Origin of the sequence: Ruegeria pomeroyi DSS-3, assembly GCF_000011965.2 — a bacterium.
Classification (GTDB): Bacteria; Pseudomonadota; Alphaproteobacteria; order Rhodobacterales; family Rhodobacteraceae; genus Ruegeria_B; species Ruegeria_B pomeroyi.
On record NC_003911.12, the window covers coordinates 319,193 to 374,012 of the forward strand.

At 64.0% G+C, this 54,820-nt stretch carries 59 protein-coding genes (2 of these 59 cut by a window edge); 34 read left to right on the forward strand and 25 right to left on the reverse strand.

Annotated features, from left to right (window positions below):
• From fdhD to glp, 6 genes are all read left to right on the forward strand, one after another.
• Positions 1-829: the 3' portion of a formate dehydrogenase accessory sulfurtransferase FdhD gene (gene fdhD, locus SPO_RS01560; protein WP_044027802.1), read on the forward strand. 59 nt of this gene lie to the left of the window's left edge; the window shows 829 of its 888 coding nt (coding positions 60-888); the start codon falls outside the window, past its left edge; the stop codon is at positions 827-829.
• A gap of 139 nt (positions 830-968) precedes the next feature.
• A complete protein-coding gene (locus SPO_RS01565) occupies positions 969-1,430 on the forward strand; it encodes a hypothetical protein (protein WP_044027803.1) in 462 nt (153 codons plus the stop codon).
• Positions 1,427-2,062: a molybdenum cofactor guanylyltransferase MobA gene (gene mobA / locus SPO_RS01570; RefSeq protein ID WP_011046068.1), complete on the forward strand. Its 636-nt coding sequence runs from the start codon at positions 1,427-1,429 to the stop codon at positions 2,060-2,062. Before SPO_RS01565 ends, mobA begins: the two co-directional genes overlap by 4 nt.
• Positions 2,059-2,550, forward strand: a complete 492-nt coding sequence (gene mobB / locus SPO_RS01575; protein ID WP_011046069.1) for a molybdopterin-guanine dinucleotide biosynthesis protein B — start codon at positions 2,059-2,061, stop codon at positions 2,548-2,550. Before mobA ends, mobB begins: the two co-directional genes overlap by 4 nt.
• A complete protein-coding gene (locus SPO_RS01580; RefSeq protein ID WP_011046070.1) occupies positions 2,547-3,347 on the forward strand; it encodes a hypothetical protein in 801 nt (266 codons plus the stop codon). Before mobB ends, SPO_RS01580 begins: the two co-directional genes overlap by 4 nt.
• The gene (gene glp, locus SPO_RS01585) at positions 3,344-4,603 is read left to right on the forward strand and encodes a molybdopterin-binding protein (protein WP_011046071.1); all 1,260 of its coding nucleotides are present in this window, start codon (positions 3,344-3,346) and stop codon (positions 4,601-4,603) included. The genes SPO_RS01580 and glp overlap by 4 nt, the downstream gene beginning before the upstream one ends.
• A gap of 23 nt (positions 4,604-4,626) precedes the next feature.
• Here glp and SPO_RS01590 read toward each other — a convergent pair whose 3' ends face one another.
• The 3 genes from SPO_RS01590 to SPO_RS01600 all read right to left on the reverse strand — a co-directional run bounded on the left by SPO_RS01590 (position 4,627) and on the right by SPO_RS01600 (position 6,634).
• Positions 4,627-5,634 (reverse strand): hypothetical protein, encoded by a 1,008-nt coding sequence (locus SPO_RS01590; RefSeq protein ID WP_011046072.1) that lies wholly within the window; start codon positions 5,632-5,634, stop codon positions 4,627-4,629.
• A gap of 13 nt (positions 5,635-5,647) precedes the next feature.
• Positions 5,648-6,118, reverse strand: a complete 471-nt coding sequence (gene greA, locus SPO_RS01595; protein ID WP_011046073.1) for a transcription elongation factor GreA — start codon at positions 6,116-6,118, stop codon at positions 5,648-5,650.
• A gap of 135 nt (positions 6,119-6,253) precedes the next feature.
• Complete coding sequence (locus SPO_RS01600; RefSeq protein ID WP_011046074.1) at positions 6,254-6,634, reverse strand: VOC family protein; 381 nt, start codon at positions 6,632-6,634, stop codon at positions 6,254-6,256.
• Positions 6,635-6,718: 84 nt separating this feature from the next.
• On the opposite strand from SPO_RS01600, the gene soxR reads away from it, so the two are divergent.
• Positions 6,719-7,174, forward strand: a complete 456-nt coding sequence (gene soxR, locus SPO_RS01605) for a redox-sensitive transcriptional activator SoxR (RefSeq protein WP_011046075.1) — start codon at positions 6,719-6,721, stop codon at positions 7,172-7,174.
• Positions 7,175-7,181: 7 nt separating this feature from the next.
• Here soxR and SPO_RS01610 read toward each other — a convergent pair whose 3' ends face one another.
• Positions 7,182-7,490 (reverse strand): EthD family reductase, encoded by a 309-nt coding sequence (locus tag SPO_RS01610; RefSeq protein WP_011046076.1) that lies wholly within the window; start codon positions 7,488-7,490, stop codon positions 7,182-7,184.
• Between the two features lie 231 nt (positions 7,491-7,721).
• Between SPO_RS01610 and SPO_RS01615 the strand changes: the two genes are divergently transcribed.
• The 3 genes from SPO_RS01615 to SPO_RS01625 all read left to right on the forward strand — a co-directional run bounded on the left by SPO_RS01615 (position 7,722) and on the right by SPO_RS01625 (position 12,078).
• On the forward strand, positions 7,722-9,368 hold the full coding sequence (locus SPO_RS01615; protein WP_011046077.1) for an electron transfer flavoprotein-ubiquinone oxidoreductase: 1,647 nt from the start codon (positions 7,722-7,724) through the stop codon (positions 9,366-9,368).
• 168 nt (positions 9,369-9,536) lie between these two features.
• Positions 9,537-11,249 carry a tetratricopeptide repeat protein gene (locus tag SPO_RS01620; protein WP_051420299.1) on the forward strand — a complete coding sequence of 571 codons (1,713 nt, stop codon included), beginning with the start codon at positions 9,537-9,539 and terminating at the stop codon, positions 11,247-11,249.
• Complete coding sequence (locus SPO_RS01625) at positions 11,239-12,078, forward strand: 4-(cytidine 5'-diphospho)-2-C-methyl-D-erythritol kinase (RefSeq protein WP_011046079.1); 840 nt, start codon at positions 11,239-11,241, stop codon at positions 12,076-12,078. Before SPO_RS01620 ends, SPO_RS01625 begins: the two co-directional genes overlap by 11 nt.
• 80 nt (positions 12,079-12,158) lie before the next feature.
• Here SPO_RS01625 and SPO_RS01630 read toward each other — a convergent pair whose 3' ends face one another.
• Positions 12,159-13,157: a polyprenyl synthetase family protein gene (locus SPO_RS01630; RefSeq protein WP_011046080.1), complete on the reverse strand. Its 999-nt coding sequence runs from the start codon at positions 13,155-13,157 to the stop codon at positions 12,159-12,161.
• 56 nt (positions 13,158-13,213) lie between these two features.
• Here SPO_RS01630 and SPO_RS01635 point away from each other — a divergent pair, with 56 nt between their 5' ends.
• The 3 genes from SPO_RS01635 (at position 13,214) to SPO_RS22380 (ending at position 14,477) form a co-directional block, all read left to right on the forward strand.
• Positions 13,214-13,429, forward strand: a complete 216-nt coding sequence (locus SPO_RS01635) for a DUF2007 domain-containing protein (protein ID WP_011046081.1) — start codon at positions 13,214-13,216, stop codon at positions 13,427-13,429.
• Entirely contained in the window at positions 13,426-14,199 is a 774-nt protein-coding gene (locus tag SPO_RS01640; protein ID WP_011046082.1) for a tRNA1(Val) (adenine(37)-N6)-methyltransferase, read from the forward strand. The genes SPO_RS01635 and SPO_RS01640 overlap by 4 nt, the downstream gene beginning before the upstream one ends.
• A 113-nt stretch (positions 14,200-14,312) precedes the next feature.
• Positions 14,313-14,477: a YdcH family protein gene (locus tag SPO_RS22380; RefSeq protein WP_011046083.1), complete on the forward strand. Its 165-nt coding sequence runs from the start codon at positions 14,313-14,315 to the stop codon at positions 14,475-14,477.
• Here SPO_RS22380 and SPO_RS01645 read toward each other — a convergent pair.
• From SPO_RS01645 to SPO_RS01675, 7 genes are all read right to left on the reverse strand, one after another.
• On the reverse strand, positions 14,474-15,340 hold the full coding sequence (locus SPO_RS01645) for an aromatic amino acid exporter YddG (RefSeq protein WP_011046084.1): 867 nt from the start codon (positions 15,338-15,340) through the stop codon (positions 14,474-14,476). The genes SPO_RS22380 and SPO_RS01645 overlap by 4 nt on opposite strands.
• Positions 15,337-16,284: a transcriptional regulator GcvA gene (locus SPO_RS01650; protein ID WP_011046085.1), complete on the reverse strand. Its 948-nt coding sequence runs from the start codon at positions 16,282-16,284 to the stop codon at positions 15,337-15,339. Before SPO_RS01650 ends, SPO_RS01645 begins: the two co-directional genes overlap by 4 nt.
• A gap of 350 nt (positions 16,285-16,634) precedes the next feature.
• Positions 16,635-17,357, reverse strand: coding sequence for an acetoacetyl-CoA reductase (gene phbB / locus SPO_RS01655; RefSeq protein WP_011046086.1), 723 nt, complete (start codon positions 17,355-17,357; stop codon positions 16,635-16,637).
• A 186-nt stretch (positions 17,358-17,543) separates the two neighbouring features.
• Complete coding sequence (locus SPO_RS01660) at positions 17,544-18,719, reverse strand: acetyl-CoA C-acetyltransferase (RefSeq protein ID WP_011046087.1); 1,176 nt, start codon at positions 18,717-18,719, stop codon at positions 17,544-17,546.
• Between the two features lie 170 nt (positions 18,720-18,889).
• On the reverse strand, positions 18,890-19,729 hold the full coding sequence (locus SPO_RS01665) for an EAL domain-containing protein (RefSeq protein WP_011046088.1): 840 nt from the start codon (positions 19,727-19,729) through the stop codon (positions 18,890-18,892).
• Between the two features lie 214 nt (positions 19,730-19,943).
• A complete protein-coding gene (locus tag SPO_RS01670) occupies positions 19,944-20,876 on the reverse strand; it encodes a sterol desaturase family protein (protein WP_011046089.1) in 933 nt (310 codons plus the stop codon).
• Positions 20,873-21,259: a hypothetical protein gene (locus SPO_RS01675; protein WP_044027805.1), complete on the reverse strand. Its 387-nt coding sequence runs from the start codon at positions 21,257-21,259 to the stop codon at positions 20,873-20,875. Before SPO_RS01675 ends, SPO_RS01670 begins: the two co-directional genes overlap by 4 nt.
• Positions 21,260-21,725: 466 nt before the next feature.
• Here SPO_RS01675 and SPO_RS01680 point away from each other — a divergent pair, with 466 nt between their 5' ends.
• The gene (locus tag SPO_RS01680) at positions 21,726-22,775 is read left to right on the forward strand and encodes a cytochrome-c peroxidase (protein ID WP_011046091.1); all 1,050 of its coding nucleotides are present in this window, start codon (positions 21,726-21,728) and stop codon (positions 22,773-22,775) included.
• Positions 22,776-22,821: 46 nt separating this feature from the next.
• Here the strand turns inward: SPO_RS01680 and SPO_RS01685 are convergent, their stop codons facing one another.
• Entirely contained in the window at positions 22,822-23,385 is a 564-nt protein-coding gene (locus tag SPO_RS01685; protein WP_011046092.1) for a TlpA disulfide reductase family protein, read from the reverse strand.
• Between the two features lie 24 nt (positions 23,386-23,409).
• Here SPO_RS01685 and argH point away from each other — a divergent pair, with 24 nt between their 5' ends.
• From argH to SPO_RS01705, 4 genes are all read left to right on the forward strand, one after another.
• Positions 23,410-24,801 carry an argininosuccinate lyase gene (argH, locus tag SPO_RS01690; RefSeq protein ID WP_011046093.1) on the forward strand — a complete coding sequence of 464 codons (1,392 nt, stop codon included), beginning with the start codon at positions 23,410-23,412 and terminating at the stop codon, positions 24,799-24,801.
• The gene (locus SPO_RS01695; protein ID WP_011046094.1) at positions 24,798-24,980 is read left to right on the forward strand and encodes a hypothetical protein; all 183 of its coding nucleotides are present in this window, start codon (positions 24,798-24,800) and stop codon (positions 24,978-24,980) included. Before argH ends, SPO_RS01695 begins: the two co-directional genes overlap by 4 nt.
• 206 nt (positions 24,981-25,186) lie before the next feature.
• The gene (gene lysA, locus SPO_RS01700; protein WP_011046095.1) at positions 25,187-26,452 is read left to right on the forward strand and encodes a diaminopimelate decarboxylase; all 1,266 of its coding nucleotides are present in this window, start codon (positions 25,187-25,189) and stop codon (positions 26,450-26,452) included.
• Between the two features lie 39 nt (positions 26,453-26,491).
• Entirely contained in the window at positions 26,492-29,050 is a 2,559-nt protein-coding gene (locus tag SPO_RS01705; RefSeq protein ID WP_011046096.1) for a TIGR02302 family protein, read from the forward strand.
• 19 nt (positions 29,051-29,069) lie between these two features.
• Here SPO_RS01705 and SPO_RS01710 read toward each other — a convergent pair whose 3' ends face one another.
• Complete coding sequence (locus tag SPO_RS01710; RefSeq protein WP_011046097.1) at positions 29,070-29,909, reverse strand: zinc-ribbon domain-containing protein; 840 nt, start codon at positions 29,907-29,909, stop codon at positions 29,070-29,072.
• A gap of 192 nt (positions 29,910-30,101) precedes the next feature.
• Between SPO_RS01710 and SPO_RS01715 the strand changes: the two genes are divergently transcribed.
• From SPO_RS01715 to SPO_RS01725, 3 genes are read left to right on the forward strand one after another with little or no spacing between them, the layout of a single operon-like run.
• Positions 30,102-30,779, forward strand: a complete 678-nt coding sequence (locus tag SPO_RS01715; protein ID WP_044027806.1) for a cell division ATP-binding protein FtsE — start codon at positions 30,102-30,104, stop codon at positions 30,777-30,779.
• Positions 30,776-31,675 (forward strand): cell division protein FtsX, encoded by a 900-nt coding sequence (locus SPO_RS01720; protein WP_011046099.1) that lies wholly within the window; start codon positions 30,776-30,778, stop codon positions 31,673-31,675. Before SPO_RS01715 ends, SPO_RS01720 begins: the two co-directional genes overlap by 4 nt.
• On the forward strand, positions 31,672-32,403 hold the full coding sequence (locus tag SPO_RS01725; RefSeq protein ID WP_011046100.1) for a lysophospholipid acyltransferase family protein: 732 nt from the start codon (positions 31,672-31,674) through the stop codon (positions 32,401-32,403). The genes SPO_RS01720 and SPO_RS01725 overlap by 4 nt, the downstream gene beginning before the upstream one ends.
• A 125-nt stretch (positions 32,404-32,528) precedes the next feature.
• Here SPO_RS01725 and lpdA read toward each other — a convergent pair whose 3' ends face one another.
• From lpdA to sucC, 9 genes are all read right to left on the reverse strand, one after another.
• Complete coding sequence (lpdA, locus tag SPO_RS01730; protein WP_011046101.1) at positions 32,529-33,917, reverse strand: dihydrolipoyl dehydrogenase; 1,389 nt, start codon at positions 33,915-33,917, stop codon at positions 32,529-32,531.
• Positions 33,918-33,988: 71 nt separating this feature from the next.
• Positions 33,989-34,258 carry a hypothetical protein gene (locus SPO_RS01735; protein WP_011046103.1) on the reverse strand — a complete coding sequence of 90 codons (270 nt, stop codon included), beginning with the start codon at positions 34,256-34,258 and terminating at the stop codon, positions 33,989-33,991.
• Between the two features lie 184 nt (positions 34,259-34,442).
• Positions 34,443-35,951 (reverse strand): 2-oxoglutarate dehydrogenase complex dihydrolipoyllysine-residue succinyltransferase, encoded by a 1,509-nt coding sequence (odhB, locus tag SPO_RS01740; RefSeq protein ID WP_030003161.1) that lies wholly within the window; start codon positions 35,949-35,951, stop codon positions 34,443-34,445.
• A 3-nt stretch (positions 35,952-35,954) separates the two neighbouring features.
• Entirely contained in the window at positions 35,955-38,912 is a 2,958-nt protein-coding gene (locus SPO_RS01745) for a 2-oxoglutarate dehydrogenase E1 component (RefSeq protein WP_011046105.1), read from the reverse strand.
• A gap of 17 nt (positions 38,913-38,929) precedes the next feature.
• The gene (locus SPO_RS01750; protein WP_030003162.1) at positions 38,930-39,592 is read right to left on the reverse strand and encodes an alpha/beta hydrolase family protein; all 663 of its coding nucleotides are present in this window, start codon (positions 39,590-39,592) and stop codon (positions 38,930-38,932) included.
• Positions 39,593-39,687: 95 nt separating this feature from the next.
• Positions 39,688-40,239, reverse strand: coding sequence for a DUF805 domain-containing protein (locus SPO_RS01755; RefSeq protein ID WP_011046106.1), 552 nt, complete (start codon positions 40,237-40,239; stop codon positions 39,688-39,690).
• Between the two features lie 49 nt (positions 40,240-40,288).
• Positions 40,289-41,173, reverse strand: coding sequence for a succinate--CoA ligase subunit alpha (gene sucD, locus SPO_RS01760; RefSeq protein WP_011046107.1), 885 nt, complete (start codon positions 41,171-41,173; stop codon positions 40,289-40,291).
• A 36-nt stretch (positions 41,174-41,209) separates the two neighbouring features.
• Positions 41,210-41,614: a hypothetical protein gene (locus SPO_RS22730; protein ID WP_217625509.1), complete on the reverse strand. Its 405-nt coding sequence runs from the start codon at positions 41,612-41,614 to the stop codon at positions 41,210-41,212.
• A 106-nt stretch (positions 41,615-41,720) separates the two neighbouring features.
• Complete coding sequence (gene sucC / locus SPO_RS01765; protein WP_011046108.1) at positions 41,721-42,914, reverse strand: ADP-forming succinate--CoA ligase subunit beta; 1,194 nt, start codon at positions 42,912-42,914, stop codon at positions 41,721-41,723.
• A 315-nt stretch (positions 42,915-43,229) separates the two neighbouring features.
• Here sucC and SPO_RS22090 point away from each other — a divergent pair, with 315 nt between their 5' ends.
• Complete coding sequence (locus tag SPO_RS22090) at positions 43,230-44,315, forward strand: glycosyltransferase family 2 protein (protein ID WP_051420300.1); 1,086 nt, start codon at positions 43,230-43,232, stop codon at positions 44,313-44,315.
• A gap of 50 nt (positions 44,316-44,365) precedes the next feature.
• Here the strand turns inward: SPO_RS22090 and mdh are convergent, their stop codons facing one another.
• Complete coding sequence (gene mdh, locus SPO_RS01775; RefSeq protein ID WP_011046110.1) at positions 44,366-45,328, reverse strand: malate dehydrogenase; 963 nt, start codon at positions 45,326-45,328, stop codon at positions 44,366-44,368.
• Between the two features lie 162 nt (positions 45,329-45,490).
• On the opposite strand from mdh, the gene SPO_RS01780 reads away from it, so the two are divergent.
• Positions 45,491-46,246, forward strand: coding sequence for a sulfite exporter TauE/SafE family protein (locus SPO_RS01780; RefSeq protein WP_011046111.1), 756 nt, complete (start codon positions 45,491-45,493; stop codon positions 46,244-46,246).
• 82 nt (positions 46,247-46,328) lie between these two features.
• Here the strand turns inward: SPO_RS01780 and SPO_RS01785 are convergent, their stop codons facing one another.
• Complete coding sequence (locus SPO_RS01785; RefSeq protein WP_011046112.1) at positions 46,329-46,643, reverse strand: hypothetical protein; 315 nt, start codon at positions 46,641-46,643, stop codon at positions 46,329-46,331.
• 311 nt (positions 46,644-46,954) lie between these two features.
• Between SPO_RS01785 and SPO_RS01790 the strand changes: the two genes are divergently transcribed.
• The 11 genes from SPO_RS01790 to SPO_RS01835 all read left to right on the forward strand — a co-directional run.
• Positions 46,955-47,812 carry an HpcH/HpaI aldolase/citrate lyase family protein gene (locus SPO_RS01790; protein ID WP_011046113.1) on the forward strand — a complete coding sequence of 286 codons (858 nt, stop codon included), beginning with the start codon at positions 46,955-46,957 and terminating at the stop codon, positions 47,810-47,812.
• A 6-nt stretch (positions 47,813-47,818) separates the two neighbouring features.
• Positions 47,819-48,373, forward strand: coding sequence for an NnrU family protein (locus SPO_RS01795; protein WP_011046114.1), 555 nt, complete (start codon positions 47,819-47,821; stop codon positions 48,371-48,373).
• A 10-nt stretch (positions 48,374-48,383) separates the two neighbouring features.
• Positions 48,384-48,590: a DUF1737 domain-containing protein gene (locus SPO_RS01800; RefSeq protein WP_011046115.1), complete on the forward strand. Its 207-nt coding sequence runs from the start codon at positions 48,384-48,386 to the stop codon at positions 48,588-48,590.
• Positions 48,590-49,618: a MaoC family dehydratase gene (locus SPO_RS01805; RefSeq protein ID WP_011046116.1), complete on the forward strand. Its 1,029-nt coding sequence runs from the start codon at positions 48,590-48,592 to the stop codon at positions 49,616-49,618. The genes SPO_RS01800 and SPO_RS01805 overlap by 1 nt, the downstream gene beginning before the upstream one ends.
• Positions 49,619-49,647: 29 nt before the next feature.
• Positions 49,648-50,355 carry a DUF4344 domain-containing metallopeptidase gene (locus SPO_RS01810; RefSeq protein ID WP_044027808.1) on the forward strand — a complete coding sequence of 236 codons (708 nt, stop codon included), beginning with the start codon at positions 49,648-49,650 and terminating at the stop codon, positions 50,353-50,355.
• 34 nt (positions 50,356-50,389) lie between these two features.
• On the forward strand, positions 50,390-51,052 hold the full coding sequence (locus SPO_RS01815; RefSeq protein WP_011046118.1) for a DUF1194 domain-containing protein: 663 nt from the start codon (positions 50,390-50,392) through the stop codon (positions 51,050-51,052).
• Between the two features lie 218 nt (positions 51,053-51,270).
• A complete protein-coding gene (gene sdhC / locus SPO_RS01820; RefSeq protein ID WP_011046119.1) occupies positions 51,271-51,657 on the forward strand; it encodes a succinate dehydrogenase, cytochrome b556 subunit in 387 nt (128 codons plus the stop codon).
• Between the two features lie 12 nt (positions 51,658-51,669).
• On the forward strand, positions 51,670-52,041 hold the full coding sequence (gene sdhD / locus SPO_RS01825; protein ID WP_011046120.1) for a succinate dehydrogenase, hydrophobic membrane anchor protein: 372 nt from the start codon (positions 51,670-51,672) through the stop codon (positions 52,039-52,041).
• A gap of 16 nt (positions 52,042-52,057) precedes the next feature.
• A complete protein-coding gene (sdhA, locus tag SPO_RS01830) occupies positions 52,058-53,863 on the forward strand; it encodes a succinate dehydrogenase flavoprotein subunit (RefSeq protein WP_011046121.1) in 1,806 nt (601 codons plus the stop codon).
• The gene (locus tag SPO_RS22735; RefSeq protein ID WP_030003164.1) at positions 53,863-54,144 is read left to right on the forward strand and encodes a hypothetical protein; all 282 of its coding nucleotides are present in this window, start codon (positions 53,863-53,865) and stop codon (positions 54,142-54,144) included. Before sdhA ends, SPO_RS22735 begins: the two co-directional genes overlap by 1 nt.
• 3 nt (positions 54,145-54,147) lie before the next feature.
• Positions 54,148-54,820, forward strand: the 5' portion of a protein-coding gene (locus SPO_RS01835) for a succinate dehydrogenase iron-sulfur subunit (RefSeq protein ID WP_011046122.1). It continues 107 nt past the right edge of the window; 673 of the gene's 780 nt are visible here — the first part of the coding sequence; it begins with the start codon at positions 54,148-54,150; its stop codon lies off the right edge, out of view.

Sequence of the window (54,820 nt, forward strand, 5' to 3'; positions counted from 1 at the left end):
CGCCCGCCTGACCCGCGCGGTCGAGGGGCTGGACCAGACCGGCGCGCCCACGCGCCTCTCGGTGGTCGAGGAACGCCCGCTGACGATCTTCCTCAACAGTCAGGAGATCGTGACCGCCATGACCATCGGGGATTACCCCGAGTATCTGGCGCTGGGGTTCCTGCGCAATCAGGGCATGCTGAGGCCGGATGAAGAGATCACCGGCGTAGATTTCGACGAGGATCTGGAAACGGTCGTGGTGCGCACCGCGGTGGAAACCAGCCACGAGGAAAAGCTGAAGAAAAAGACCCGCACCAGCGGCTGCGCGGTGGGCACCGTATTCGGCGACATGATGGAGGGGCTGGAGGAGGTTCGCTTGCCTCAGGTGGAGGTACGCACATCCTGGCTCTACGATCTGGCGGCGCGGATCAACCGCACGCCCTCGCTGTATCTGGAGGCCGGGGCCATCCATGGCACGGTGCTGTGCCACCGGAACCGGCCGCTGGTCTATATGGAGGATGTGGGCCGCCACAACGCGGTGGACAAGATCGCGGGCTGGATGCTGTCCACGGGCGAGGGGGCGGACGACAAGATCCTTTACACCACCGGGCGGTTGACCTCCGAGATGGTGATCAAGACCGCGATGATGGGCATCCCGGTGCTGGCCTCGCGCTCGGGCTTTACCGCCTGGGGGGTCGAGATCGCGCGTCAGGTGGGGTTGACCCTGATCGGCAGGATGCGCGGCCAACGGTTTGTCTGCCTGTCGGGAGCCGAGCGGCTGGTCTGGGATGCCGACCCCGACAGCGTACCGGTCGAGGACAGGAAACACCGCCGGAAGAGTGCGCAATGAGTGTGATAGGGCAGGGGCCGTCAGCGGGCGGAGGCGAAGCGTCCCCCATTTTTTTGGCGACGCTCCGTCGGTTTGAGAAAGGTAGAAGGGCATCGCCCGGCCCTTCGCCAGCCTGTGATTTGGCGGGGCTGCCATTGCGATGAACGGCGATTTGGGAGTCTGGATCGTTTCTGGGTTTGCCCTTTGGATTGCAATTGGCTTTTCAGGGCTCTTTCTCATTTGGTGGGGATTGCACAATCTGGGTGTGTATTTCACGGAAATGGAGACGACGTCTTGGGAGCTGCGTGCCGCACTAGGCTGGAAGCTGGAAAACCCGGCAAGCCCGGTACTGAGTGTTGCAGGCGATTACTCCCATAGACGGCTCTATTGGAGGTTAGCCCTTTGGGGGCCTCCCCCTCAGCTTGAACACACAGCGCGTGCAATCGAGGCGCTTCGGAAGTATCGGCGAGTCGTTTTGATTTCTGTCGTACTTCAAGGACTTTTTGTGGCCGGATTGGGCGTCGTATTCAGCGCTGCTTTCTATTTGGTTTGTCTCGCGACTATTGCCTTCTCGCTTGTTGTGATGCGCCCGAAACGCTGGACGGAGGAGCCTCCAAAATGACCAAACCCCTCGGCGTAATCCTTGCTGGCGGTCTGGCCACCCGCATGGGCGGTGGTGACAAAGGACTGTTGCCGCTGGGCGGGCAACCTCTGTTGGGCCATGTCATCGACCGGCTGGCGCCGCAGGTTTCCGGGCTGGCGCTGAATGCCAATGGCGATCCGGCGCGGTTTAACGGGTTTGGCCTGCCGGTTCTGCCCGACACGGTCGAGGGGTTTGCCGGGCCGCTGGCGGGCGTGCTGGCCGGGCTTGACTGGGCCGCAGGGCAGAGGGCCGACAGCATCGTCACCGCCGCCGCTGACACGCCGTTTTTCCCGCGCGATCTGGTGGCGCGGCTGGTCGCTGCATCCGAGGGGCAGGCGCATCCGCTGGTGCTGGCCACCACCCCGCGCGATGGCGCGGTGCTGAAATCGGGGGGCAGGGTCAACCGGCACCCGACCTTCGGCCTCTGGCCCGTGGCCCTGCGTGACGATCTGCGCGCGGCTCTGAACGACGGCCTGCGCAAGGTGGTGCTGTGGACCGACCGGCATGGCGGGCGCGAGGCGCTGTTTCAGGCCGAGCCGTTCGATCCCTTCTTCAACGTCAACACGCCCGAGGATCTGGCCCGGGCCGAAACCCTGTTGGAGCGCGCATGAGGATCTATGGCGTCACCGGCTGGAAGAACGCAGGCAAGACCGGGCTGATGGAGCGTCTGGTGGCCGAGATCACCGGGCGGGGGCTGACGGTTTCGACGGTCAAGCATGCGCATCATTCGTTCGACGTCGACCATCCGGGCCGCGACAGCTGGCGGCACCGGCAGGCGGGGGCCTCCGAGGTGATCCTTGCCTCACGCTATCGCGTGGCGCAGATGACCGAATTGCGCGGCGCGGCGGAACCGCCGTTGAGCGAGCTGCTGGGGCGTCTGTCGCCTGTCGATCTGGTGCTGATCGAGGGTTACAAGCGTGAGGGCCATCCCAAGGTGGAGGCATTCCGCGCCGAAGCGGGGACCGCTTTGATCGCGCCGGGTGATCCGACCATACGGGCGGTGGCAAGTGATACGCCCCTGACGCTTGACCGGCCGGTGTTCGACCTGAACGACACAACCGCGATTGCCGATTTCATCCTCTCCGAGGTCGGGCTGTGAGGCCCTTTGACACCATTGCCATGGTCGATTGGTCGGGCGGCAACGATACCGGCCCGCGCCCGCGCAAGGATGCGATCTGGGCCTGTGTCGCGGGGGCGGAGCCGGTCTATCTCCGCAACCGGGGGCTGGCCGAGAACTGGCTGTGCGATCTGATCGAAACCGCTCTGGCCGCTGGCCGCCGCTTGATGCTGGGGTTTGACTTTCCCTTTGGCTATCCGACGGGATTTGCCCGGGCGGTGAGTGGATCGGATGACCCGCTGCACATTTGGGACTGGTTCGAGGCCCGGATCGAGGACACGCCGAAGGCCAATAACCGGTTCGATCTCGCGGGTGCGGTCAATCGCGGTTTGGGCGGCAAGGGGCCGTTCTGGGCCAACGGGCTGAAGCGCGACATTGGCGGGTTGCCCCGAACCAAGCGCGACTACCACAATCCGTTTGCTGACCGGCGCTTGGTCGAGCGTCGCGCGCCGGGCGCCTTTACCTGCTGGCAGATGGCTGGGGCCGGGGCGGTTGGCGGTCAGGTGATGATGGGGCTGCCGGTTCTGGCGCGGTTGCGCCGCCGTTTTGCCGGGCAAATAGGTGTCTGGCCCTTCGAGCGGTTGGACAAGCCGGTTGCATTGGTGGAAATCTGGCCCTCGCTGACCTTGGGCAAGGCGCCCGAGGGACGGATCAAGGATGCCTGGCAGGTCGAGCGGGTAGCAAGCGATCTGTCGGGCATGTCGCTGGCAAGGCTCGGGTCTCTGCTGAACGTGACGGCGCCCGAAGAGGGCTGGATTTTGGGAGTGGATCAAGGATGACCGGGATCGAGCCGCCGCCGCTGCGCAACGACTGTTTTGCCCTGCCCGCCGGGGTCGAGTGGACCCCTGTCGATACCGCGCTCGACATGCTGCGCGACAGGCTGGGGCCGGTCACCGGTGTCGAGATGCGCCTGCTGTCGCAGGCGCTGGGCGGGGTGCTGGCGGCGGATGCGGTGGCATTGCGGTCCAGCCCGCCGCAGGCCAACAGCGCGGTCGACGGCTATGGCTTTGCCGGGGCGGTACCCGAGGGCGCGCATGTGATGCCGCTGGAGGAGGGGCGCGCGGCTGCGGGCGTGCCCTTTGACGGGGTGCTACCTGCGGGCCGGGCCTTGCGGGTGCTGACCGGCGCGGCCCTGCCTGAGGGGGTCGAGACCGTGATCCTTGAAGAAGACGTGACTTTGGGCACCGGTGAAATCGCCTTTCGCGGGCCGCTCAAGCGTGGCGCCAATACCCGCAAGGCAGGCGAGGATGTGGCCGAGGGGGCGGTCGTGCTGCCCGCGGGGCGGCGGCTGACACCGGCCGATCTGGCTCTGCTTGCCTCGGTCGGGCTGGGCGTGGTGCCGCTGCGCCGGCAGTTGCGCGTCGCCGTGTTGTCGACGGGGGATGAGCTGGTCGAGCCGGGAGAGACCGCCGGGCCGGGACAGATATTTGACGCCAACCGCCCCATGCTGTTGTCGCTGATCCATCGGCTGGGTCATGCACCGGTCGATCTGGGGCGGGTGCCCGATGACCGCACCACCCTGCGCGCAACGTTTGACCGGGCGGCTGCCGAGGCGGATGTGATCCTGACCAGCGGCGGTGCCTCGGCGGGGGACGAGGACCATGTCTCGGCGTTGCTGCGCGCGGCGGGGGCGATGCAGCAATGGCGCATCGCGCTGAAACCGGGGCGGCCATTGGCGCTGGGTCTTTGGCAGGGCAAACCGGTCTTTGGCCTGCCGGGCAATCCGGTCGCCGCATTGGTATGCAGCCTGGTTTTTGCCCGTCCGGCGATGGCGGTTCTGGCGGGCGAAAGCTGGAGTGTGCCGCAAGGGTATGACCTGCCCGCCGGGTTCGAGAAACGCAAGAAACCCGGGCGGCGCGAATATCTGCGCGCCCGTGTCCGCGACGGCCGGGTCGAGGTCTTCGCCTCCGAAGGGTCGGGCCGGGTCAGCGGGCTCAGCTGGGCCGAGGGGCTGGTCGAAATCGGCGATGACGCCTGTCATATTCGCCCGGGCGATCCGGTGCGGTTCATTCCTTACGGCAGTTTCGGTCTCTGATCTTGAGGCGTTCGGGCGCGGGCTTAGTCGAAGGTGCCCGCCACCCGGCCCAGCAGCATGAAGGCGCGAGCGGTGCGCGTCTCGCCCAGGGCCGAGATCTCGGCATCGCTGGCCTGAGCCTCGAACGTGGTGAACATCCGGTCGAACAGGCGCAGGAAATGATGCGCCGCATCGCGAAAGATCGGGTCCTGCTTCATCCGGCCTGCGGTCAGCGCCAGTGACGAGCGGTCGCGCACGCCGCCCAATGACGCCACCGTTCGCCCACGCGCCCCATGGGCAAACTGCCGCCACACCTCGGGCCGGGCCATGTCTGGGCGCAGGTCGTCCATATAGATGCCTTCATGGCTGAGCAGGGTCAGCACATCCTGCGCGGCCTGGATCAGTTGCGCTGCCGAGCGGTCCTTGAGTGCGCGGCGCAGCGCGGCGAAGCCTTCGACATCCTCGGCGGTTTCCGGGAAATGCAGGGCGCGGATCAGGTCCTCGGTCGAGAGCGGCGGCGACAGCGCCTCGGCCGGGGTGCCAAGCGCCAACAGCCCCTGATCCTCGGCGCTTTCCGGTGCGGCAGCGGGCATGGGCAGGGCACGCGCCCGCCGCGAGGTCGAGAAGGTGGCCAGAGTGGTTTCGGTCTTCTTGGCGGCGGCGGCGATTTCGTCCAGCTTCTTGGCGACCGAGGGTTCGTGCCCTGCGGCCTGTTTCTGTTGCTGGCTGATATAGGCCTGGCGGATCGCGTCGATCGCCGCTTGCAGGCGCTGGCTTTCCTCGCGCATGACCCGGCTCGCCTTGGCAGCCGTGGCCGCCACCCAGATCATTGCCACCGGCATGAAGATCGCGAGCATGGTCACCAGAAATCCGATCCCCCCGCCAGCGCCGGCATCGGCAAAGGCGAACAGATAGACCGACACCGCCAGCCACAGCAGGGTCAGAGCGATGGCAATGATTTCGATCCCGGTCACCGAAGCGCGCCGGGGCCGGTCATAAAGCCCAAGCGGTGTGTTGCGGGCGGGGTCTGGGTCAGGCGACGGGCCGGACATGGGGGATGCTCCGTCAGGAGTACTCGATACTCAGGATTTCATAGGATTTCTGGCCGCCGGGGGTCTTCACCTCGACGCTGTCGCCTTCGTCCTTGCCGATCAGCGCGCGGGCAATCGGCGATTTGATGTTCAACAGGCCCTTTTCGATATTGGCCTCGTGTTCACCGACGATCTGCCAGGTCTTTTCCTCGTCGGTGTCCTCGTCCACCAGCGTCACCCGGGCCCCGAACTTGATCGCGCCGGACAGTTTTGTGGGGTCGATGACATCGGCCAGCGACAGCACGCCTTCCAGTTCCTTGATGCGGCCCTCGATAAAGGACTGCTTCTCGCGCGCCGAATGGTATTCGGCATTTTCCGAAAGGTCGCCATGTTCGCGCGCCTCGGCGATGGCCTTGATGATGGCTGGGCGCTCTACGCTCTTGAGCTGTTTCAGCTCGGCTTCGAGCGCGGCAAAGCCCGAAGGCGTCATGGGGATCTTTTCCATATCGTCTTGTCCACGCACAAATTGCGTCGCCCCGCCGCGCGATGCGTCGGGGCGACTGTTGGGTTGATGTTTACCTGACCCAAACCGCGCGTGGAATGCAAGAGGGGACAAGCCGCCGGTGCGCAGAACCCCGCCTTAGGGGTAGCTGACGACCTCGAATTCGATGCCGTTGTCATCGTCGAAATAGAACCGGCGCCCGGGTTCGTAATCGGCATGGTTATGCGGGGTAAAGCCGGCCGCGCGCACCCGTTCCTCGGTCGCGTCGATATCGTCGACCACGACGCCTACATGGTTCAGCCCGCCGATCACGTCATAGCTGGTCTCGGCCGAGGGGACCGGCTTGGGCGGGGCGTAAAGCGCCAGATAGGTGCCGGCATCACCCACGTGCACGGTATAGCCGCCCGCGATCGCGGCGCCCTCCCAGCGGGTTTCCCAGCCGAACACCGTGTTCAGCCATGCGGCGGTCGCCTTGGGATCGGCGACGGTAAGGTTTGCGTGTTCCAGGGTGGCTTTCATGAAAATCATCCTTTTGCTCTGTTGCCACGGGTGAAGATAATTTCTAAACCTAACTTTAGGTCAAGGTCTGTGCAGGAAAAAAATATGCCCGCTTCCGAAGGTCTCTCGATCGGCGCCCTGGCGCGGCGCACCGGGTTGGCGGTGTCGGCGATCCGCTATTACGAAACCCAAGGGTTGATCGCGCCCTGGCGCAACGCGGGGGGGCAGCGGCGCTATCAGCGCGCAGATCTGCGGCGGCTGAGCTTTGTCATGATCGCGCAACAGCTGGGGCTGACCCTGCCCGAAATCCGCGAGGTTCTCGCCGGGCTGCCGGGTAACCGCACCCCCACGCGCGGTGACTGGACCCGCATCAGCACTGCCCTGCGCGAACGGCTGAACCAGCGAATCGCAACGCTGGAGCGGCTGCGGGACAATCTGGACGGCTGTATCGGCTGCGGTTGTCTGAGCCTGCCCAATTGCGCGCTATACAATCCGGCCGATCGGGTTGGCAGCAAGGGGCCGGGCCCCCGGTTGGTGCTGGACGAAACCGGCGACCTGTGACGCCGGTTTAGCCGACCACTTCGCCAATCAGCATCTGGGGGGCGCTGTTGTAGAAATTGGGGATGTCGGAGACCACCGGTCCCGACGCCTTCATTGCCGCGTTCATCGCGTTCTGGTCGGCGAACACGATGGTGGCAATCGCGTGAAACGGCGGCGGTGTGTCGGGACCGCCTGCCAAGCCTTTGGTCACAACCGTGTTCTGGATGTGGGGGCCCATGTGCTCGGCGACCAGACCCATGTGGGTGGTGAGATAGTAGTCGTAATCGAAGGTGGTGTCGTCGCGGGTGGGATAGGCGACTTGCAGGGATACGGGCATTCAATCTCTCCAGATAACAGGATGAGGGCAGAGTAGGGCGATTCCAGGGGTTGCGGCAAATTATCCTGAAAGGCCCGCAAGAACCCTCATCGGGCCTGGGAATTGCTGCATGTGCGAATATAACCCCGCGTTTCAATTGACGCTTGACCTGCATAGCCTGTAATCAAACGCGAAACTTTATTGCGTCCGGCCCGCGACCGGAGAGCGAAACCAAAGCCAAGGAGCGTCACGATGGCCGAGATTGAACGCGAAGCGATGGAATATGACGTGGTGATCGTCGGGGCGGGTCCGGCGGGCCTGTCGGCGGCCATTCGTCTCAAGCAGCTCGATGCCGACCTGAATGTCGTCGTGCTGGAAAAGGGCTCGGAGGTGGGCGCGCATATCCTGTCGGGCGCGGTGCTGGATCCCTGTGGTCTGGATGCGCTGATCCCCGACTGGAAGGAGAAGGGCGCGCCGCTGAACGTGCCGGTCAAGGACGACAACTTCTATATGCTGGGCGAGGCCGGGCAGATCCGCATCCCCAACTTTCCGATGCCGCCGCTGATGAACAACCACGGCAACTACATCGTTTCGATGGCCAATGTCTGCCGCTGGATGGCCGAACAGGCCGAGGAACTGGGTGTCGAGATTTTCCCCGGCATGTCCTGCTCGGAACTGGTCTATGGCGACAATGGCGAGGTCAAGGGCGTGGTTGCCGGTGTCTTCGGCCTCGAGGCGGACGGGTCCTATGGCCCCAACACCGAACCGGGGATGGAGCTGCACGGCAAATATGTCTTCCTGTCCGAAGGCGTGCGCGGGTCGCTGGCCAAGGAAGTCATCGCCAAATACGACCTGCAAAAAGGCAAGGAGCCGCAGAAATTCGGCGTCGGCATGAAAGAGATCTGGGAGATCGACCCGGCCAAGCATCGCGAAGGCTCGGTCACCCACACGATGGGCTGGCCGCTGGGCGGCAATGCGGGCGGCGGGTCGTTCATCTACCACCTGGACAACAACCAGGTCTATGTCGGTTTCGTGGTGCACCTGAACTACAAGAACCCGCACCTGTTCCCCTATATGGAGTTCCAGCGGTTCAAGCATCACCCGATGGTGGCCGAACTGCTGAAAGGCGGCAAGCGCGTCGCCTATGGCGCCCGCGCCATCACCGAGGGCGGATACCAGTCGATGCCCAAGATGGTAGCGCCCGGCGTGGCGCTGCTGGGCTGTTCGGTCGGCATGGTCAACGTGCCGCGCATCAAGGGCAACCATAACGCGATGCTGTCGGGCAAGGCCGCGGCCGAGGCCGCCCATGCCGCCATCAAGGCGGGCCGCCAGTCGGACGAGCTGAGCGATTACGAGACCGAAGTGCGCAGCGGCCCGATCGGCAAGGACCTGAAAAAGGTCCGCAACGTCAAGCCGATGTGGTCGAAATGGGGCCTTGCCGCCAGCCTGGCGCTGGGCGGGCTGGACATGTGGACCAATACGCTGGGCTTTTCGCTGTTCGGCACCCTGGGCCATGGCAAGACCGACGCCGCCGCGACCGAGGATGCCAGCAAACACAAGCCCATCGACTATCCCAAGCCCGATGGCGTGCTATCCTTCGACCGGCTCACCAACGTGTCTTTTGCCGCCACCAACCACGAGGAAAGCCAGCCCTGCCACCTGCGGCTGACCGACCCCGACCTGCCGGTCAAGGTGAACCTGCCCAAATATGACGAGCCGGCACAGCGCTATTGCCCGGCTGGCGTCTACGAGGTGGTCGAGGATGAGGGCGGCCCGCGCTTTGTCGTCAACTTCCAGAACTGCGTGCACTGCAAGACCTGCGATATCAAGGATCCCAGCCAGAACATCACCTGGGTCACCCCGCAGGGTGGCGACGGTCCGAACTATCCCAACATGTGATCGCGCATTCACACCGAGACAGACACCGGGCGGACACACCGCCCGGTGTTTTCTTTTGTGCAGATGACCGGATGTTTATTGCCGCTTACCGCGCTTACGCCCTTGAGCCATTGCACCCGCCCCCGCAACGCCCTAGCTTTGCTTCAAAGCAGCTGGAAGGGCGGATCCTTGGCGATATCTCTGGTCAGAAATGCGGTGGCGGCAGTCCTGGCTGCGGCCTTGTCGGTGCCGGTCTCGGCGGATGTCGGGGCGGGCTCGTATCTGGCCGCGCGCCAGGCGGTCTTTGCCAACGACTTCTCGTCTGCCGCGGATTATTTCGCGCGCGCGCTGGCCATTGACCCACAGAACCCGGCCCTGATGGAGAACATGGTGCTGTCTCAGTTGGCGCTTGGGCGGCTTGAACAGGCCTATCCCGTCGCACAGCTGATGCAGGAGGCCGGGCTGCAAAGCCAGGTCGCCAATATCGCCATCGTCGTTCACCTGCTGAGCGAGGAACGCTATCAGGAGGTGCTGGACCGCGACCCCGAGATGCGGGGCGTAGGCAAGCTGGTCGATGGTTTGGTCGCTGGCTGGGCCGAGATGGGGTTGGGTTCGGTCGCCCGGGCGCTGGCCCAGTTCGACAAGGTGGCGGACGAGGCCGGGTTGCGTGGATTCGCCAATTATCACAAGGCGATGGCGCTGGCCTCGGTTGGTGATTTCGAGGGCGCCGAGGCGCTGTTTGCCGCCGATGACGGGGCATTGACCACCATCTCGCGCCGCGCGGCGCTGGCCCGGGCCGAGATCCTGTCGCAGCTCGACCGCAACGATCAGGCGCTCGAGATGCTGGCCGATGTGTTCAGCGGCGGTTTCGACCCGGCGCTAAGCGATATCGCCGATCGGCTGGTGGCTGGCGAAACGCTGCCCTTCTCTCTGGTGCGTTCGGTCCGCGACGGCCTGGCCGAGGTGTTCTTTACCATCGGCGCCGCGCTCAACGGCGAGGCGTCCGACGACTTCACGCTGGTCTATATCCGCTCGGCAGTGCATCTGCGCCCTGATCATATAGATGCGTTGCTGATGACGGCGGGATTGCTGGAATCGCTGGGGCAATACGATCTGGCGGTTGCCACCTACAAGCAGATCCCCAATGACAGCCCCGACTATCACGCGGCAGAGCTGGGCCGGGCCGAGGCGCTGCGCCGCTCGGCCAAGCCTGATGCCGCCATCGAGGTTCTGGAGAAGCTGGCCAAGGACTATCCCTCGCAGCCGCAGGCCTTTGTGGCGCTGGGCGATCTGCAACGCCAGCAAGAGGCCTATGACCGTGCCGCCACGGCCTATGACAAGGCGCTGCAGCTGACAGATCCCGGCGCGCCTAACATGTGGTTCCTGCACTATGCCCGAGGCATCTGTCACGAGCGGCTGGGCAACTGGCCGGGTGCCGAGGCCGATTTCCGCGCCGCGCTGGAATTGAATCCGGACCAGCCGCAGGTGCTGAATTACCTGGGCTATTCGCTGGTCGAAAAGCAGGAGAAGCTGGACGAGGCGCTCGATCTGATCGAACGCGCCGTCGCCGCGCGGCCCGACAGCGGCTATATCGTCGACAGCCTCGGCTGGGTGCTGTTCCGGCTTGGCCGCTATGACGAGGCGGTCGGCCATATGGAACGCGCGGTCGAGCTGATGCCGGTCGATCCGGTGGTCAACGACCACCTCGGCGACGTGCTCTGGGCTGTGGGGCGGGTGCGCGAGGCCGAATTCCAGTGGAGGCGAGCGCTTTCCTTCATCAAGGCCGATGACACTGATGGCGAGGCCGATCCCGAACGTATCCGCCGCAAGCTGGAAATCGGTCTCGACCGGGTCCTGGCCGAGGAAGGTGTGCCGCCGCTCAAGGTTGCCAATGGCGATTGAGGCCTTTGCGCCGGCCAAGATCAACCTGACCCTGCATGTGACCGGCCAGCGGGATGATGGCTATCACTTGCTCGATTCGCTGGTTGTCTTCGCGGATATCGGAGACACCATCCGAGTGTCTGCGTCAGACAGGGTGTCGTTGGATATCGACGGGCCAGAGGCGGGCGGACTTGCCGCCGAGCCGGACAATCTGGTGCTGCGCGCGGCCCGCCTTCTGGCGCCTGAACGCGGCGCTGCGATCTCGCTGACGAAACGGCTGCCCGTGGCCTCGGGTATCGGTGGGGGGTCGGCCGATGCCGCCGCCACCCTGCGCGCCCTGGCGCAGCTTTGGGGCCTCGCCGCGCCCAGTGCAGAACAGGCGCTGACACTTGGCGCTGATGTTCCTGTCTGTCTGTTCCCGGTGCCGGCCCGCATGCAAGGTATCGGTGACCGGCTGGGCCCGATACCGCCACTGCCCGCGATGGATATCGTTCTGGTCAATCCGCGCGTCGCGGTTTCGACGCCCGCCGTTTTCAAGTCGCTGATCGTGAAGGAAAACGCGCCCATGAACCCGGAACTGCCGCGCTGGCGCGACCTGCCCGAGTTCACCTGCTGGCTCGCCGATCAGCGCAACGACCTTGCCGAACCTGCCATCGCGCAGCAGCCGGTGATCGCCGATGTGCTGAATGCCCTGCGCGACGCAGGGGCGCTTTTCGCCGGTATGTCCGGCTCGGGGGCCACCTGTTTTGGTCTCTTCCCGTCCGATGGGCATTCCGCCAAGTCGGTTGCCAAGGCCGTGCTCCGCCTAGCGCATCCAGGGTGGTGGTGCGCCCACGGGCGTGTTCTCTAGAACCCCCGCCCCTTCATTTCGCCTGAAATACTTCGGGAGAGCGGCCCGTCAGGGCCGAGGGGGCAGCGCCCCCTTTGACCTCAGCTCAGCCGGGCCACCACGTAATCGGCCAGATCGCTCAGCATGGTGCGGATTTCGTGATTGGGCAGCAATTCCAATGCGGTACGCGCCTTCTCGGCCCAGGCATGGGCGTCGGCGCGGGTCGCCGCAAGGGTGCCGTACTTCTCCATCAGGGCCAGCGCCTGTTCCAGGTCACCCTCGGCCTGCTTGCCTTTCTCGATGGTGCGCACCCAGAACGCGCGCTCTTCGTCCGTCGCCTGCGCCACCGCCTTGATCACCGGCAGGGTCAGTTTGCGTTCGCGGAAATCGTCGCCTACATTCTTGCCCGTCGCCTTGGCGTCGCCCTGATAATCCAGCAAATCGTCGGCGATCTGAAAGGCGATGCCCAGCGCGTCGCCGTACTCGAACAGCGCCCTGACCTGCGCTTCGGGCACCCCGGCGATCACGCCGCCGACCTCGGTCGCGGCGGAAAACAGTGCCGCCGTCTTGCCCCGCACAACTTGCAGATAAACGCTCTCATCCGTGCGCAGGTCGCTGGCGGCGGTCATTTGCAGCACCTCGCCCTCGGCGATGGTGGCGGCGGCATTGGCCAGGATATCCAGCACCCTGAGCGAGCCTGTTTCCACCATCAGCTGGAAGCTGCGGGCAAACAGGTAATCGCCCACCAGCACCGAGGATTTGTTGTCCCAGAGCAGGTTGGCGGTGGGCCGCCCGCGGCGCTGGCCGCTTTCGTCCACCACATCGTCATGCAGCAGGGTGGCGGTGTGGATGAATTCGACCGTAGCGGCCAGCTTGACATGATCCTCGCCCTGATAGCCGCACAGCCGCGCCGCCGCGAGCGTCAGCATCGGGCGCAGGCGTTTGCCGCCGGCCTCGACCAGATGCGCTGTCACCTCCGGAATGCGCGGGGCGTGCTCCGACGCCATCCGGGTGCGGATCAACGCATTTACCGCCGCCATCTCCTGGGACAGGGTTGCCGCCAGCATCTCATGCGGTTTCGTGCTCACCTTGGCGTCCATCGCTCTCCTGCAACAAGGCTCGACAATGCGCCAGCCTTGCCCTTACATCCATCCCCATGAAGGAACTTTTGCGCAGCACCGACCCGACCGTCATGGCCTTTGCATCCGCCCTTCTCGAGGGCGAGGATATAGACTGCTTTCAGATGGACGTAAATATGAGCATCCTCGAAGGCGGGATCGGAATCTTTCCGCGCCGCATGATGGTGCGGGACGAGGATTACGACCGCGCCCTGCGGGTGGTCACCGATAACGACATCCCGCTGGGCAGATGACCGCCTTTGCCGAGAGCGAGCTGAGCTGTGACGCCTTTCTGGGCGGTCACCTGCGGCTGTTTCAGCCGCGAGACGGATATCGGGCCGGGGTCGATCCGGTGTTTCTGGCCGCCAGCGTCGCCGCACAGACCGGGCAATCGGTGCTGGAACTGGGCTGTGGCGCCGGTGCGGCGATCCTGTCTCTGGGCGCCCGGGTGCCCGATCTGGCGCTGACCGGGGTCGAGTTGCAGCCGGGCTATGCCGATCTGGCGCGGCGCAACGCAGCAGCGAACGATATCGCGCTCGACGTGGTCGAAGGCGATATCGCCGCGCTGCCGCAGGCACTGCGCCAGCAGAGCTTTGACCATGTCATCGCCAACCCGCCCTATTATCTGGCTGGCAGCCACAGCCCGGCCAGCGATGCGGGCCGGGCCACCGCCTTGGGAGAGCGGACGCCCCTTGCGCTCTGGATCGATGCGGCGGCGCGGCGGCTGACCCATCGCGGCTATCTGCACATGATCGCCAAGGCCGACCGCTTGCCGGATATGCTGGCGGCCTGCGATGACCGGCTGGGCTCGCTTGAGGTGTTGCCGCTGATGCCGCGGCAGGGGCGCGCCGCCGAGCTGGTGATTCTGCGTGCCCGCAAGGGCGGGCGGGCGCCATTTCGCCTGCAGTCCGGGCTGTTCCTGCATCAGGGCAGCCGGCATCCAGGCGACCGCGACCACTACCTGCCTGAAATCGCGAAGGTCCTGCGCCAACCCGCCCCGCTGCCCTGGCCCGGCGCCGGATAAGCCGGGTTTGGCCGATATGTCGGTTTTATCACAGAATGCGACCGCTGTCCGCGTGACAGGCCGCCCGGGATGTGCTCAACTCGATTCATTGACAACAGAGAAGGAGGATCGCCATGAGTGTGAGCGCGCATTTGACCGAACTGAAGAAAAAGCACGCAAATCTCAGTCTCGAAGTTGAACAAGCCCAGCGTTCGCCAGGTACTGACGACCTTCAGATCAGCCAGCTCAAGAAGCAGAAGCTGAAACTCAAGGAAGAAATCGAGCGGCTGTCCGTCTAAGCCGACAAGCTGGCGCGCGCTGCCAGCAGCGCGCCGCCAGTGATCAGCAGGGCCGAGAGCGCAAGTACCCAGCTGGGTGCAGCGATGCCGCTGATCACAAGAACCAGCGTGGACAGTAGCGGAGCCGCATAGGAACTGGTTCCCAGCAGCTGGATATCTCCACGTTTCACCCCGATATCCCAGACGTAAAAGGCCAGGCCCACCGGGCCCAGACCCAGTGCCAGCGTGGCGCCCCAGCCCAGCATGTCCTGCGGCCAGACCGTTTCTTCAACCATGAAATGCAGGCCCCATGACGCCACCGCCGTGGCCAGGCAGAACACGGCGACCGAACTGGTGGGCGCATCGCCCATCCGCCGCGACAGGACCGAATAGCCCGACCAGGTCAGCGCACAGAGCAGTGCCAGGCCGTAGCCCGGCAGATATTGCGCCTGAAACCCGGGACCGCCCCCGCCGGTGATGATCAGCCCGGCCCCGGCAAAGGCGAGCGCTGCCCCCAGCAGATGGCCGCTCCGCAGACGCTCACCCGGCAGGAGGCCCGAGAACAGCACGATCAACAGCGGCCAGAGATAGGCGATCAACCCCGCCTCGGCCGCGGGCGCCAGCCTGAGCGCCGAGAAATAGAGCGCGTGATAGCCAAACAGTCCCAGCGTGCCAAAGGCATAGACCGGCCAGCGGACACCGCGCAGCTGGGCCAGGCCACCGGTCGCCAGCACCCAGACCAGCCCCAGCAGCCCGCCTACGGTGAAGCAGAGCGCATTCAGCAAGAGCGGCGGCACCGGCGCTGATCCGACGGTCAGCAGTGCAAGCAGCGCCCATAGAAGGACGGCGACAAATCCGATGGCTGTGGCGCGGGAACGGGTCATTTGGGCGGGATGTCCCTGACATGAACGATGGTAAGACCATCCGAGATATGCGCGGTCTTGGCGATCTCGGCAAGAAACCAGTCACGGAACGCGGCGATCTTGGGCTGGGTTTCCGCACCCGCAAGGCAGACGAAGCGGAAGCGCGCATCGGTTTCGACCGCTGTCTTGAAGGGCATGACAAGCCGTCCTTCGATCACGTCCTTGATGATCATCGGGCGGCGGCCCAGAACCACGCCCACGCCCGCTACGGCCGCGTCGATGGCATGATCCGCGTTCGAGAAATGTGCCCCCCGTTGTGGGGTAAAGTCGATGCCCACCGCACGAAACCAGGTCGGCCAATCGACAGGAGGGTCGAGAAAGCTGATCGATTCGTCAAAGATCAACGGCGCGTCGCGCAGGCTCTCGGGTGTCGGAAACCGGTTGGCCAGCTCGGGTGTCATCACCGGGATCATCCATTCCTTGCGGGCGGAGACGGAATAGAGGCCCGCATCCGACCCCTGGCCAAAGCGGATCGCCACATCGACCTCGTCCCGCGCCAGGTCGACCAGACGCAGGCTGGTTGAAATGCGCAGGTCAATCTCTGGATGCGCGCGCGCAAAATCGTAAAGCCGGGGCGCCAGCCATTTCGCGGTCAGCGCCGGCCCGGCGGTCACCGTCAGGGTGGTGTTGTCCTGCAGCCGACGGGCGGCGCGCCAGGCGGCTGTCAGCACCTCGAACCCCTCCTGAGCGCCCGGGGCCAGGGCGCGCCCTTCTTCCGTCAGTTCCACCGCGCGATTGAGGCGGCGGAACAACGGGCGGCCCAGATGCTCTTCCAGTGACTTGATCTGAAAGGACAGCGCCGCCGGGGTCACGTTCAACTCGGCCGCGGCCTTGGCAAAGGACATGTGCCGGGCAGCGGCATCAAAGGCGCGCAAGGCAGTCAGCGGAGGCAGGCGGTCACTCATATCAGTTAAGTATTTCTTATCTGATGGCCCAAAATGTCTCGTTTGTGATGTTTTTTGATTGGGCGCATATTCTCATCAAGTCAAGCAAAACTGAACAAACTAAGAAGGAGCACCGCCATGATCGAGATGACAACAAATCCCGCCGCCCGCCGGGCCATGGATCGCGCGCACCAAGAGCGTGCACATGCGCTGCGTTCGGTCTGGGGCTGGCTGTTCGGTTCCCGCTGACCGCTGCGCGCGCGGGCTTACGGGATCAGGGGTCGGCCAGATGCGCCGGCCCCTGCGCCGTTTCCTAGACATGAAAAAGGCCGCCCCGGACGGGGGCGGCCTTGATTTCGGGGTGCAACAGATCAGACGAAGAACTGCGCGCCGTTGGCCGAAATGGTCGAGCCGTTGATGAAGCCCGAGTCCTCAGACGCCAGGAAGGTCACGCAGCGGGCGATTTCCTCGGGTTCGCCAAGGCGCCCGGCGGGGATGCCTGCCACGATCGAATCACGCACCTTTTCGGGGATCGCCATCACCATCTCGGTGGCGATGTAGCCGGGGCAGATGGCGTTTGCGGTGATGCCGGCGCGGGCGCCTTCCTGGGCAAGCGACTTGACGATGCCCAGATCGCCCGCCTTGGTCGCGGCATAGTTCACCTGCGCGAACTGGCCCTTCTGGCCGTTGATCGAGCTGATCACGATGACGCGGCCGAACTTGCGCTCGCGCATGCCGGGCCAGACCGGGTGCACGGTGTTGAACACGCCGGTCAGGTTGGTGTCGATCACCTGATGCCACTGTTCGGGGGTCATCTTGTGGAACGGCGCATCGCGGGTGATACCGGCATTGGCGACCACGATGTCGATCGGGCCAACTTCGGCCTCGACCTTGGCGATACCGGCGGCCGATTCATCATAGTCGGCGACGTTCCACTTGTAGGTAGCGATGCCGGTCTCGGCAGTAAAGGCGGTCGCGGCTTCGTCATTGCCGGCATAGGTGGCAGCGACATTGTAGCCCTCGGCCTTAAGCGCCTTGGAAATTGCTGCGCCGATACCGCGCGAGCCGCCGGTGACGAGTGCTGTTCGTGCCATTGAGGAGTCCTCCAGTCTGAATTTGGCTTGGTAATGCTGTTACTCTGTGGGCGCCCGATGCGCAATATTGTTTCGCGGAATAATGGCTGCCAGCCCCCGGTCAATTTTGTCGCAGATGCAGCATGCCATTGCACTGTAACAAAAAAGGGCGCCGGTGGCGCCCTTTTCTATGCATGATGCGGGCGATCAGTCGCGCTCCACGCAAAGGGCGACACCCATGCCGCCGCCGATGCAGAGGGTCGCCAGACCTTTCTTGGCGTTGCGGCGCTTCATTTCGAACAGCAGGGTGTTCAGAACCCGGCAGCCCGAGGCGCCGATCGGGTGACCGATGGCGATGGCGCCGCCGTTCACGTTGACGATGGCCGGATCCCAGCCCATGTCCTTGTTCACCGCGCAGGCCTGGGCGGCAAAGGCCTCGTTTGCCTCGACCAGATCCAGGTCTTCGACCTTCCAGCCGGCCTTGGCCAGCGCCTTGCGGCTGGCGTGGATCGGGCCGACACCCATGATCGACGGGTCGAGCCCCGCGGTGGCGTAAGAGGCGATGCGGGCCAGCGGTTCGATCCCGCGCTTTTCGGCGTTCTCGGCGGTCATCAGCAGGGTTGCGGCGGCGCCGTCATTCAGGCCGCTTGCATTGGCGGCGGTGACGCTGCCGTCCTTGGTGAAGGCGGGGCGCAGTTTCTGCATCGCCTCGATGGTGGCGCCGTGGCGGATGTATTCGTCCTTGTCCATCACGATATCGCCCTTGCGGGTCTTGATGATGAAGGGGACGATTTCATCGGCGAACTTGCCGGCATTCTGCGCAGCCTCGGCCTTGTTCTGGCTGGCGACGGCGAACTCGTCCTGCATCTCGCGGCTGATCTGCCACTGCTCGGCCACGTTCTCGGCGGTCTGGCCCATGTGATAGCCGTTGAACGCATCCCACAGCCCGTCGCGGATCATGGTGTCGATGTATTTCATGTCGCCCATCTTGTGACCGGCGCGCAGCGCGGCGGCATGGGGCGACAGGGTCATGTTTTCCTGACCACCGGCGGCGACGATCTCGGCATCGCCCAGCAGGATATGTTGTGCACCCAGTGCCACGGCGCGCAGGCCCGAACCGCAGACCTGGTTGATACCCCAGGCCGAGCTTTCCTTGGGCAGGCCTGCATTGACATGGGCCTGGCGGGCCGGGTTCTGACCCTGGGCGGCGGTCAGGACCTGGCCCAGGATGGTCTCGCTTACCTCGGCCTTGTCGATGCCGGCGCGCTCGACAACGGCTTCGAGCACCGCTGCGCCCAGGTCATGCGCCGGGGTATTCGCGAAAGAGCCGCCAAAGCTGCCGACGCCGGTGCGGGCGGCAGATGCAATTACTACGTTGGTCATGTGATCCGATCCTTTGCCGTCATGATCCTTATGGGGAAATCTGACGGCATGACGGGGTGATGTCGACCCCGGAGCGCCCCTTATCCCCCCGCTCTAGCTCTTTTGACATAGCTCAGTGCTGCACGTGCAGCAACTGACAGCTTGTCTCACAGGTTGTGCGAGGGGGGTGATCAGCCGCTTGCCTTGGCGGTTTCGGGCTTTTCCCACACCGGGGTGACGGTTGGCGCGCCGTACAGATAGCCCTGCAGGCAGTCCACCCCATTTTCGGCGAGAAAGGCCGCGTCTTCTTCGGTTTCCACCGATTCGGCGATGATCAGCATCTCGAATTCGCGGGCCAGCGCGATCAACGCCCGCACCGTGGCGCGATTAGCGGCGTCGGTGCTGACCTGACGGATAAAACGGCCGTCGATCTTGACCGCGTCGAAGAAGAAATCGCGAAAACTGTTGAAGTCGATGGGCCCGTCGCCGAAATCGTCCAGCGCAAAGGCGATGCCGCGCGGTTGCAGCCGGTCCATGAAATCGATCACAAGTTCGGGAACCGCCATGGCCGAGGTCTGATTGATTTCGAGGATCAGCCGGTCTCCCAGCGCTTCGTCCCGCTTCAGGAAACGTTCCAGCGTCTGCATCCATTTCCGGTATCCGATGGAACGGGCCGACATGTTGACCGACAGGCGCAGCGTTGGATTACGCACCAGCGCACGCAGGCCGGTTTCCAGCGCGACACAGTCCAGCTCTCGCCCGATTTCGGTGTTTTCGACAGCGGGCATGAAATCGCGGGCGGGAATGACACGACCGGTTTCGTCCAGGACGCGAATGAACCCTTCGTAAAAGGCGATGCCATGGGGTGGCGCGGTTTGCAGGACGGGCTGATAAGCCAGCAGGCAATCACCGTGCCGCACCGCCTCGGTCGCCATGGCGACGGTGGATCGGTGACGGCTGGAGATCGCCGCGCTCAGCGGGTTTTCCGCCCCTTCGGGCAGGTCTGCCAGTTTCTTGATCCGGGTACGCATCGCGGTTCCTTGTCGGACAGGGCCAAACGAGAGATTTGCCCAGCCTTGGCCAAAATCGTGAACCGCAGGTTAAGTGGCGGATTTGCCTAAAATGCCGACCGTATCGAAGGCTTTCAGGGGTAAGCGGATACCCACTTGATTCCACGTCATTTCCTGGCAAAGGCGACCGCGCCGATATGGTCCGACGGTCGAGATCGTTAGAATGTGACGCGTTTTAGCCTTCGAAACCCGGTGTGCCCCGCTGTTCGGGGTGGGTGGCCAGATAGCGGGCCTTGATCCCCTCCGAGGTCTCGCGGCTGCCATCATGACTGTAACCCGGCGGGGCAAAGGCATAGGCCAGGCGCTGGCGCAGGCTGAGCCCCGGTTGGGTGACATCGCGCCAGATCCCCAGCCATTCGTGAAACGCCACCCGCAGCGGGTTGAAGGTGCCGAGGTTGTGAACCAGGCCATAGTCGACCTTTTCATCCTCTTGCTCGGGCACGAAAGTGCCGAACATCTTGTCCCAGATGATGAAAACGCCCGCATAATTGCAGTCCAGATAGCGGGGATTGCGACCATGATGCACGCGGTGGTGGCTGGGTGTGTTCATCACTGCCTCGAACCAGCGGGGCAGTTTGTCGATCGCCTCGGTGTGGATCCAGAACTGATAGATCAGGTTCAGCCCGCCGCAGAACAGCACCAGCGCCGGATGGAACCCAAGCAGGACCATCGGCGCCTTGACCACCATCATGAAGGTGAACGTGCCGGTCCAGGTCTGTCTGAGTGCGGTGGTCAGGTTGTAATGCTGGCTGGAATGATGGTTCACATGGCTGGCCCAGACCCAGCGCACCCGATGACCGAACCGGTGCACCCAGTAATAGCGCAGGTCGTCCAGCACGAAACAGATCAGCACCGCCCAGATCGAGGTGCCCATGTCCAGCGGCGTGACTCGCCACAGCAACATGAAGAACGCCCAGGCGATGAACCCCAGCAGAATGCCCTCGGCCACCGACCCGGCCCCCATGATCAGCGAGGTGACGGCATCGCGGGTTTCATAGCGCCCGCCGCGCTTTTTCATGGCGATCCACAGGAATTCGATCAGGATGGCGGCGATGAAGAAGGGCACAGCCAGTTGTGTGGGATCGGGAAAGCTGAGCGTTTCGATCATGCGCGGGCCAGTCTTTGTTGCCAGATCGGCGTTTCGTCGGGGGCGAGTGTCAGGGTGACGCGGGGCGCGGTGAAATCGTGAAACCGTATGGCCAATCCATCCGCAGTCTCGCTCAGCGCGTAGTCTTGCAGCCGTCGGCCAACCGTGTCGGCGCCCAATGCCCAAAGCAGGCCGGGGCCGGTCTCGGTTTCGACCAGGGCGGCGTGGCCATCGCGGGCCAGCAGGATATCGTGCACCGTGTCCTGGGGAAAATGCCGCAACCACGCGGCACGCGCGGTCTCGAGAGTCAGATCGGCACGTTTCGACCGCCCGCTCAGATGCAGGATAACCGCGATGGTCGAGATGCCTCCGATCACCAGGATCAGCAGGATTTCAAGTGGCATTGGCCCCTCCCTGCAACGCAGAGTGAAGCTCATGCATGTGCCCTGTCAAAGGTCGCGTGGCGTCAACGGATTCTCAATTGACGGTGAGCAAGCGACCACCTTGCCCTAGCCCGTGGAGTGGGTGTCGCGTGTAGGAATTTGATCGATTTCGACCAACAGGCAATCGCCACTGCAAGGCAGGTAGGCGCAATGTGTTTCATTGCGAACCCTCCAGAGTCTGAAACAGGGGGTACCAGTCTTGGAGAGGGCGTTTTGCTTCGAGGGATATCCTGCAGAACCCATGAGGCTGAGACCGGGTAGTGCCCTGAAAAGTCGGCTTGAAACCGCCTGTCGGCCCACCTGCAATGGCGGGTTCCCGCCGCGAGCGGGTCGCTTGATCCATATCAAAGTTGGCATGTTAGAATGATTCTAATCGTGTGAACTCGACGCGCGACGCCGTGGAAACCGACCAGATCCGAGGATCGACATGTCCCCTAAATCCCTCTTCTCATTCAGCCTTACCGCTTTGTCCTGTACCGCCGGCCTGGCCGCCGCCAACCCGTTGCGCGAACAGGCGCTGGAGCTGTTTCAGCCACTGCCCTCGACCGTGCCCGCGGTCAAGGACAACCCGATCACGCCCGAAAAGATCGACCTGGGCAAGGCGCTGTTCTTTGATCCGCGCATGTCCGCATCGGGGGTTTTTTCCTGCAACTCCTGCCACAATCTGGCGACGGGGGGCGATGACAATCTGGAAACCTCGATCGGTCATGGCTGGCAAAAGGGGCCGCGCAACGCGCCGACCGTGCTGAACGCCGTGTTCAATGCGGCGCAGTTCTGGGACGGGCGCGCGCCCGACCTGGCCGAACAGGCCAAGGGGCCTGTGCAGGCCGGGGTCGAGATGGCGAACACCCCGGGGCAGGTGGTTGCGACGCTGAATTCGATGCCCGAATATGTCGCTTGGTTTCAGGCGGCCTTTCCCGACCAGCCCGATCCGGTGAGCTTTGACAGTTTTGCCAAGGCGATCGAGGCCTATGAGGCAACGCTGATCACGCCTGCGCCCTTCGATGCCTGGCTGAACGGGGACGATGCCGCGCTGAGCGGCGAGCAGAAGCAGGGTCTGAGCCTGTTCATCGACGCCGGTTGCGCCAGCTGCCATGGCGGCGTCAATCTGGGCGGGCAGGACTATTACCCGTTCGGCCTGGTCGAAACCCCGGATGCCGAGGTGCTGCCCTCGGGCGACAAGGGGCGTTTTGCGGTGACCGCGACCGAGGATGACGAATACGTGTTCCGTGCCGCGCCGCTGCGCAATATCGCGGTGACCGCGCCCTATTTCCACTCGGGCAAGGTCTGGGAGTTGGAGGCGGCGGTGTCCATCATGGCCAGTTCACAGTTGGGAGCCGATCTGAGCGAAGAGGAGACGGCGGCGATCACCGCGTTTCTACACTCGCTGACCGGCGAGGTGCCACAGGTGGTCTATCCGGTCTTGCCCGCTGAGACATCGGGCACACCGCGCCCTGACGGCGCGGTTCAGCGCTAGGCTTGAGGCTGGGTGTTCGGGTTCCGGCCCGAACACCCCCGACGGGTCACTCTATCACTGCCTGGATGATCGCCTTGGCGCTGTCCGAGTTCCAGTCGGCATCGCCGATCAACCGGGCAACCTCCATCCCGTCGGCACCGATCAGCACGGTGATCGGCAGGCCGATCACTGCCATCTCGCGCGCCAGCGCCTGACGCGGGTCCTGGTGGCGGGGAAGGTTGTCGACCCCGATCTCGCCAAAGAATTTCTCGATCCCGGCGGGCGAGTTGCGGCCGGTGGCGATGGTCAGCACCTCGAAACTCTCTCCGCCAAGCTCGGACTGGAGCGCCGACAGCTGCGGCATCTCCTTGCGGCAGGGGGCGCACCAGGTGGCCCAGAAGTTCAGCAGAACCACCTTGCCCTTGTAATCGCCCAGCGTTGCCTCGCCGGCGCCATCGGCCAGCTGGAACGGCACTTGCGACACCGCACGGGTCTCGGGCAGCACGATCAATTTCTTCATGTCACCATCGCGCAGCGCCTCGATCTGCGCGCGGTCGGCGGCCAGGCCGAGCGATGGATTTGCGCCCAGCGCGGCGGCGGTATAGACGAGGGCGAGCAACAGTTTCTTCATATCCCCTCCGAAGGGTTCATCACGATGACCGACAAGACCTCGAACCAGATGTGGGGCGGCCGCTTTGCCGCCGGACCGGACGCGATCATGGAGGCGATCAACGCCTCGATCGGGTTCGACAAGCGACTGGCGGCCCAGGACATCGCGGGTTCGCGGGCCCATGCGGCCATGTTGGCGGCCACGGGCGTTATTACGGATAGTGATGCCGAGGCCATTCGGGAAGGCCTGCTCACCGTTTTGTCAGAGATCGAGGCGGGAGAGTTTACCTTTTCCACCGCGCTGGAGGACATTCACATGAATGTCGAGGCGCGGCTGAAGGAAATCATCGGCGAACCGGCGGGCCGGCTGCATACCGCGCGGTCGCGCAACGACCAGGTGGCGACCGATTTCAAACTGTGGGTGCGCGATCAGTTCGATGCCGCCGAAGCGGGCCTCCTCGCGCTCTTGCGAGCGCTCCTCGGCCAGGCCGAGGCGGGGGCCGATTGGGTGATGCCGGGCTTCACCCATCTCCAGACCGCACAGCCGGTGACCTGGGGCCATCACATGATGGCCTATGTCGAGATGTTCGGCCGCGATCTGAGCCGGGTGCGCGACGCCCGCGCACGGATGAACGAATCGCCCCTGGGTTCGGCGGCGCTGGCGGGAACGTCGTTCCCGATCGACCGGCACATGACGGCGGCGGCGCTGGGCTTTGACCGGCCTACCGCCAACTCGTTGGACGCAGTGAGTGATCGTGATTTCGCGCTGGAGTTCCTGTCGGTCGCCTCGATCTGTGCCATGCATCTGAGCCGCTTTGCCGAGGAGCTGGTGATCTGGTCCAGCGCCCAGTTCCGCTTTGTCACGCTCAGCGACCGGTTTTCGACCGGCTCGTCGATCATGCCGCAGAAGAAGAACCCCGACGCGGCCGAACTGATCCGGGCCAAGGTGGGCCGCATCTTTGGCGCCAATACCGCGCTGATGATGGTGATGAAGGGGCTGCCGCTAGCTTATTCCAAGGACATGCAGGAGGACAAGGAACAGGTCTTCGATGCTGCCGACAACTGGATGCTGGCACTGGCGGCGATGGAAGGCATGGTGCGCGACATGACCGCCAACCGCGACAGCCTCGCCGCGGCTGCGGGCTCTGGTTTCTCGACCGCGACCGATCTGGCCGACTGGCTGGTGCGTGTGCTGGGCCTGCCGTTCCGGGATGCCCATCACGTGACCGGTGCGCTGGTTGCGCTGGCCGAAAGCAAAGGCTGCGATCTGCCGGACCTGAGCCTGGATGAGATGCAATCGGCCCATGCCGCGATCACCGAGGATGTCTATGGTGTCCTTGGGGTGGAAAATTCGGTAAACTCGCGCCAGAGCTATGGCGGCACCGCGCCCGCGCAGGTGCGCGCGCAGGTCGCCCGCTGGAAGGAGATGCTGGCATGACACCGATCCGCCTGACCCTCGCCCTTGCACTGACCGCGCTGATCTCCGGATGCGGCGCCGATGGCGAGCCGGTGCAGCCGACGGTGGCGGCCAATGTCGGTGTCTCGGGCAGTGGCACCCATGTCAGTGGCGGCGTCGGGCTGGGCAAGGGGCCGTTCAACCTGTGGCTGGGGTTCTGAGCTTGCGGCGCGCGGTGACCTGAGGGGGCGCTGCCTCCGTCGCGGCAGGCCGCTCCTCCCCCGGAGTCCTTCGGGCAAAGTGAGGATGCTGCTGCTTCTTTCTGGTTCAAAATACTCCGGAGCGCGAGGCGGAGCCTCGCAAAAAACTTCTCCGCCTTGCGTGGCGGCAATTGATCCGCCACCGGATTTCAGGCAAAGCGCGCTGCATGGATCATTTTCTTTATCGCGACGGTGCGCTCTGCGCCGAGGATGTCCCCCTGGCCGAGATCGCGGCCACGGTGGGTTCGCCGTTCTATGTCTATTCCACCGCGACGCTGCTGCGGCATTTCCAGCTGTTTGACGAGGCGCTGGACGGAACGGACCATCTGATCTGCTACGCGATGAAGGCGGCCAGCAACCAGGCCATCTTGCGCACCCTTGCGCAGGCGGGGGCAGGGATGGATGTGGTCTCGGTCGGGGAATATCTGCGCGCGCGCGCGGCGGGTGTGCCGGGCGTGCGAATCGTTTTCTCCGGCGTCGGCAAGACCGCCGAGGAGATCCGGGTCGCGCTCGTAGGTGGAATCCGCCAGTTCAACGTCGAATCCGAGCCCGAGATGGAGGTCATCAACGCCATCGCTCTGGAACTGGGCAAGGTGGCGCCGATCACCATCCGGGTGAACCCGGACGTGGACGCCAAGACCCATGCCAAGATCGCGACCGGAAAATCCGAGAACAAGTTCGGCATTCCGATCGCCCGGGCCAGCGCGGTTTATGCGCAGGCCGCGGCATTGCCGGGGCTGGAGGTGGTGGGGATCGACGTGCACATCGGCTCGCAACTGACCGATCTGGCGCCGTTCGAGACCGCCTATCGCAAGGTGGCAGAGCTGACCGAACGGCTGCGTGCCGAGGGCCACGATATCCGCAGGCTCGACCTGGGGGGCGGCCTGGGCATTCCCTATACCCGCTCGAACGAGGCGCCACCGCTGCCGATGGAGTACGGCGCGCTGATCAAGCGGACGCTGGGCCATCTGGGCTGCGAGATCGAGATCGAGCCAGGCCGCCTGATCGCGGGCAATGCCGGGCTGATGGTGTCGAAGGTCATCTATGTCAAATCCGGCGAGGGGCGCGATTTCCTGATCCTCGACGCGGCGATGAACGACCTGATCCGCCCGGCGATGTATGACGCCCATCACGACATCGTGCCGGTGGTCGAACCCGAACCGGGGGTTGAACCACAGCCCTATGACATCGTCGGGCCGGTCTGCGAATCCGGCGATACCTTTGCCAAGGCGCGGATGATGCCGCCGCTGGCCGCCGGTGATCTGGTGGCGTTCCGCAGTGCCGGTGCCTATGGCGCGGTGATGTCGAGCGAGTACAATTCCCGCCCCCTGATCCCCGAGGTTCTGGTGCATGGGGATCAATTCGCGGTTATTCGCCCACGCCCGAGCTTTGACGAAATGATAAACCGCGATACCATCCCCCCATGGCTCTGACGCGGTGACCCCGTCGCGCGGGCCGACAGGAGGCCCGATGTGACCCGAAACCGCCCGCCTAACCTGCCCTTGCCGCGCTTTGCGTTGGGTCTGACCCATGCAGGCCTTTGGGCCGAACGGTTGTGGCGGGGGTTCTGGCCCTTCCTCTCGGTGCTGATGCTGGCACTGGCACCGATTCTGCTGGGCCTGCACGAGCTCGTGCCGGTGGAATGGGTCTGGGCCTTTGCGGCCGGATTTGCGCTGGTGCTGGTTGTGACGCTTGTACTGGGTCTCCGGCGGTTTCGCAGACCGGTCCGGGCCGAGGCGCTGGCGCGGCTTGACGCGGCCTTGCCGGGGCGCCCGATCCAGACCTTGATGGACGAGCAGGCGATAGGCGCGCAGGATCCGGCTTCGGCCGCGCTCTGGCGGGCGCATCAGGCCCGCATGGCGGCGCGGGTCGCAAACGCCGAACCGGTGGCTCCCGATCTGGTGCTGACCAGACGCGACCCCTATGGGCTGCGCTTCATGGCTGCGCTGTGTTTCGTGGCGGCGCTGCTCTTCGGCTCGGTCTGGCGGGTGGGCAGCGTGGTCGATCTGGCGCCGGGTGCGGCGCAGGCGGCGACCGGACCCAGCTGGGAGGGCTGGATCGAGCCGCCACGCTATACCGGTCTGCCGACGCTTTATCTGAACGACCAGACGGGCGAGGTGCTGCAACTGCCCCAGGGCAGCCGCATCACGCTGCGGCTTTATGGCGAGGTGGGACAGCTGCGCCTGACCGAGGAGGTCTCGGGCAAGCCGCTGGAGCGGCCCGACCATCCAGAACAGACGGTCGAGGTCACCCGCAGCGGTCCCTTCGAGATCGAAGGACGCGGTGGCCGGGGATGGCAAGTGGTGATGCTCTCGGACACCGCGCCGCAGGTCGAGATTGCGGGCGCGGCCGAAACCCGGGCGGGCGGACAGATGGTGCTGCCCTTTGCCGCGATGGATGATTACGGCATCACCGGCGGACGGGCGGTGATCGCTCTGGATCTGGAGGCGGTCGACCGTCGCTATGGCCTGCGCACCGATCCGGACCCGCGCGATCCGGTGGTGGCCGATCTGCCCTTGCCGATCACCGGTGATCGGCGCGAATTCACCGAAAACCTGATCGAGGATTTCTCGCAGCACCCTTGGGCGCATCTGCCGGTGACGATCACCCTGATCGCGCAAGACGCAGCCGGGCAGGAGGCCGAGACGCTGCCCTTTGGCACCGCATTGCCGGCGCGGCGTTTCTTTGACCCGCTGGCCGCAGCCGTGATCGAACAGCGCCGCGACCTGCTTTGGTCGCGCGACAATGCCACGCGCGTGGCGCAGATATTGCGCGCTGTCTCGCACCGCCCCGATGACGTGTTCCGCTCGCAAACAGCTTATCTGCGGCTGCGGGTCATTCTGCGCCGGATGGAGGCGTTGCAGCGCTTTGGGCTGAAACCGGCGCAACAGGAAGAGATCGCCCAGGCGCTCTGGGACCTGGCGATCATGCTTGAGGACGGCACCCTGTCGGATGCGCTGGAACGGATGCGCCGGGCGCAGGAACGGCTGAGCGAGGCGATGAAGAACGGTGCCTCGGACCAGGAGATCGCCGAGCTGATGCAGGAACTGCGCGAGGCGACGCAGGACTATCTGCGCCAACTGGCGCAGAACCAGCAGAACGAGCAGGATGGCGAGCGGCAGGCGCAGGAGGGTGAAAGCCTGCAAATGACGCAGGACGACCTGCAAAAGATGATGGACCGCATCCAGGAACTGATGGAACAGGGCCGCATGGCCGAGGCGCAGCAGGCGCTGGAAGAGTTCCAGCAGATGATGGAGAACATGCGCGTGACCCAGGGCCAGGGCGACAACGGCCAGTCCGAAGGGCAGCGCGCGATGGAAGGCCTGGCCGAGACCCTGCGCAACCAGCAGGGGCTCAGCGATCAGGCTTTTCGCGATCTTCAGGAACAGTTCAACCCGGGCGCGCAGGCGGGCGAGAGCCAGCAGAACGAGGGCCGCAACGGGGGCGAGGGCCGCGGGCAGAGCCATGAGGGTCAGGGCCAGGGCAGCCGCCAGTCGGGCACCGGACAGGACGGCGCCCAGCAGGGCGAGCCCGGAGAAACGGGTGAGGGGTCTCTGGCCGAGCGGCAGCAGGCGCTGCGCAACGAGCTGGGACGGCAGGAACAGAACCTGCCCGGACAGGGCACGCCCGAGGGCGACGCCGCGCGCGAGGCGCTGGACCGGGCCGGGCGCGCGATGGAAGGCGCCGAAGAGGCGCTGCGCGAGAATGATCTGGCCGAGGCGATCGACCGGCAGGCCGAGGCGATGGAGGCGATGCGCGAGGGCATGCGCTCGCTGGGCGAGGCGCTGGCGCAGCAAAGCCAGCCGGGACAGGGCAGCCAGGAGGGCGACCAGCGCGCCCGCAACCAGGACCCGCTGGGGCGGACGCCCGGATCGCAGGGCGGTGTCGATACCGACGAGTCGCTGGTGCCGGGCGACGATGTCTATCGCCGGGCGCGCGATCTGCTGGATGAGATCCGCCGCCGCTCGGGAGAGAGCGACCGGCCCAAGGTCGAACGCGATTACCTCAAACGCCTGCTCGACCGGTTCTAGGACCGGTCCGGCGCTCGGGCTATCGAGGGATCAGGGCGCCGATCTGGGCGTCGAGCCACAGCCGCGCCTGATCCACAAGGGCCACATAGGCGCTGAGCATCGGGTCGGCCTGCGGCAGGGTGCGCGCCACCAGTGGGGCGTTCGTGTAAAGCAGGAACAGAACCGCGCCAAAGATCAGCATCACCACAAAGCCGCGCATGAAGCCGCCCGACCGCCGCCGCCGGGCTGGTCCGGCATGAATGGCGGGTGCGGCCGCCGCCGCATCCGAATTGCGCAAGGTAGAGTTGATTTCCTCGATATCTGGCAACAGGCCCCGGCGCGAGGTGCTGTCGGTCTCTTGCGCCACCGGTTCCTGACCGCGCATCCGGGCCATCCGGTCCTGGGCTTCGCGGGCACGGCGGCCGGGTTCGTCGCCAGGATAGGCGTCCAGACCCAGATCGGGCTGGCTTTCCAGAGCTTCGGCTTCGCGGGCGCGCAATTCTGCCTCGCGCGCGGCCTCTTCGCGCAGGATGTCCGAGACATCGGGGCCGACGCCGCGCCCTTGTACGGGATCGGTGGGCGCGGGGTCGTTGTCGAAACTGTCCTCATCCTTGTCGTCAGGCAGTTCGCCGTCCTCGTCCCAGTCGTCCTGTTCATCGCTCTGGTCCGGGCTTTCGCTGGTGTCTTCTTCGGGGGCGGGCGCCGCATCGGGCGCGAAACCATCCTCGGCATCGCCTTCATCCGCGTCGAGCGCCTCACCGGCGGGGGGCTGAAACCAGGTATGGCCACAGTTCGAGCATTGCACATCGCGGCCTTCGGGCGGGATAACCTCGTCCGGCACCTCGTATTGGGCGTCGCAATTCGGACATGTCAGACGCATTCTGTCTCCCGGTTTCTTTTCTGCCTGATCTTCATTTTTCCGCCAATCATAGGCGCTTGCGCCAATTGCGGGAAGAGCGTTTTACGGCAAGGACCCGCGAGTGTCGCCTAACGGACTCAGAGGCGAGGCAGGCGGGCATTGAAACCGCGTGCCCCATCGGGCAAGAAGAGCCGGAAACGTCAGGGGGCCGATGTGATCGAGCTTGAGAATGTGGGCTACAGCTATGGGGGCGGCGAATTGCTGGGCGAGATCTCGGTCGAACTGTCGCCGGGGTCTTTCCATTTCCTGACCGGCCCCTCGGGGTCCGGCAAGACCACGCTGCTGAAACTCTGCTACGGGGCGCTGTTGGCGACCTCGGGGCAGGTGCGCGCCTTTGGCGAGGATATGCGGCGGCTGGACCGGGATCAGATGGCGCTGTTTCGCCGCCGCATCGGCGTGGTGCATCAGGATTGCCGTTTTCTCGACCATCTGCCGCTGACCGAAAATATCGCGTTGCCGCTGACCGTTTCGGGCCATGATCTGGCAGGCGAGCACGAGAACCTGCGCGAGTTGATGGCCTGGGTCGGACTGTCAAAACGGGCCGAAGCTCTGCCACCGGAACTGTCCGGCGGCGAGCGCCAGCGCGCGGCACTGGCCCGTGCGGTGATCATGTCGCCCGATGTGGTGGTGGCGGATGAACCCACCGGCAATGTCGATTGGGAGATGTCGCAGCGCCTGTTGCAGCTGCTGGTCGAACTGAACCGGATGGGCAAGACGGTGCTGATCGCCACTCATGATTTGAGCCTGATCCGCGCCGCCAAAAGCCAGGTTCAGGCGCGGGTTCTGCGGATCTCGAACAAGCGGCTGCAACTGGCGGGGGCGGATCTGTGAGCAAGGGAACGATCCGCGCATTGCTGATGGCCGACAAGCAGGCCGACCGGGTGGTGCCGCCCTCGGGCTTTACCGCGCAACTCACTCTGTTCGTCTCCGGTGCCATGGCCTTTTTGGCGGTGTTCGCGCTGGCGCTGTCGCTGGCCTCGGGGCGTCTGGCGGATCGCTGGGCCTCGGAACTGGCGCAGGCGGCAACGCTGCGGATCAACGCGCCCGCCGATCAGGTCGCGGCGCAGACCCAGGCGGCGCTGGCCATCCTGATACAGACACCGGGCGTGGCCGAGGCCCGCGCGCTCAGCCGCGAGGAACAGGCGGCGCTGCTGACGCCCTGGTTCGGCCCCGACCTGCCGCTGGACACCTTGCCGGTGCCGCAGCTGATCGAGATCGTCGGAGGCACCCCCGCCTATGACGCCCAAGGACTGCGGCTGCGGCTCGCAGCCGAGGTGCCCGGCGCGGTGCTTGACGATCACCGACGCTGGCGCGAGCCGCTGGTGGATGCGGCCAATTCGCTGCGGCGTCTGGCGCTGGTGTCTATCCTGCTGATCGGCGGTGCCACCGCGGCGATGATCACGCTGGCGGCAAATGCCGCATTGGCAGCCAATTCCCAGGTGATCGAGGTGCTGCGGCTGGTCGGCGCGCGCGACCGCTATATCGCGGGCGCCTTCGTGCGCCGGTTTACCCTGCGCGCGCTGATCGGCGCGGCGGTGGGGGTGCTGTTGGGCATGGGCGGTGTCATGCTGCTGCCCGAGGCCTCGGACGAGGGCGGTTTTCTGACCGGGCTCGGGTTCCGGGGTATCGGATGGCTGTTGCCGCTGCTGATCCCGGTTTTGGGCGCGGTGGTGGCCTTTGCCGCCACCTGGCATGCGGCTCGCCGCAGGTTGAAGGAGCTTGCATGATGATGCAGTGGGTGCGTTCCATCGTCTTTACCATCGTCATCTATATCTGGATGGCCATCCTGGGGCTGCTCTTTACCCCTTATGCGCTGGTCTCGAAGAAGGGCGCGCTCAGGGCCTGCAAGCTTTATGCGCGCAGCACCATCTGGATGGCGCGCTGGATGGTCGGCATTCATGGTGAGATACGTGGGCCGGTGCCGACGGGTGAGGTGCTGATCGCCGCCAAACACCAGTCGTTCTTTGACATCCTGCTGATCTTTCACGCGGTACCGCATGGCAAGTTCATCATGAAACGCGAGCTGTTGTGGACGCCGGTGATCGGGGTCTATGCCAAGCGCCTGGGCTGCATCCCGGTGAACCGGGGCAAGCGCGGGGCGGCGGTGGCCAGGATGGTCAAGGACGTGGCCAAGGAATTTGCCGAGCCCGGCCAATTGGTGATCTATCCGCAGGGCACACGGGTCGCACCGGGCGTGTCCAAACCCTATAAGGTGGGCAGTGCGGTTCTGTATGAGGGGCTGCAATACAGCTGCATTCCGGTGGCGACCAATGTCGGGCTGTTCTGGCCGCGTGACGGGCTGCTGCGAAAGCCGGGGCGCGCGGTGGTCGAGTTCCTGGAACCGATTCCGCCGGGTGTGCCGCGTGATGCGTTCATGCGGCGCCTGGAGACCGAGATCGAGGGCGCCTCGGACCGGTTGATGCGCGAAGCAGGATATGAGACCGCGCAGGGTTGAGGCACGGCAGGGGGCGCTGCCCCCGTCGCCTGACGGCGCCTCCCTCGGAGTATTTCCAGCGAATTGAAGCCTTGAGGGCGCCTATGCCGGGGCGGCGGTGCCGCCGCCCCGAGGCTTTGACGGTGTTACGAGTGGATCGGGCCGTCGCCGCAGGCCAGCGCCGCCTCGCGCACAGCCTCGGAATAGGTCGGGTGTGCGTGGCAGGTCAGCGCCAGATCCTCGGCCGAGGCGCCGAATTCCATGGCGACGCAGACCTCGTGGATCAGTTCGCCCGCTGCCGGGCCGATGATATGGGCGCCAAGGATGCGGTCTGTCTCCTTGTCGGCGAGGATCTTGACGAAGCCGTCACTAGCGAAATTGGCCTTGGCGCGGCCATTGCCCATGAACATGAACTTGCCGACCTTGTAGGCGCGGCCCTCGGCCTTGAGGCTTTCCTCGGTGGCGCCGACATTGGCGACCTCGGGCGTTGTGTAGATCACGCCGGGAATGACGCCATAGTTGACATGACCATGCTTGCCCGCGACCTGTTCGGCGGCGGCCATCCCCTCGTCCTCGGCCTTGTGGGCGAGCATCGGGCCTTCGATCACGTCGCCGATGGCGTAGATGCCGGGCACGTTGGTCTGCCAGTCCTTGCCCACCTTGATCTGGCCGCGCTGGGTCATCTCGATCCCCAGCTTGTCGAGGCCCAGACCCGCAGTATAGGGTTTGCGCCCGGTGGCAACCAGCACGGTATCTGCCTCGATCTCGTGCTCGGTGTCCTTTTTCAGCAGCTTGTAGGTGACCTTGGCCTTGCCCCTGGCGATTTCGGTCTTTTGCACCGCGGCACCCATGACGAAGGTCAGGCCCTGCTTTTTCAGGATGCGCTGGAAGGTCTTTTGCACTTCGCCGTCCATGCCGGGGGTGATCACGTCGAGGAACTCGACCACCGTCACCTCGGCACCCAGGCGGGCATAGACCGAGCCCAGTTCCAGCCCGATGACACCGGCGCCGATCACCACCAGGGATTTCGGGATCTTGCCCAGTTCCAGCGCGCCGGTCGAGGTCACGACGGTCTTCTCGTCCACCTCGACACCCGGCAACGAGGCCGGTTCGGAGCCGGAGGCGATGATGATGTTCTTCGCCTCGTGGGTGTCGTCGCCCACCTGCACCTTGCCCGCGGCAGGGATCGAGGCCCAGCCCTTGATCCAGTCGATCTTGTTCTTCTTGAACAGGAATTCGATGCCCTTGGTATTGCCCTCGATCACCTCGTCCTTGTAGGCGAGCATCTGCTTCCAGTCGACCGAAGGGCTTTTGCCCTTGAGTCCCATCTTGGCAAAGTTGTGTTGCGCCTCGTGCAGCGAATGCGAGGCGTGCAGCAGCGCCTTGGACGGGATGCAGCCCACGTTCAGGCAGGTGCCGCCCAGGGTTTCGCGGCCCTCGACCACGGCGGTTTTCAAACCCAGCTGGGCGCAGCGGATGGCGCAGACATAGCCGCCGGGGCCTGCGCCGATGATGATGACGTCATAGGTTGCCATTTTATCTCTCCTTCGTGTGCGCCGGACGGGCTGTTGCGGCCCGGTGCCTGAATTATCGTGTTGCCGCCGGATCAGACCGGTGTCAGCAGCTTCACCGTGATATGGGCGATGCCGCCGCGTTCGTGATGCATGGCCAGTTCCTCGCTGTCGAAAAAGGCCTGGGCAGAGGCGAGGTTGGTGATCTCGAAAAGCGCCACCGCATGATCGGCGCGATCCGGGTCGCGCCAGATATGCAGGTCGCGGATGCCCGCCGCCTTGCGCATCGCGCGATCCTCGCGGAACACCTTGAGCCAGGCGTCGAAATCGGCCACATCGGCCTGCCAGAGGGCATGGGTTGCCATGGGTCAGTGTCCTTTTGATCCGGCATGTAAGGCAAGGTGCCGCCCGTGCGTGGTCCGGCGCGCGTCAAATCTGGTTGGCAATCCGACAATCATCTGACTCGTACTACCCGTTCTTGCTGGCCCCGCCCGATATTGGGTGGTTGCGGCCCCGCATCCCGACGGATGCGAGGCCAGTTGCCTTGGTTTACAGATCCATCAGCAGGCGGCGGGGATCTTCCAGCGCCTCTTTCACGCGCACGAGGAAGGTCACCGCGCCCTTGCCGTCGACGATGCGGTGATCGTAGGACAGCGCCAGGTACATCATCGGGCGGATCTTGATCTCGCCGTTGATGACCATCGGGCGGTCCTGGATCTTGTGCATGCCGAGGATGCCCGACTGCGGGGGGTTCAGGATCGGAGAGGACATGAGCGAGCCATAGACGCCGCCGTTCGAGATCGTGAAGGTGCCGCCCTGCATTTCCGCCATGGACAGCTTGCCGTCACGGGCGCGCTTGCCCTTTTCGGCGATCGCCTTTTCGATCTCGGCAAAGGACATCTGGTCGGCGTCGCGGATCACCGGCACCACCAGGCCCTGCGGCGTACCCGCGGCGACGCCCATATGCACGTAGTTCTTGTAGACGATGTCCTGGCCGTCGATCTCGGCGTTGACCTCGGGCACCTCCTTCAGCGCGTGGCAGCAGGCCTTGGTGAAGAAGGACATGAAGCCCATGCGCACGCCGTGCTTCTTCTCGAACGCGTCCTTGTAGGTGTTGCGCAGCGCCATCACCTCGGTCATGTCGACCTCGTTATAGGTGGTCAGGATCGCGGCGGTGTTCTGGGCATCCTTCAGGCGGCGGGCGATGGTCTGGCGCAGGCGGGTCATGCGGACGCGCTCTTCGCGCGCGGCATCCTCCGCAAGGGCGGGCGCGCGGGGGGCGGCGGCAGGGGCCGGAGCGGCAGCGGCAGGGGCCGGCGCGGCTGCTGCGGCGGCCACGGCGGCAGTGACATCCTCTTTCATGATGCGACCATCGCGCCCGGTTCCGGTGACCTGCGCGGGGGTGATCCCGGCCTCGGCCATCGCCTTTTCCGCCGAGGGCGCGTTGGCGATGTCCTTGCCCGTGGCGACCGCGGGGGTGACCGCGGCGGCGGGGGCGGCCGGAGCAGGGCTGGCGCCCGAGGCGCTGCCCGAGATCACCGCCAGCTTGGCAGATGCGTTCACGGTGGCGCCTTCGGCGGCGACGATTTCGGTCAATACGCCCGACGCGGGTGCGGGCACTTCGACCGAGACCTTGTCGGTCTCCAGCTCGCACAGCATCTCGTCCTGCGCGACACTGTCGCCGACCTTCTTGAACCAGGTCGAGACGGTGGCCTCGGTCACCGATTCACCCAAGGTCGGCACCATGACATCGACCGAACCGCCCGAGCTGGCGGCGGGTGCGGCTGCGGCAGGTGCGGCGGGGGCCGCAGCGGCCCCTTCACCGGCGGTAATGGTGGCCAGCAGCGCGTTGACGCCAACCGTTTCGCCTTCCTTGGCGACAATATCACCCATCACACCGGCGGCAGGGGCGGGGACCTCGACGGTCACCTTGTCGGTTTCCAGCTCACAGAGCATCTCGTCGACGGCCACGGCGTCGCCGGGTTTCTTGAACCAGGTGGCCACGGTGGCCTCGGTCACGGATTCGCCAAGCGTGGGGACACGAACTTCGATCGTCATCGCTTATTTTCCTTCGATGCTCAGCGCTTCGTTCACGAGCGCCTCTTGTTGGGCTTTGTGTTGGCTGGCCAGACCGGTCGCGGGCGAGGCCGAAGTGGCACGGCCGACATAGGTCGGGCGGGTGTGCTTGGCGCCGATGCGGGTCAGCACCCATTCGATATTGGGCTCGATGAAGCTCCACGCGCCCTGGTTCTTGGGTTCTTCCTGGCACCAGACCATTTCGGCCCCCTTGAACCGCTCCAGCTCGTTGATGAGCGAATGGGCCGGGAAGGGGTAGTACTGCTCGATCCTGAGCAGATAGACATCGTCGATGCCGCGCGCGTCGCGCTCTTCGAGAAGGTCGAAATAGACCTTGCCCGAGCACAGAACGACCCGCTTGATCTTGTCATCGGCGACCAGTTTTGTGTCCGAGTTGCCGTATTGCGCATCGTCCCACAGCACCCGGTGGAAGGACGATCCGGTGGTGAATTCCTCGGTGCGCGAAACCGCCAGCTTGTGACGCAACAGCGATTTCGGGGTGACCAGGATCAGCGGCTTGCGGAAGGTGCGGTGCAGCTGACGGCGCAGGATGTGGAAATAGTTGGCCGGCGTGGTGCAGTTGGCCACGATCCAGTTGTCCTGACCGCACATTTGCAGGAACCGTTCCAGACGGGCCGAGCTGTGCTCGGGGCCCTGACCCTCGAACCCGTGCGGCAGCAGGCAGACAAGGCCCGACATCCGCAGCCACTTGCTTTCGCCCGAGCTGATGAACTGGTCGAACATGATCTGGGCGCCGTTGGCGAAATCGCCGAACTGGGCCTCCCACAGGGTCAGCGCGTTGGGTTCGGCCAGCGAATAGCCGTACTCGAACCCCAGCACCGCGTATTCGCTGAGCATCGAGTCGATGACTTCGTACTGCGCCTGGCCCTTGCGGATGTTGTTGAGCGGATAGTACCGCTCCTCGCTGTCCTGGCTGATCAGGCCGGAATGGCGCTGGCTGAAGGTGCCGCGCGTTGCGTCCTGGCCGGCCAGTCGGACCGGATAGCCCTCGGTCAGAAGCGAGCCATAGGCCAGCGCCTCACCCGTGGCCCAGTCGATCCCTGTGCCGCTGTCAAACATCGCCTTCTTGGTTTCCAGCAGGCGTTCGACGGTGCGATGCAGCGAGAACCCTTCGGGTGCCCGGGTCAGGGCATTGCCGACCGCGGCCAGGGTTTCGGGCGTGATCGCGGTTTCGCCGCGAACATATTCCTCTTTGTTCTTGTCCAGATGCGACCAGCGGCCATCCAGCCAGTCGGCCTTGTTGGGCTTGTAGTCCTTGCCAGCCTCGAACTCTTCGTTCAGATGCGCCTGGAAGGCGGCCTTCATGTCCTCGATCTCGCCCTCGGGGATCAGCCCGTCGCGGACCAGACGCTCGGTATAAAGCGCCAGCGTGGTCTTATGGCTCTTGATCTTCTTGTACATGATCGGGTTGGTGAACATGGGCTCGTCGCCCTCGTTATGGCCAAACCGGCGATAGCAGAAGATGTCGAGCACCACGTCCTTGCGGAATTTCTGGCGGAACTCGGTGGCCACCTTGGCGGCGTGCACCACCGCCTCGGGGTCGTCGCCGTTGACGTGAAAGATCGGCGCCTCGACCATCAGGGCAATATCGGTCGGGTAGGGGCTGGAGCGGCTGAAATGCGGCGCGGTGGTAAAGCCGATCTGGTTGTTCACCACGATATGCATGGTGCCGCCGGTACGGTGGCCGCGGATACCCGAAAGCTGGAAGCATTCGGCCACCACGCCCTGACCGGCAAAGGCGGCATCGCCATGCAGCAGCACCGGCATGACCGAGGTGCGGTCCTTGTCGCCGAACTGGTCCTGCTTGGCGCGGGCCTTGCCCAGAACCACCGGGTTCACCGCCTCGAGGTGCGAGGGGTTGGCGGTGAGGCTGAGGTGAACGGTATTGCCGTCGAACTCGCGATCCGAAGAGGCGCCGAGGTGGTATTTCACGTCGCCCGATCCATCGACATCCTCGGGCTTGAAGCTGCCGCCCTGGAATTCGTTGAAGATGGCGCGATAGGGCTTGCCCATCACGTTGGCCAGGATGTTCAGGCGGCCACGGTGCGGCATGCCGATGACGATTTCGCGGACCCCCAGCGCGCCGCCGCGCTTGATGATCTGTTCCATCGCGGGGATCAGTGCCTCGCCGCCGTCAAGGCCAAAGCGCTTGGTGCCCATGTATTTGACATGCAGGAACTTTTCGAAACCCTCGGCCTCGACCATCTTGTTCAGGATCGCCTTGCGCCCTTCGCGGGTGAACGAGATTTCCTTGCCATAGCCTTCGATCCGCTCTTTCAGCCAGGCGGCCTCTTCAGGGTTCGAGATATGCATGTATTGCAGCGCGAAGGTGCCGCAATAGGTGCGTTTCACGATGTCGAGGATCTGGCGCATCGAGGCATGGGTCAGCCCCAGCACGTTGTCGATGAAGATCGGCCGGTCCATGTCGGAATCGGCAAAGCCGTAGGTCTTGGGGTCCAGCTCGGGATGCAGCGTGTTGGCGCGCATGCCCAACGGGTCGAGATCGGCCACCAGATGGCCCCGGATACGATAGGCCCGGATGATCATCAGCGCCCGGATCGAATCCAGCACCGCGCGCTTGATCTGGTCATCGCTGACCGGAACTCCGGCCTTGGCGGCCTGTTCCTTGATCTTGCCACCAGCGGCCTTGGCGTCGATCTCGGCCCATTGCCCGGTCAGCGCGCCGGTCAGGTCGTCGGCGGGCATCGGCGGCCAGTCGGCGCGCGCCCAGCTGGGGCCATTGGCCTCTTTCTTCACATCCGTTTCGGCATCGCCCATGGCACGGAAGAACTCGGCCCATGCGGCATCAACCGCGCCGGGATCGTTGGCGTATCGGGCATAGAGCTGTTCGAGGTATTCCGCATTGTGCCCCTGCATGAAGGACGAGGCATGAAACTGGGAGTTGGGCGATTGTTCGGTCATTGGTTCACCTGACTTTCCTAGCTCTGGATTTCGCGCGTCGCGATGGCCAGAACGGGTTCTTTGAGCGATCTGAAACTGTGGCCTGCATTCGGTATGGCGGTGAATGTGGCGTTCAGGCCGCGCGCCTGGGCCTTTGCCACATAGTCCCGGGCAAGGCCCGGTTGGGTGTTTGAATCCTGCTGGCCTGTCACCGCGATGATCTTGGTCTGTCGTGGTATCTGGTCGAGGTAGCGAATTGGTGACTGGCTCTTGGGCCAGGGCGTACCGCGCGACGCGCGCCAGCGCGGAATGTCGAATGGGCCGGATACCATCACTGCTATGTCGATAAGGCCCGGCACCGTTCCCAGCAATGTGCCGGTCTGTGCTGCGCCGCCGGAATGAGCCACCACCACGAGCCTGTTATGCGGATACGCCTGGCTGGCAGCCGAGATGCCCTGTGCGAGCAGATTGTTGTTCTGCTTGGTATAGTGATCGCGGCTACCGCTGTTGGAGCCCTTGCTTCGGCGCCCCGCAATGGAATAGCCCGGCCGCGCCATCTGGATGACGGTTGACTGAGGATTGCGCCGGGCCAGGTCGGCGGCAAAGGATGTGATGTAATCCGGGCCGGAATCCCCGTGCAGAACGATGACCAGCGCCTTGGCTCCGGTGCCGTGCACCTGGCCTGAGATCGGTCCGAACATTTCGGCCAGCGACGGAGTTGCAATGCACAGGAACAGCCCGGCAAGCGCGAGTGTCAGATGCTGGCGGATCCTGGCCAGATATGCCCTGGTCGCAGTCATGACGCCACCGCCCGCACCGGATTGGGACCGTATTGATTGGTGCCTGGCTGGCTGGGCCGGGTCAGCCACCACAGAACCAGCAGCGGCGAGATGAACAGAACGGCGAGCGTCGGGATCAGCAAGAGCAGCGTGGCGCGGGTGAAGAGAAGGTCGAGCGAACCGCCGGCGGCAAAGCTGGAGGCGATGCCGACGCCGAAGACCAGCACCAGCACGGCGCACAGCATCAGCAGGAACGGCAGGATGGCGTAAATCCCGCTGCGCCCGGTGTCGTGCATCCGGCGAAAGGCCACCGCCAGATGCGGCAGGAACACCGCAAGCGAGAAGATCGGGGCGATGGGGCCGGTGTTTTCGATACGGGCGCTGGTGCTGGTATCCGAGGTCTCGACCGTGGTGGTCACGGCGTCGAACAACAGCGCATCCAGCATGGTCGCCGCGATACTGCCCAGCAGGAGGAACAGGAAAAAATACCAGTACTCCGGGCGAGAGGCCCGCCCGGAGAAGGTGATGTACTTCGCGAAACACGTTCCTATGGATTGACCGAACGTCATGTGTCCTCACGATTTGCCTGCGACCCCGCGACGGGCCGGGGGCAGCGGTTTACTTGCCGATCGCTTCCAGCACGGCCTCGCCCAGGGTTGCCGGGCTGTCGGCCACGACGATGCCAGCCGAACGCATGGCTTCGATCTTGTCCTCGGCGCCGCCCTTGCCGCCGGCGACGATGGCGCCCGCGTGGCCCATGCGGCGGCCCGGAGGGGCGGTGCGGCCCGCGATGAAACCGGCGACCGGCTTCTTGCGGCCTTTCTTGGCCTCATCCTTCAGGAACTGGGCGGCTTCTTCCTCGGCGCTGCCGCCGATTTCACCGATCATGATGATGCTTTCGGTTTCATCGTCGGCCAGGAACCATTCCAGCACGTCGATATGCTCGGTCCCCTTGATCGGGTCGCCGCCGATGCCCACGGCGGTGGACTGGCCCAGACCGATATCCGAGGTCTGTTTCACCGCCTCATAGGTCAGCGTGCCCGAGCGGGACACAACGCCAACGCTGCCGCGCTTGTGGATATGGCCGGGCATGATGCCGATCTTGCAGGCATCGGGCGTGATCACGCCGGGGCAGTTGGGACCGATCAGGCGCGAGGACGAGCCTTCGAGCGCGCGCTTGACCTTCATCATGTCCAGAACCGGGATGCCTTCGGTGATGCAGACGATCACCTCCATCTGGGCGTCGATCGCCTCAAGGATCGAGTCGGCGGCGAAGGGCGGCGGCACATAGATCACGGTGGCATTGGCTTCGGTCACATGCTTGGCTTCGTGGACCGAGTTGAACACGGGCAGGCCCAGATGCTCCATCCCGCCTTTGCCGGGAGTCACACCGCCGACCATCTTGGTGCCATAGGCGATGGCCTGTTCAGAGTGGAATGTGCCCTGCGAGCCGGTAAAGCCCTGACAGATCACTTTGGTGTTTTCGTCGATGAGGACTGCCATTTGAGGAGTCTCCTTTATGTAATTTCCAGCTTAGCGTTACTGAGAGGACGCCAACCGTTGCGTTCTGACCATCATCCCTTTGTTGAAAGAAACGATCGCGATTGTGCCGGTGTTCCCAAGAAACCATGACGTGTTCCCTGGAACTCTTTTTGCTCTGAACGATGGTTTGGAAATCTGCTGTGAAAGCAATGCAGCGGATGTTTGGAAGTTTCCACCGTTCGGAATTACCTGACATTGGCCCAATTCAGTTGTCTTGCCGACACCGGCTCTGAGTGAAACCTGTGCAGTCGCATAAGGGGATTGAAAGTCGTAGCCGCCGTTACGATTTTCTTTTTTACCAAAGCCAAGGGCCTCGAAAGCTTGGGGGGCAGAGTTCGGCGAAGCTGCTGTCTTTACGCAGGCTTCTATGAACGCATTTACTGCGTCTTCGTAAGAAACCACTTGCGTTTGGGAGCGTGTGCTCCCGCCACCAGAAGTGGAAAGGGAGGTGTCCGTGCAGCCCACGAGAAACGCGCTGGCTATGATTCCTAGTATAGCTCTTTGCATCTTAACCCTTTACCGCTTTCACGATCTTCTCGGCTCCGTCGGACAGGTTGTCGGCGGCGATGACGTTCAGGCCGGAGGTGTTGATGATCTCCTTGCCCTTTTCGACATTGGTGCCTTCGAGTCGGACGACCAGCGGAACCTGAAGGCCCACTTCCTTGACCGCGGCGACCACGCCCTCGGCGATCACGTCACAGCGCATGATGCCACCGAAGATGTTGACCAGGATGCCTTTGACGTTCGGGTCCGAGGTGATGATCTTGAACGCCTCGGTCACCTTCTCCTTGGTAGCGCCGCCGCCGACGTCGAGGAAGTTGGCAGGCTCGGCGCCATAGAGCTTGATGATGTCCATGGTGGCCATCGCCAGACCGGCGCCGTTCACCATGCAACCGATCTCGCCATCCAGCGCGATGTAGTTCAGGTCGTATTTGGAGGCTTCCAGTTCCTTGGGATCCTCTTCGGTGGTGTCGCGCAGTTCGGCGATGTCCGAGTGGCGATAGATCGCGTTGCCGTCAAAGCCGACTTTGGCGTCCAGCACCTTGAGGCTGCCGCCCTCGGCCACGATCAGCGGGTTGATCTCCAGCATCTCCATGTCCTTCTCGACGAAGGCCTTGTAGAGGAGACCCATCAGCGCGACGCATTGTTTCACCTGCGGCCCTTCGAGGCCGAGCGAAAACGCGATGCGGCGGCCATGATAGGGCTGGTAGCCGGTCACCGGATCGACGCTGAAGGACAGGATCTTCTCGGGCGTGCTGGCGGCGACCTCTTCGATGTCCATGCCGCCTTCGGTCGAGCAGACAAACGAGATGCGGCTGGTCTGACGGTCGACCAGCAGGGCCAGGTACAGTTCCCGTTCGATGCCGGAGCCGGCCTCGATATAGATGCGGTTGACCTGCTTGCCCACCGGGCCGGTCTGATGGGTGACCAGGGTACGGCCCAGCATCTTCTTGGCTTCTTCGGCGGCCTCTTCGACCGATTTGGTCAGACGGACGCCGCCCTTTTCACCGGCATCGGCCTCCTTGAACTTGCCCTTGCCACGGCCGCCCGCGTGGATCTGCGCCTTGACGACCCATAGCGGGCCGTCCAGTTCGCCGGCGGCGGTTTTGGCGTCTTCTGCACGCAGCACCACGCGGCCGTCCGAAACCGGCGCGCCATAGCTGCGCAGAAGGGCCTTTGCCTGATATTCATGGATGTTCATTGCATCTGTCCCGTCTGACTGCGATTGACCCGATATAGGGTGGTCTAGCGGCCATGTTTAAAGGGTTTTTTGACGCGGGCCGGAAATATCATGAAGATTTTGCGTATTTGTGATCACACGGTTTCTGGCTGTGATCACATATGTGAAGCCATGCGACTCTATGTGATTCGCCTCATCTCCATTCCGAACAAAAACGGTCATTAGAGCGGGTTTTGCGTCTTTTGCGCTAACGGTTCGGCGGGACGGTGGTTGATCTGAAACCGGGGGGCCGATAGCGTGGTGCCCGCGCCGTCAGAGCGCGTAGCGAGAGCAGTGATGTATTTTCGAGAGGGTGGAAGCGGGCAGGCCAGCTGGGCGGTGGTGACCACCTGCCGGGAACCGACCGTGCTGGTGCTTGCCTTTGTTGCACATCATCTGGCGCTGGGGGCTGACTATGTCGAGCTTTACCTCGACGCGCCCGACCCCGAGCTGCAAGAGGCCCTGGCCGATCTGCCCGGATGCCGGGTTACGCTGTGCGACGATGCCTATTGGCAGCAAGAGCTCGGCGGCCCACGCCCGGCAACCAACGAAAAACGCCAGATCCGCAATGCCAGCCGCGCCTATCTGCAGGCCGAAGCCGACTGGCTGTTGCATCTTGATGCGGATGAGTTTCTGGAAACCGATCTTGTAATGGCGCGGATCCTCGGCGGTTTGCCCGAGGCCGTGGACTTCCTGCATCTGCCCAATCTTGAGCGGGTATTCGATGCGGCAGAACCGCAAGAGCAGCTGTTTGACGGCTATATGCGCGCGCCGCTGCTCAGGGGGTGGCCGGATCAGGCCGATCTGCTCGACCCCGCGATTCAGCCTTTCCTGCATCGCGGGGTGGTCGCGCATTCGCAGGGGAAATCGGCGGTACGGGTCGGGCGCAAGCTTTGGCCTGGCATTCACTCTCCGCGGGCGCCTTCCGGGCATGACAGACCCTTGCTCTGGCCAGCGGTCAATGCGCGGGTCCTGCATTACGATGGGCTGACCGGGTTCCACTGGATCATGAAACTGCTGCGCGGCTGGACAGACCGGGGCGGCGGTGCGGCGGCGCATGCCGGGCTGGCGCCCGCGCGTCAGGCACAGATCGCCTATGTCGACGAGAACCGGGGCGACATGTTCGCCCTGTTGCAGCTGCATCAGCGGCTCAAGGCCCTGCCGCTGGTGGATCTGGAGCGGCTGGAGGCGATCGGGTTGCTGTGGCGCCCGCGGATCGACCCGGGCGCGGCGTTGCGGGCGCTGGGGCTAACAGCAGACCTGTCGCGCGTCGGTTTCGACGAAGGGCTGGAGCTCGACATCCCGGATTTCGACCGCCACCGGATCCGGTGGCGGCGCCTTTACCGGCTGCATTTTGCCGAAGCGGGGCGCAAACAGGGATGAAGAAGGGCCGGCCCCCTGGGGACCGGCCCTGAACTTTGCGCTGCCGGGGGTCAGGCCAGCGAGCCGTCGATGCCTTTGCAAGCCTCGACCAGGCCTTTGACCGCGTTGACCGAATTGTCGAACATGTCCTGCTCTTCCTTGGTCAGCGACACGTCGATGATGCGTTCGATGCCGCCGGCGCCGATCACGGTGGGCACGCCCACATACATGCCCTTTACGCCCAGTTCGCCGTTGCAATAGGCGGCGCAGGGCAGGACGCGCTTCTGGTCTTTCAGATAGGCCTCGGCCATCTCGATGGCGCTGGTGGCGGGTGCGTAATAGGCCGAACCGGTCTTCAGCAAGCCAACGATCTCGGCGCCGCCGTCACGGGTGCGCTGCACGATGGCGTCCAGCTTCTCCTGGCTGGTCCAGCCCATCTTGATCAGGTCGGGCAGCGGGATGCCGGCAACGGTCGAATACCGCACCGAAGGCACCATGGTGTCGCCATGGCCGCCCAGCACGAATGCGGTGACGTCTTTCATTGACACGTTGAACTCTTCGGCCAGGAAGTGGCGGAAACGGGCCGAGTCGAGCACGCCTGCCATGCCGCAGACCTTGTTCGCGGGCAGGCCCGAGAACTGCTGCAGCGCCCAGACCATCGCGTCGAGCGGGTTGGTGATGCAGATGACGAACGCGTCAGGCGCGTTGTCGCGGATGCCTTCGCCGACCGACTTCATGACCTTGAGGTTGATGCCCAGCAGGTCGTCGCGGCTCATGCCCGGCTTGCGCGGCACACCGGCGGTGACGATGCAGACATCGGCGCCAGCGATATCGGCATAGGACTGGGTGCCCTTGAGCTTGGCGTCGAACCCTTCGGAGGGGCCGGATTCCGCGATGTCGAGCGCCTTGCCCTCGGGCGTGCCTTCGGCGATGTCGAACAGGACAACATCGCCCAGTTCCTTCAGCGCGACGAGGTGGGCGAGCGTGCCGCCGATCTGACCTGCGCCGATAAGCGCGATCTTGGGTCTGGCCATTTGGAGTATCTCCGGTCCGGTTGAAAATCGCCGCTGTGCTAGAGCCTAAAGCGGCGTCGCGCAAGGGTTCTGCGACGCGGCATCGCAGCGCATTCACTCTGTCCGAGAGAGGGTGATTGCGCTAAAAGCGTTACAAGGTAGAGGGTTAAGGGGGAAAGGCGCGTGCTGGAACCGGATATCGGCTTTTTCGCGGTGACCATTCCGGCGGTGATCTTTGCGGGTATTTCCAAGGGTGGGTTCGGTTCGGGTGTGGCCTTTGCCTCGGCCTCGATTCTGGCGATCTACCTTGACCCAGGGCAGGCGCTGGCGCTGATGCTGCCCTTGTTGATGCTGATCGACCTGGCGACGCTAAAGCCCTATTGGCGCCGGTGGAGCTGGCCCGACGCCCGATTGCTGATCCTGGGTGGATTGCCCGGCGTGGCGCTCGGTGCGCTGCTCTATCGCGCGACCGATGCCGATTTGTTGCGTCTGCTGATCGGGGGGATTTCGCTGGCGTTTGTGGCCTGGCAGATGCTGCGAGGGCGCGGGTGGATGCGCGAATTCGCCTCGCGCCTGCCCCCTGCGGCCGGTTTGCTGGCGGGGGCGGTTGCCGGGTTCACCAGCTTTGTCAGCCATGCGGGCGGGCCGCCGGCTGCGGTCTATCTGCTGTCGCAAAGGCTGGGAAAGACCGAGTTTCAGGCCACCACGGTGTTGACCTTCTGGGCGCTCAACATCGCCAAGTTTGTTCCCTATGCCTGGCTGGGGATGTTCACCCTGGACACCGCGCGGGCGGGTCTGCTGCTGGCACCCTTTGCCCTGCTCGGGGCCTGGCTGGGTGTTCGGGCCCATCATATGGTGCCGGAACGGGCCTTTTTCGCGCTGGCGCATGCCATGCTAACACTGACCGGGCTCAAGCTGATCTGGGACGCGCTCGTCTGAACGGGCGCAAAGTAGCGCGCCGATCCGACCCGCAAGCGCCCCACGAGGGAGAAGGGCGCATCGGACCGGCGCGCAACCCGGGTCAGGCGTCGTTGCCGCTGGTTGGCAGCGCCTCGGCCAGTGCCTCATAGGACTGGCCGCTGGCCACCATGCAGGTCATGCCATTGGGCAGGGTCACCGTGATGGTCCAGGTTCCGGTCTCGTCCGAGGCAAAAACCTCCATCACCGAGCCTTGTTGCACCAGCCCGATGCCGCGCCGCGCCTCGCCATATTTCTGCGCGAGTTGGTCCAGCACCATCTGGCGCGGCGCGCAGTTGTTGCCCTGCGCCTGAAGCTGGCCGGCGGCCAGTGCCATCAGGCCCAGGCCCATCGTCATCTTGATCATCATCGTCTTCATGGGTCGTCCCCTTTTCCGGGGCAGCCGCGATGCGCCCAGGCCTGCCGGTATTCCCGGTCAGCCGCACCGCCCGTTGCCGGTGGTCATGGCAGAACATGTCTCGGTCCGTCTTGCCCGGTGGCCTGCCCCAAGGACCCGCATGCCCTGTTCCGATACGAAAACCCTGCCGAAAAGGTGCTGAAAACCGGTTAATCCGGCGCGCGCCACCCTGTTGCACAAGGTTCATGCTGCAATGCGGCGTTTTTTGCCTTGAACATTCCGGCAAAAAATGCACCTCTCCGCGCAACAATATTTCTCTTGGGAGACCTGACATGGATCCGCGCCAGCGCCCCTATCGTTCCGTCCTCTATATCCCCGGCTCCAAGGAGCGGGCGTTGGACAAGGCGCGCAGCCTGCCGGTGGATGCGATCATCTTCGATCTCGAGGACGCGGTCGCCGCAGACGAAAAGGACAACGCGCGCGAGACGTTGAAGGCGGCGCTGGCGCAGGGCGGCTATGGCGCGCGGGTCAAAATCGTGCGGATCAACGGGCTGGATACCCCGTGGGGTCACGCCGATGCCGAGGCGGTGCGCGACATGGATGCCGATGTGGTGCTGCTGCCCAAGGTCGGTGGTGCCGCAGATGTGGATGCGCTGGCCGCGATCACCGGCGATCTGCCGATCTGGGCGATGATGGAAACCCCGCGCGGCATGCTCAATGCCGCCCAGATCGCCGCGCACCCGCTGCTGACCGGGTTTGTGATGGGCACCAACGACCTGGCCAAGGAGTTGCAGACCCGATTCCGCGCCGACCGTCTGCCGATGATGTCCTCGCTGGGCCTGTGCCTGCTGGCGGCCAAGGCCGAGGGGCTGATCGCCATCGACGGGGTCTATAACGCCTTCAAGGATGGCGAGGGGCTGGCGGCCGAATGCGCGCAGGGCCGTGACATGGGCTTTGACGGCAAGACGCTGATCCATCCCGCGCAGGTCGAGATCGCCAATACCGCCTTTGCCCCGTCCGAGGCCGAGATCGACCTGGCTCGTCGCCAGATCGCGGCCTTTGCCGAGGTCGAGGCCAGCGGGCAGGGCGTTGCCGTTGTGGATGGCAAGATCGTGGAAAACCTGCACGTTGCCACCGCCCGTGAAGTTCTGGCAAAAGCAGAGGCAATATTGGCTTTGCAAGCAGGATAAATCGACATGGGCTTCGTTCTTCTGATTCTCGGCATCGCGGTCTGGTGGGCCGCGCATCTGTTCAAACGGGCAATGCCCGCCCGTCGCGCCGCCATGGGCGACCGGGGCAAGGGGATGGTGGCGCTGGCGCTGCTGGGGTCAGTCGTGCTGATGGTGATCGGCTATCGGATGACCGATTACATCCATGTCTGGGCGCCGCCCTCGTATCTGACCCATGCCAACAACCTGTTGGTTCTGGTGGCGATCTGGATGATGAGCCCGGCCGGAACCAAGGGCAAGCTGCTGCACAAGATGCGGCACCCGATGCTGGCGGGCTTTCGGGCCTGGGCGGCGGCGCACCTGCTGGTCAACGGCGATCTGGCCTCGATCATCCTGTTCGGTGGCCTGTTCCTGTGGGGCATTGTCGAAGTCGCGGCGATCAATGCCGCAGAACCAGAATGGACCCCGGGCGAACCCGGCACGCTGGGCAAGGACGCAATGTTCCTGGTCGCCTCGGTCGTGCTGATGGCGGTGATCGGCTATATCCACGGGCTGGTCGGGCCCTGGCCCTTCCCGGCATAAGGGCGCGATCATGGCCAAGCTTTATCGCCTTCTGACCGAGGAGGACACCGCCGCTTTCTGCCACAAGGTCTCGGATGCGCTGGCCAAGGGGTGGGAGCTTTATGGCTCCCCCGCCTATGCCTATGACGCGGCCAACGGCATCATGCGGTGCGCCCAGGCGGTGACCAAGGAGGTCGAGGCAGACTATTCCCCTGACATGAAACTGGGACAGCACTAATGGCAAAGACCAATCCGGGCCGCTTTTTCGAAGACTACACTGTCGGCCAGACCCTGCATCACGCGGTGCCGCGCACCGTGACCAATGGCGAGCGCGCGCTCTATCATGCGCTCTATCCCGCGCGGCATGCGCTGTATTCTTCGGACGCGTTTGCGCAATCCTGCGGCCTGCCGGGCAGCCCGATCGACGATCTGGCGGCGTTCCACGTGGTCTTCGGAAAGACGGTTCCGGATGTGTCGCTGAACGCGGTGGCCAATCTCGGCTATGCCGAGGGCCGCTGGCTGAAGCCGGTCTATGCTGGGGATACGCTGCGCTCGGTTTCCGAGGTGATCGGGCTGAAACAGAACTCTAACGGCAAGACCGGGGTTGTCTATGTCCGCACGCGCGGGCTGAACCAGCGCGACGAGACCGTGATGGAATATGTCCGCTGGGTGATGGTGCGCAAACGCGACCTGGATGCGCCCGCGCCCGAAATAGTGGTGCCCGAGCTGAAAAAGGCGTTGGCGCCAAACGATCTGGTGGTGCCCGAGGGGTTGGATTTCACGGCCTATGATTTCGCGCTGGCGGGCGAGCCGCACCGCTGGGGCGATTATGCGGTGGGCGAAACCATCGACCATGTGGATGGTGTCACGGTGGAAGAGGCCGAGCATATGCTGGCCACCCGCCTGTGGCAGAACACGGCCAAGGTGCATTTCGACCTGACCTTCCGCCCCGATGGGCGGCTGATCTATGGCGGGCATGTGATCTCGATGGCGCGGGCGTTGAGTTTCAACGGGCTGGCCAATGCGCAGATAATCGTCGGGCTGAACGGCGGGGCGCATGCCAATCCCTGCTTTGCCGGCGACACGATCAAGGCCTGGACCGAGGTGCTGGACAAGGCCGAGACCGCAGCGCCCGGCGTCGGAGCGCTGCGCCTGCGGCTGGTGGCCACCAAGGGTGGCGCGCCCTTTGCGCTGCACGGCGAGGATGGCAAATACCTGCCCGAGGTGCTGCTCGATCTGGACTATTGGGTGCTGATGCCGAAATAATCTCCGCGTTCCACCTTGGAGATTTCGGGATGCGTTTCGTTCTGTCTGCTCTGCTGTGCCTGGCCACGCCAGTCGCGGCGGATGACGCGGATTTCGTCAGGTCCAACCTGACTGCGATCCTGTATCATGAATTTGGCCATGCGCTGATCGACATTCTGGGGCTGCCCGTTTTCGGGCAGGAAGAGGATGCCGCCGATGTGGCCTCGATCCTGCTGATCGACGCCTTGTACGAAGAGGCGGGAGCCACCGATATCGCCATCGACGCCGCCTTTGGCTTTCTGGCCGAGGCCGAGGCCGTCGGCGATGAGATCGCCTGGTGGGATGTGCATGGGCCTGACCTGCAACGCTATTACAACCTGGTTTGCCTCTTTGCCGGCGCAGATTTGGAATCCCGGTCTGACATCGCGCTGGAACTGGACCTGCCGCAAGAGCGGCTGGACAGTTGTGGCGAGGAGTTCGACATCGCCTATGACAGCTGGGGGCCGGTCCTGGATGAGATTTCGGGGGCAGGTCAGAGCATGACCTATGTCGGCCCGAAGGCGGGCCTGAGCGCCGAGGTGGTGTCAGAGGAGGTCGCGGTTTTCAACGATCTGTTCCACCTGCCCGAACCGCTCGAATTCCGGGTCGAACCCTGTGGCGAAGCAAATGCCTATTACGATCCCGAGGCGGTCTCGATCACCTTGTGCACCGAATTCGAGGACTGGCTGTTCGAACAGGCGCCGCTGACACGCATGTGATCGTAATCGCGATGAATTGTGTTAGCCTGCGGTCATGTCTTTCTGGCGCGTATTCCTCTTTGGCCTTTTCCTGACCCCGCCCGCAGCCGCTTGCGATCTGGCCCTGGCGCTTGCGGTGGATGTATCCGGGTCCGTTGATGAGGGCGAATACCGCACTCAGATGGACGGGCTGGCCCATGCGCTGCGCGATCCGGTGGTGTCCGAGGCGCTGGTGCGGGCAGAGGCACAGTTGATGTTGGTGCAATGGACCGGCTCTGACCGCCAGCGGGTGACCATCCCCTGGACCCAGGCCAGCAGCTTCGACGCACTGGATCGGTTCGCCGACCGGGTCGCCGCCGACCCGCGCATCTGGCGCAACTATTCCACCGCGATCGGCGAGGCGCTGGAAGTCACCATGGCGGCATTTGCCCAGGTTCCCGATTGCGCCCGCCATTTGATCGACGTTTCCGGCGATGGACCCTCGAACGAGGGGATCGAGCCGCTGGCGGTGCATCGCGATCTGCGCGCGCTGGGGATTACGGTGAATGCCATCGCCATCGAGCAGAGCGAGCCGGACCTGACCGCCTATTTCTATGAAAATGTCATCGTGGGCGAGGGGGCCTTTGTCGAAACCGCCAATGGCTTTGCCGACTATCCCGCCCGCATCCGCAAAAAACTGCTGCGCGAGGTCACGCAGCAGACCGCGGCATTGGACTGAGGTGTCACTGAGAGATTCGTGATCACAAGCAATCTTCCCTGCTAACGCTCACATGGAGATAATGCGGATATCATTGTGATCACACACAAGATCACCGTGATCACAAAGGGGCAAATCTTGCTAGACGCGCCAAAAAACCGCGCCCTTTTGCAGTTGCGGCGCGTGACAGGACGCGAAAAAGAGGTAAAACCAAGCGCAGCCAACGGAAAGGAGCCACCATGGCCGATGTTAATCGGGGTAACCGCCCGCTTTCGCCGCATCTTTCGATCTATCGACCGCAGCTGACCTCGATCACCTCGATCCTGACGCGGATCACGGGCAATGCGCTGTTGTTTGCGGCGTTGCTGATCGTCTGGTGGTTCCTGGCCGCCGCGACATCGCCCGAGTATTTCGCCGTTGCCGATGGGGTGATCACCTCGCTGATCGGCGATCTGGTGATGGCGCTGTCGCTTTGGGGGCTGTGGTATCACACGCTGGCCGGTATCCGGCACCTGATCTGGGACAATGCGCTGGGTCTTGACCTGCCGACAGCCGAGAAACTGGGCTGGGCGGTCGTGATCGGGTCTGTCCTCCTCACCATCCTGACCCTTGTGGTCATCGCGTAACGGAGGCCAAAGATGCGCTATCTCACAGACCGCAAACGCGCCGTTGGCATGGGTTCGGCCAAGACGGGCACCGCTCATTTCTGGGCTATGAAGGTCAGCTCGGTGGCCCTGCTGATCCTGATCCCGCTGTTCGTGTTCACCTTTGGCCCGATGCTGGGCGAGCCGCATCAGGCGGTGCTCGACTATTTCTCGCGCCCCTTCCCGGCCATCGTTGCCGCCTTGACGCTGGTCGTCGGTTTCAAACATTTCGCCGACGGCGCCCAGGTGCTGATCGAGGATTACGTGCATGGCCTGATGCAGAAAATCCTGATCATCCTGGTGATCTGCCTTTCCTATGCCGCTGCTGCGACCGGCCTTTTCGCCATCGCCCGCATCGCCCTTTAAGACCGGAGCTTTATCAATGGCTGCTTACGAATACGAAACGCATGAATACGATGTGGTCGTGGTCGGCGCCGGCGGTGCCGGTCTGCGGGCCACGCTGGGCATGGCCGAACAGGGGCTGCGCACCGCTTGCGTGACCAAGGTGTTCCCGACCCGCTCGCACACCGTGGCCGCGCAGGGCGGGATTGCCGCGTCGCTGTCGAACATGGGTCCGGACCACTGGCAATGGCACATGTACGATACCGTCAAGGGCTCGGACTGGCTGGGCGATACTGACGCGATGGAATACCTGGCGCGCGAGGCCCCCAAGGCGGTGTACGAGCTGGAGCATTACGGCGTGCCGTTCTCGCGCACCGAAGAGGGCAAGATCTATCAGCGCCCGTTCGGCGGGCATACGACCGAGTTCGGTGAAGGCCCGGCGGTGCAGCGTACCTGTGCGGCGGCGGACCGGACCGGTCACGCGATCCTGCATACGCTTTATGGCCAGTCGCTGAAGAACAACGCCGAGTTCTATATCGAGTATTTCGCCATCGACCTGATCATGTCCGAAGACGGGCAATGCCAGGGCGTGGTCTGCTGGAAGCTGGATGACGGCACCTTCCACGTCTTCAACGCCAAGATGGTGGTGCTGGCGACCGGTGGTTATGGCCGTGCCTATTTCAGCGCAACCTCGGCCCATACCTGCACTGGCGACGGCGGCGGCATGGTGGCCCGCGCGGGTTTGGCGCTGCAGGACATGGAATTCGTGCAGTTCCACCCGACCGGCATCTATGGCTCGGGCTGCCTGATCACCGAGGGCGCACGCGGCGAGGGCGGGTATCTGACCAACTCCGAGGGCGAGCGGTTCATGGAGCGTTATGCGCCCCAGTACAAGGACCTGGCGCCGCGCGACTATGTCAGCCGCTCGATGACCATGGAAATTCGCGAAGGTCGCGGCGTAGGCAAGGATGGCGATCATATCCACCTGAACCTGAGTCACCTCCCGGCCGAGGCGCTGGCCGAACGGCTGCCGGGCATCTCGGAAAGCGCCAAGATCTTTGCAGGGGTCGACGTGACCAAGGAACCGATCCCGGTTCTGCCCACCGTGCATTACAACATGGGCGGCATCCCGACCAACTATTGGGGCGAGGTGCTGAACCCCACCGCCGACAACCCGACCGCCATCGTGCCCGGCCTGATGGCCGTGGGCGAGGCCGGTTGCGCCTCGGTGCACGGGGCCAATCGCCTCGGCTCGAACTCGCTGATTGACCTGGTGGTCTTTGGCCGTGCCTCGGCCATTCGCGCCGGCAAGGTGGTGGACCCCGAGGCCGCGAACCCGGTGCTGAACCTCGCCTCGGTCGAAAAGGCGTTTGATCGTTTCGACGGGCTGCGCAACGCCAAGGGCTCTGTCGCCACCGCCGATTTGCGGCTGGAGATGCAGAAAACCATGCAAGCCGATGCGGCCGTGTTCCGCACCGCCAAAACCATGGCCGAGGGCGTCGAGAAGATGACCGCGATCGCCGCCAAGATGGACGATCTGAGCGTCACCGACCGTAGCCTGGTCTGGAACAGCGACCTGATGGAAACGTTGGAACTGACCAACCTGATGCCCAGCGCGCTGGCCACCATCGTCGGCGCCGAGGCGCGCAAGGAAAGCCGTGGCGCCCATGCGCACGAAGATTTCCCGACCCGCGACGACGAGAACTGGCGGGTGCACACCATCAGCCGGGTCGAAGGCAACAAGGTCGAGCTCAGCTATCGCCCGGTCATCACCGAGCCGCTCACTACCGAAGAGCAGGGCGGTATCGCCTTGAAAAAGATCGCACCGAAAGAAAGGACATTCTGATGAAGATCAAATCGCTGGTTCTCGATGCAAAACGACTGTCTCTTCTTGGCGCACTTTTGGCGGCTGGTATGGTTTCGGCCTGTGGGTCTTCGCCCGAAAACGAAGCAAAAGCAGCGGCATTCCGTGCCTGTGTTGCTGACGCTGGCATTAGTGGCCCCTTTACCACCAGTCTGGTGAGGAACAGTGCTGGCGCCCTCTCTGCAAAGGTTGAAGCATCGGGCAACGTGACACAGGCTCGGGCGGACAAAGCCAACGCCTGCATACGTGCGAAAGGTTTGTAGGACATGGTACAACTGACACTCCCCAAGAACAGCCGCCTCACCACCGGCAAGACCTGGCCCAAGCCCGAAGGCGCGACCAATCTGCGCAAGTTCCAGATTTACCGCTGGAATCCCGATGACGGGCAGAACCCGCGGGTAGATACCTATTTCGTCGATATGGACGATTGCGGGCCGATGGTTCTGGACGCGCTCATCTATATCAAGAACAAGGTCGATGCGACGCTGACCTTCCGCCGTTCGTGCCGCGAGGGGATCTGCGGCTCCTGTGCGATGAATATCGACGGGATCAACACGCTGGCCTGTATCTATGGCATGGACGAGATCAAGGGCGACGTGAAAATCTATCCGCTGCCGCATATGCCGGTGGTCAAGGACCTGATCCCCGACCTGACGCATTTCTATGCCCAGCACGCCTCGATCATGCCCTGGCTGGAAACCAAGACCAACCGCCCGGCCAAGGAGTGGAAACAGTCGATCGAGGATCGTCGCAAGCTGGACGGTCTCTATGAATGCGTCATGTGCGCGTCCTGCTCGACCTCGTGCCCCAGCTACTGGTGGAACGGTGACCGCTACCTCGGCCCTGCCGCGCTGCTGCATGCCTATCGCTGGATCATCGACAGCCGGGACGAGGCAACGGGTGAACGCCTGGACAATCTGGAAGACCCGTTCAAGTTGT

Bases quoted from the DNA above. Each gene is read 5' to 3' on its own strand.
- SPO_RS01565 (WP_044027803.1), top strand. From the start codon at position 969: ATGAACGGCGATTTGGGAGTCTGGATCGTTTCTGGGTTTGCCCTTTGG.
- mobA (WP_011046068.1), top strand. From the start codon at position 1,427: ATGACCAAACCCCTCGGCGTAATCCTTGCTGGCGGTCTGGCCACCCGC.
- mobB (WP_011046069.1), top strand. From the start codon at position 2,059: ATGAGGATCTATGGCGTCACCGGCTGGAAGAACGCAGGCAAGACCGGG.
- glp (WP_011046071.1), top strand. From the start codon at position 3,344: ATGACCGGGATCGAGCCGCCGCCGCTGCGCAACGACTGTTTTGCCCTG.
- SPO_RS01590 (WP_011046072.1), bottom strand. From the start codon at position 5,634: ATGTCCGGCCCGTCGCCTGACCCAGACCCCGCCCGCAACACACCGCTT.
- greA (WP_011046073.1), bottom strand. From the start codon at position 6,118: ATGGAAAAGATCCCCATGACGCCTTCGGGCTTTGCCGCGCTCGAAGCC.
- SPO_RS01600 (WP_011046074.1), bottom strand. From the start codon at position 6,634: ATGAAAGCCACCCTGGAACACGCAAACCTTACCGTCGCCGATCCCAAG.
- soxR (WP_011046075.1), top strand. From the start codon at position 6,719: ATGCCCGCTTCCGAAGGTCTCTCGATCGGCGCCCTGGCGCGGCGCACC.
- SPO_RS01610 (WP_011046076.1), bottom strand. From the start codon at position 7,490: ATGCCCGTATCCCTGCAAGTCGCCTATCCCACCCGCGACGACACCACC.
- SPO_RS01615 (WP_011046077.1), top strand. From the start codon at position 7,722: ATGGCCGAGATTGAACGCGAAGCGATGGAATATGACGTGGTGATCGTC.
- SPO_RS01625 (WP_011046079.1), top strand. From the start codon at position 11,239: ATGGCGATTGAGGCCTTTGCGCCGGCCAAGATCAACCTGACCCTGCAT.
- SPO_RS01630 (WP_011046080.1), bottom strand. From the start codon at position 13,157: ATGGACGCCAAGGTGAGCACGAAACCGCATGAGATGCTGGCGGCAACC.
- SPO_RS01635 (WP_011046081.1), top strand. From the start codon at position 13,214: ATGAAGGAACTTTTGCGCAGCACCGACCCGACCGTCATGGCCTTTGCA.
- SPO_RS01640 (WP_011046082.1), top strand. From the start codon at position 13,426: ATGACCGCCTTTGCCGAGAGCGAGCTGAGCTGTGACGCCTTTCTGGGC.
- SPO_RS22380 (WP_011046083.1), top strand. From the start codon at position 14,313: ATGAGTGTGAGCGCGCATTTGACCGAACTGAAGAAAAAGCACGCAAAT.
- SPO_RS01645 (WP_011046084.1), bottom strand. From the start codon at position 15,340: ATGACCCGTTCCCGCGCCACAGCCATCGGATTTGTCGCCGTCCTTCTA.
- SPO_RS01650 (WP_011046085.1), bottom strand. From the start codon at position 16,284: ATGAGTGACCGCCTGCCTCCGCTGACTGCCTTGCGCGCCTTTGATGCC.
- phbB (WP_011046086.1), bottom strand. From the start codon at position 17,357: ATGGCACGAACAGCACTCGTCACCGGCGGCTCGCGCGGTATCGGCGCA.
- SPO_RS01660 (WP_011046087.1), bottom strand. From the start codon at position 18,719: ATGACCAACGTAGTAATTGCATCTGCCGCCCGCACCGGCGTCGGCAGC.
- SPO_RS01665 (WP_011046088.1), bottom strand. From the start codon at position 19,729: ATGCGTACCCGGATCAAGAAACTGGCAGACCTGCCCGAAGGGGCGGAA.
- SPO_RS01670 (WP_011046089.1), bottom strand. From the start codon at position 20,876: ATGATCGAAACGCTCAGCTTTCCCGATCCCACACAACTGGCTGTGCCC.
- SPO_RS01675 (WP_044027805.1), bottom strand. From the start codon at position 21,259: ATGCCACTTGAAATCCTGCTGATCCTGGTGATCGGAGGCATCTCGACC.
- SPO_RS01680 (WP_011046091.1), top strand. From the start codon at position 21,726: ATGTCCCCTAAATCCCTCTTCTCATTCAGCCTTACCGCTTTGTCCTGT.
- SPO_RS01685 (WP_011046092.1), bottom strand. From the start codon at position 23,385: ATGAAGAAACTGTTGCTCGCCCTCGTCTATACCGCCGCCGCGCTGGGC.
- argH (WP_011046093.1), top strand. From the start codon at position 23,410: ATGACCGACAAGACCTCGAACCAGATGTGGGGCGGCCGCTTTGCCGCC.
- SPO_RS01695 (WP_011046094.1), top strand. From the start codon at position 24,798: ATGACACCGATCCGCCTGACCCTCGCCCTTGCACTGACCGCGCTGATC.
- lysA (WP_011046095.1), top strand. From the start codon at position 25,187: ATGGATCATTTTCTTTATCGCGACGGTGCGCTCTGCGCCGAGGATGTC.
- SPO_RS01710 (WP_011046097.1), bottom strand. From the start codon at position 29,909: ATGCGTCTGACATGTCCGAATTGCGACGCCCAATACGAGGTGCCGGAC.
- SPO_RS01725 (WP_011046100.1), top strand. From the start codon at position 31,672: ATGATGATGCAGTGGGTGCGTTCCATCGTCTTTACCATCGTCATCTAT.
- lpdA (WP_011046101.1), bottom strand. From the start codon at position 33,917: ATGGCAACCTATGACGTCATCATCATCGGCGCAGGCCCCGGCGGCTAT.
- SPO_RS01735 (WP_011046103.1), bottom strand. From the start codon at position 34,258: ATGGCAACCCATGCCCTCTGGCAGGCCGATGTGGCCGATTTCGACGCC.
- odhB (WP_030003161.1), bottom strand. From the start codon at position 35,951: ATGACGATCGAAGTTCGTGTCCCCACGCTTGGCGAATCCGTGACCGAG.
- SPO_RS01745 (WP_011046105.1), bottom strand. From the start codon at position 38,912: ATGACCGAACAATCGCCCAACTCCCAGTTTCATGCCTCGTCCTTCATG.
- SPO_RS01750 (WP_030003162.1), bottom strand. From the start codon at position 39,592: ATGTTCGGACCGATCTCAGGCCAGGTGCACGGCACCGGAGCCAAGGCG.
- SPO_RS01755 (WP_011046106.1), bottom strand. From the start codon at position 40,239: ATGACGTTCGGTCAATCCATAGGAACGTGTTTCGCGAAGTACATCACC.
- sucD (WP_011046107.1), bottom strand. From the start codon at position 41,173: ATGGCAGTCCTCATCGACGAAAACACCAAAGTGATCTGTCAGGGCTTT.
- sucC (WP_011046108.1), bottom strand. From the start codon at position 42,914: ATGAACATCCATGAATATCAGGCAAAGGCCCTTCTGCGCAGCTATGGC.
- SPO_RS22090 (WP_051420300.1), top strand. From the start codon at position 43,230: ATGTATTTTCGAGAGGGTGGAAGCGGGCAGGCCAGCTGGGCGGTGGTG.
- mdh (WP_011046110.1), bottom strand. From the start codon at position 45,328: ATGGCCAGACCCAAGATCGCGCTTATCGGCGCAGGTCAGATCGGCGGC.
- SPO_RS01785 (WP_011046112.1), bottom strand. From the start codon at position 46,643: ATGAAGACGATGATGATCAAGATGACGATGGGCCTGGGCCTGATGGCA.
- SPO_RS01790 (WP_011046113.1), top strand. From the start codon at position 46,955: ATGGATCCGCGCCAGCGCCCCTATCGTTCCGTCCTCTATATCCCCGGC.
- SPO_RS01795 (WP_011046114.1), top strand. From the start codon at position 47,819: ATGGGCTTCGTTCTTCTGATTCTCGGCATCGCGGTCTGGTGGGCCGCG.
- SPO_RS01800 (WP_011046115.1), top strand. From the start codon at position 48,384: ATGGCCAAGCTTTATCGCCTTCTGACCGAGGAGGACACCGCCGCTTTC.
- SPO_RS01805 (WP_011046116.1), top strand. From the start codon at position 48,590: ATGGCAAAGACCAATCCGGGCCGCTTTTTCGAAGACTACACTGTCGGC.
- SPO_RS01810 (WP_044027808.1), top strand. From the start codon at position 49,648: ATGCGTTTCGTTCTGTCTGCTCTGCTGTGCCTGGCCACGCCAGTCGCG.
- SPO_RS01815 (WP_011046118.1), top strand. From the start codon at position 50,390: ATGTCTTTCTGGCGCGTATTCCTCTTTGGCCTTTTCCTGACCCCGCCC.
- sdhC (WP_011046119.1), top strand. From the start codon at position 51,271: ATGGCCGATGTTAATCGGGGTAACCGCCCGCTTTCGCCGCATCTTTCG.
- sdhD (WP_011046120.1), top strand. From the start codon at position 51,670: ATGCGCTATCTCACAGACCGCAAACGCGCCGTTGGCATGGGTTCGGCC.
- sdhA (WP_011046121.1), top strand. From the start codon at position 52,058: ATGGCTGCTTACGAATACGAAACGCATGAATACGATGTGGTCGTGGTC.
- SPO_RS22735 (WP_030003164.1), top strand. From the start codon at position 53,863: ATGAAGATCAAATCGCTGGTTCTCGATGCAAAACGACTGTCTCTTCTT.